This window comes from Malikia spinosa, from assembly GCF_002980625.1.
In the GTDB taxonomy this organism is placed as follows: Bacteria; Pseudomonadota; Gammaproteobacteria; order Burkholderiales; family Burkholderiaceae_C; genus Malikia; species Malikia spinosa.
The window spans coordinates 1-57,066 of the sequence record NZ_PVLR01000008.1; the positions used below are offsets into that span (position 1 = coordinate 1).

Below are 57,066 nucleotides of genomic sequence, written 5' to 3' on the forward strand. Positions count from 1 at the left end.
CTGATTGATGACACGCCCTAGCCGCTATCAGCCGTCGCTGGCTGGTGTCAACCCTGATTCCCTGGGGGAATCGGGAATAGGGCGCTGGTGTTAGCATGGAAACATGCTGATGAAAGTGCAACAAGACATGACCGACGCCAACCACGATGAGGGGACGCCCGTCTCCGTCAAGATCCGCGAACGCCTGCAGGCAGCCAAGCGGCGTTTCCACTCCAACGACAACATCGCCGACTTCATCCGTCCGGGCGAGCTCGAGGCCTTGTTCGAGGAAGTCACGGACAAGATGAAGGGCGTGCTCGACAGCATGGTGATCGACACCGAGAACGATCACAACACGGGCGACACGGCGCGCCGCGTGGCCAAGATGTACCTGAAGGAAGTCTTTGCCGGGCGTTATGTGCAGGCACCGACCATCACCGAATTCCCGAATGCCGAGCACCTCAACGAGCTGATGATCGTCGGCCCGATCACGGTGCGCAGCGCTTGCAGCCACCATCTGTGCCCGGTGATCGGCAAGATCTGGATCGGCGTGATGCCCAACGAGCACACCAACGTGATCGGCCTGTCCAAGTATGCGCGTCTGGCCGAGTGGATCATGGGCCGGCCCCAGATCCAGGAGGAAGCCGTAGTCCAGTTGGCCGACCTGATCCAGGAAAAGACCCAGCCCGATGGCCTGGCGATCGTGATGGAAGCCAGCCACTACTGCATGGGCTGGCGCGGCGTCAAGGACATGGACAGCAAGATGATCAACTCCGTCATGCGTGGCGTGTTCCTGAAGGACAGCGATCTGCGCCGCGAATTCCTGTCACTGATTCCCCGTAGGAGCTGAAGATGCTGGTACGTCTGTTGTATGTGAGCCGTGCGGTGCAGCCCGAGAGCGCCGAGGCCGTCCATGCCATCCTGGCCTCGGCCAGGCAGCACAATCTGAACAATGGCATCACCGGCATCCTGTGCTATGGCGGTGGTGTCTTCCTGCAGGCGATCGAGGGCGGTCGCTCGGCGGTCAACCACCTCTACAACCACATCATCGAGGACCCGCGCCACCAGAACGTCGAGCTGCTGCACTACGAGGAAATCAGCGAGCGGCGCTTTGGCGGCTGGACCATGGGCCAGGTCAACCTGAGCAAGCTCAATACCTCGATCGTGCTGAAGTATTCCGAGCGTCCCGAGTTCGACCCCTATTCGGTCTCGGGCAAGGTGTCGCTGGCGCTGCTCGAGGAGCTGATGGCGACCGCTTCCATCATCGGCCGCGCCTGATCTGCCCTTGAACACTGCAGGGCCCGAACTCTGGGGCTGCGATTTCAGCAGCGCGCCGAGCCAGCGCAAGCCGGTGCTGCTGGCTTGCGGCCGACTGCGCGCCGGTCGGGTGCTGCTCGAGCGGCTGGAGAGCTTCGAGACGTTGGCCGGCTTCGGTGACCGCCTGGCCGAGCCGGGGCACTGGGTTGGCGGCTTCGACCTGCCTTTCGGCCTGCCGCGCGAGCTGGTCGAGACATTGGGCTGGCCGACCGACTGGTTGGCTTGCATGCGCCACTATGCCGCCCTGAGCCGGCCCGAGATCCGCGAGCGCTTCGCGGCCTTCTGTGCCGCCCGTCCCGTCGGGGGCAAGTTTGCTCACCGCGCGACCGACCGGCCCGCCGGTTCGAGCCCGAGCATGAAATGGGTCAATCCGCCGGTGGCCTACATGCTGCATGCCGGTATTCCGCTGCTGCTCGAGGCTGGCGTGTCGCTGCCGGGGCTGTGCGCGGGCGATGCCGGTCGGGTCGCGCTCGAGGCCTATCCGGGCCTGTTGGCGCGCTCGGTGCTGGGCTCGCGCAGCTACAAGAGCGACGACAAGGCCAAGCAGACCCCGGAGCGCCTGATCGCGCGCAAGGACCTGCTGCACACGCTTGAAATGGGGTCGGCGCCGCTGCTGCAGGGCAGTGGACTGCGGCTCAAGCTCAGCCATGCCCAGCATGATGAACTGGTGGCGGACGCCAGCGGCGACCGGCTCGATGCAGTGCTGTGTCTGTTGCAGGCGGCCTGGGCGCTGACGCAGCACCAGGGCGGCCATGCGTGCTATGGCTTGCCGGATTTCGATCCGCTCGAAGGCTGGATCGTCACGGCCTGAAGCCTGGCCGGACTTGTCGTCAGGTGCGCCTCAGTGCGTGCCGCCGCAGACCGCGCAGTCCGGGTTGCGCCCGAGCCGGATCTGGTGGAAGGCCATCTCGCGCGCTTCCAGCATCATGAGCTGGCCAACCAGCTTCGAGCCCATGCCCGACAGGAGCTTGAGCGCTTCGGCTGCCTGCAGCGTGCCGATGATGCCGACCAGCGGCGCGAACACGCCCAGGGTCGCGCAGCGGGTTTCCTCCAGGCCGTCGGTCTCGGGGAAGACGCAGGCATAGCAGGGACTGGCCGCATCGCGTGGGTCGTAGACCGAGAGCTGGCCGTCGAAGCGGATGCCGGCGCCCGAGACCAGCGGCACCCGGTGCCGCACGCTGGCGCGGTTGATCAGGTGCCGGGTCGCGAAGTTGTCGGTGCAGTCGAGCACGACCTGCGCCGTCGGCAGCAGTTCGTCGAGCAGTGCCGCGTCGGCGCGCTGCACCCGGGTGTCGATGCGCAGCTCGGGGTTGATCGCCAGCATCGCGGCCTTGGCCGACAGCGCTTTCGCTTGCCCGACGCGCTCGAGGTTGTGCGCGATCTGGCGCTGCAGGTTGGTGGCATCTACCAAGTCATGGTCGACCAAGGTGATATGGCCGACACCGGCGCTGGCGAGGTAGAGCGCGACCGGCGAGCCGAGTCCGCCCGCGCCCACCACCACCGCATGGGAAGCCAGCAGCTGTTCCTGGCCCTCGATGCCGAGCTCCTCGAGCAGGATATGGCGCGAGTAGCGCAGCAGTTGCTCGTCGTTCATGCCGGGATGCGCGGGGACGCTGCTCATTCCTCGGGCTTGACCTCTTTGCGCTCGCTCAGCGTCTTGCTGACCTGCACCGGCTGGCCCTTGAGCTGCTTGATGGCCTGCTGCAGCTGGAAGTCCTTCTCCGAGCCGAATTCGGGCAGCAGACGGCCGCCCGGGTTCTTTTTGGTTTCTTCCTCCAGGCGCAGGCGCGCGGCTTCGCGTTCCTGTTCGCGCAGTTTCTCGGCCGCCTTGTCGGCGTCGCTCAGCGGCTTGGCCTCATCCTGGCCGTTGCCCAGGTGTTTCTCGAGGTCGGCCTCGCGCGTGCGCAGGGCGGCAAACAGGTTGCCGTCCTCGGTCTCGTCGACCCAGACATCGGGCACGATGCCCTTGGCCTGGATCGAGCGGCCGCTGGGCGTGTAGTAGCGCGCGGTCGTGATCTTGAGCCCGGTGTCGGGGCCGAGCGGACGCACCGTCTGCACCGAGCCCTTGCCGAAGGTCTGGCTGCCCAGGATGGTGGCGCGCTTGTAGTCCTGCAGTGCGCCGGCGACGATCTCGCTGGCCGAGGCCGAGCCTTCGTTGACCAGCACCACGATCGGCAGCTTCTTGAACGCGCCCTTGCTGACCTCGTTGAGGCGGCGGATCGGATCGCTGCCGCTGCGGCGCAGATAGTATTCAGGCGCGGCCTTGTAGATCGACTTGCTTTCCTCGAGCTGGCCGTTGGTCGTGACCACGGTGGCATTCTCGGGCAGGAAGGCAGCCGAGATCGCGACCGCTGCATCGAGCAGTCCGCCCGGATCGTTGCGCAGGTCCAGCACCAGGCCCTTGAGGCCGGGGTTTTCCTTGTAGATGTCCTCGAGCTTGCGCGTGAAGTCCTCGACCGTGCGCTCCTGGAACTGCGAGACGCGGATCCAGGCATAGCCCGGCTCGACCAGCTTGGCCTTGACGCTCTGGGTCTTGATTTCCTGGCGCGTGATCGTGACCGGGAAGCTGCGGTTCTCGTCCTTGCGGAAGATGGTCAGCTGCACCTTGGTGTTGGGCTCGCCACGCATGCGCTTGACCGCATCGTTGATGGTGAGGCCCTTGACCGGGGTGTCGTCGATCTTGGTGATTAGGTCATTGGTCTTGAGTCCGGCGCGATGGGCCGGCGAGTCCTCGATCGGCGAGACGACCTTGACCAGGCCGTCCTCCATCGTGATCTCGATGCCGACGCCGACGAAGCGGCCCGAAGTGCCTTCGCGGAATTCCTTGAAGGACTTCTTGTCGAAGTATTGCGAGTGCGGGTCCAGGCTGGCGACCATGCCCGAAATCGCATCGGTGATGAGCTTCTTTTCGTCGATCGGCTCGACATAGTCGCTCTTGACCATGCCGAACACGGCGGCGAACTGCTGCAGTTCCTCCAGCGGCAGCGGTGCGAGCGAACCGCGCGCGACCGCCTGCAGCTGCACCGTGGTCAAGGCGCCTGCCAGCGCACCCACGGCAACCCAGCCCGCGATCTTGAGTTTCTGACCCATCAAACCATCCTTCTGTCGGCTCCGAATGCGCCGTCTGTTGACTATAAACCCGGCACGAACCGGGCGGCGCTCAGCGCAGGCAAGACCCGCTTGGCGGTCAGGCCTTGCCTTGGCTGGCTACGGCAGCCGCTGCTGCGGCTGCTGCCTCGGCGTCGCCCAGGTAGTAGCGGCGCAGCGGCTTCATGTTGTCGTCGAACTCGTACACCAGCGGGATGCCGTTGGGGATGTTGAGGTTGACGATGTCGGCGTCCGAGATGCCGTCCAGATGCTTGATCAGGGCGCGGATCGAGTTGCCGTGGGCGGCGATCAGCACGCGCTGGCCCGACTTCACGCTCGGGGCAATGGTCTGTTCCCAGTAGGGCACGACGCGCGCGACGGTGTCCTTGAGGCATTCGGTCAGCGGAATCTGCTCGGGCGCCAGGTCGGCGTAGCGGCGGTCACCGCGCTGGCCGCGCGGGTCGTCGGCTTCGAGTGCCGGCGGCGGGGTGTCGTAGCTGCGGCGCCAGATCAGCACCTGCTCGTCGCCGTATTCCTTGGCCATGTCGATCTTGTTCAGGCCCTGCAGGCCGCCGTAATGGCGCTCGTTGAGGCGGTAGTTCTTGACCACCGGCAGCCAGGTGCGGTCCATCTCGTCGAGGGTGTACCACAGGGTGTGGATGGCGCGCTTGAGCACCGAGGTGTAGCAGAGGTCGAAGTCCCAGCCTTCGGCCTTGAGCAGCTTGCCGGCCGACATGGCCTGGGACACGCCGGTCGGGGTCAGATCGACGTCGGTCCAGCCGGTGAAGCGGTTTTCCAGGTTCCAGGTGGATTCGCCGTGGCGGATCAGGACGAGTTTGTACATGGGAATATCCAGAGCAGGGACAAAGCCGTCATTTTAGAATACAGGCCTTCAAGCGAAAGGCTGATTGTGACGTTTTTGATAGCTAACTGGTTTTTGATTCTGGCCGCCCTGGTTTCGGGTGGCTTGCTGCTGTGGCCGCTGGCCACGGGTGGCGGCTTCTCGGGTGGCCTCAAGCCGACCGATGCGGTGCTGCTGATGAACCGCGAGAAGGCGGTGGTGGTCGATGTCTGCGCCAGCGACGAGTTCGCCGCCGGTCACGTGGTCGGTGCACGCAACATCCCGCTGGCTGATCTCGAGGCCAAGCTGCCGGCTGCGGTCAAGAACAAGGCCCTGCCCGTGATCCTGGTCTGCGCTTCGGGCATGCGCTCGGGCCGTGCGGTCGCGATCGCGAAAAAGCTCGGCTACGACAAGGCCCAGTCGCTCGAGGGCGGCATGAAGGCCTGGCGCGCCGCCAGCCTGCCGGTCGAGAAGGCCTGAAGGAGTTCAACATGGCTGAAGTAAAGATCTACAGCAGTGACTACTGCCCCTACTGCCAGCGCGCCAAGGCCTTGCTGCGCGAGCGCGGCGTGACCGCCTGGGAAGAGATCTGCGTCGACGGCAAGCCTGCCGAGCGCGCCGCGATGGCGCAACTGGTCGGGCGCACCAGCGTGCCGCAAATCTTCATCGGCGGCCAGCATGTCGGCGGCTGCGACGACCTGCATGCGCTCGACGCGCGCGGCGGCCTGCAGCCCCTGCTCGACGCCTGAGCGGCCTGGCCCAGGCCGGCCCTGTTGGCCAGCTGGCGCGCCTTTTGGTGCCATGCCTTGCTGACATAATGGCAGGCGATCGGCCCGCTGCGGCAATGCGCCGGCAGCGGGCTTTTTTTGACCCAAGAACGAAAGCAGCAATGTCCGAGCAACAGGTTCCCGTGTTCCAGATCCAGCGCGTCTACATGAAGGAGGCTTCGCTGGAGCAGCCCAATTCGCCCGCCATCCTGCTGGTGCAGGAGCAGCCTTCGGTCGACATCCAGCTCGGCGTGGGTGCCGAGCAGGTGGCCGACGGCATCTACGAAGTCAGCGTGACCGCGACCGTGCAGACCAAGATCCAGGACAAGACCGTGTTCCTGGCCGAGGTCAAGCAGGCCGGCATCTTCGAGATCCGCAACCTGCCCGACGAGCAGATGGGCCCGATCATGGGCATCGCCTGCCCGCAGATCGTCTACCCCTATCTGCGCGGCAACATCGCTGACGTGATCACGCGCGCCGGTTTCCCGCCGGTGCATCTGTCCGAGATCAACTTCCAGTCGATGTACGAGCAGCAGCAGGCGCAAGCCGAGCAAGAGGCCGCTGCAGCCTGAGCGCTGCGGCAAGGGAGATGAATTGGCCTGCATGAAGATCACCGTGCTGGGCGCTGGCGCCTGGGGCACGGCGCTGGCCATTGCGGCCGCCGCCAATGGCGACGGCAACGAGGTGCGCCTGTGGGCGCGCAACCCGGCCCAGGCGGCCGACATGAAGCAGCGGCGCGAGAACCTGCGTTACTTGCCGGAGTCGCCGTTTCCGCCACGGCTGCAGGTGCTCGAAGCCGGGCTCGACGAGTTGCCGGCCCTGCTGGCGGCTGACGACCTGGTGGTGATTGCCACGCCGATGGCGGCCTTGCGCGACATGCTGACCTTGCTGCGCGCGAGTCCGGCGCCGGTGGTCTGGCTCTGCAAGGGCTTCGAGCGCGCGGCCGCTGCCGGCATCGGCCTGCTCGGGCACGAGATCTGCGCCGAGGTCGCGCCCGGCTTGCAGGCCGGCGTGCTCAGCGGCCCGAGCTTTGCCAAGGAAGTGGCCGCCGGTCGTCCGACCGCGCTGGTCGCGGCCAGCGACAGCCCCGAACTGCGCGAGCGGCTGGTGCAGGCCTTCCATGGCAATTCGCTGCGCGTCTATGCCAATGACGACCTGGTCGGGGTCGAGGTCGGCGGTGCGGTCAAGAACGTGATGGCGATCGCGACCGGCCTGTGCGATGGGCTCGACCTCGGGCTCAATGCGCGCGCCGCGCTGATCACGCGCGGCCTGGCCGAGATCGCCCGGCTCGGTCTGGCGCTGGGCGCCAAGGCCGAGACCTTCATGGGTCTCAGCGGTTTGGGCGACCTGGTGCTGACCGCCACCGGCGACCTGAGTCGCAACCGTCAGGTCGGCCTGCTGCTGGCCAAGGGATTGACGCTGCAACAGGCGGTCGATTCGCTCGGTCATGTGGCCGAGGGGGTCTACAGCGCCCACACCGTGGCCCAGCGCGCGCGCGCGCTCGGTATCGAGCTGCCGATCACCGAGGCGGTGGTCGCTCTGCTCGACGGTCGCCTGCAGCCGGCCGAGGCGGTCGCGGCCCTGATGGGGCGCGATCCGGTGGCCGAAATCCACTGAGGTGCCGCTGGCACGGCTTGTGCCGCGCCCCTCTGGCTGATACGAGAAAGGCCTGCCCCGGTGGCAGGCCTTTGTCTTTGTTGCGCCCGGCGTGGGCGCACGCTGGCCTCAGAACTCGAGGTTGTCGATCAGGCGCGTGCTGCCCAGGCGCGCGGCGCCGAGCGCGACCAGCTCGCCGGGCTGGAACTCGTGGCCCTGCGGGACCTGCAGGTCGACGCGACGGCGCACCGTCAGGTAGTCGGGCTGCCAGCCGCGCGCGGCCAGCGCCTGCATCGCGTGCTGCTCGAGCGCGGCCAGGTTGTGCTCGCCGCCGAGCACGGCCGCGATCAGTGTTTTGAGCGCCAGCGAGAGCTGGATCGCCTCGCTGCGTTCGGCTTCGGACAGGTAGCCGTTGCGCGAGCTTAAAGCCAGGCCGCTGCCGGCGCGCTCAGTGTCGACGCCATGCACCGTCACCGGCAGCGCGAACTGCTGCACCAGCTGGCGGATCACCATCAGCTGCTGATAGTCCTTCTTGCCGAACACCGCGTGGCGCGCGCCCTTGGCCTCGCTGAACACGCACTGGAACAGCTTCATGACCACGGTGCTGACGCCGGTGAAGAAGCCCGGGCGGAAATGGCCTTCGAGGATGTCGCCGAGCGCCGCTGGCGCGTGGACCTTGAAGGTCTGCGGCTGCGGATAGAGCTCCTTTTCCGACGGCGCGAACACGATGTCGCAGCCTGCTGCTTCGAGCTTGGCGCAGTCGGCTGCCAGCGTGCGCGGGTAGCTGTCGAAGTCCTCGTGCGGCAGGAACTGGAGCCGGTTGACGAAGATGCTGGCGACGGTCACGTCGCCCAGCTGGCGGGCGTGGCCGATCAGCGCCAGGTGGCCGTCGTGCAGGTTGCCCATGGTCGGCACGAAGGCGGGCGAATCGAAGCGGGCCAGCTGCTGGCGCAGCTCGGCGAGGGTGTGGATGACTTGCATGGAGTCTGCTGGCGGAGTCGGTCTATGAACGGCGAAACGGTGGCCTGGATACTGAGCGCTGTCTTTACCAGGCGTGCAGCCGGTCGTCGGGGAAGCTGCCGTCCTTGACGGCCGCGACATAGGCGGCCATCGCGTCGCGCACGCTGTCGTTGCCGGCCATGAAGTTGCGCACGAACTTGGGCGTCTTGCCCAGTCCCATGCCGAGCATGTCGTGCATCACCAGCACCTGGCCGGCCGTGCCCTTGCCCGAACCGATGCCGATGGTGTGGCAGCGCGGCAGCTCGGGCGTCAGTTCGGCCGCGAGCGCTGCCGGCACCATTTCGAGCACCAGCATGTCGGCGCCGGCATCCTGCAGCGCCATCGCATCGCGCCGCAGGCGCTGGGCATCGCTGTCGCTGCGGCCCTGGACGCGGTAGCCGCCCAGTGCATGCACCGTCTGCGGCGTCAGCCCGAGGTGGCCGCAGACCGGGATGCCGCGCTCGACCAGGAAGGCCACGGTCTCGGTGGTCCAGCCGCCGCCTTCGAGCTTGATCATGTGCGCGCCCGCGTGCATCAAGGCCGAGGCGCTGCGGATGGCCTGCTCCTTCGACTCCTGGTAGCTGCCGAAGGGCAGGTCGGCGACGATCCAGGCCGTACCCTGGACCCGGCGCAGGCCGCGTGCGACGCTTTCGGTGTGATAGCACATGGTATCGAGCGTGACCCCGACCGTGCTCGAGAGGCCCTGGCAGACCATGCCGAGCGAGTCGCCGATCAGCAGGGTCTCGACCCCGGCGCTGTCGGCCGCGGCGGCGAAGGTGGCGTCGTAGGCCGTCAGCATCGTGATCTTCTCGCCGCGCTCGCGCATTTCGTGCAGGCGCGGCAGGCTGACCGGCTTGCGCTGCGGCAGCGAAGCAGCCGTGGGCAGGGTGCCGTAGGGGGTGCTGGCTAGCGTCTCGCTCATTTTTGAACTTTCTTCCGATTCTGTCCCGTGAAGCCGAAAGTCTAGTCTATCCGGATGCATTTCTGCCGCATTGGCTTCTTGCCTGCTGCCACACGAGCGCGCTTGCGATGCGGGACAATAGAGGCCCAGCGCGGTCGTCGATCCCGGAGGGCGCACCGCATGCATGGCCGGCTTTTGCTGCCGGCAGCTACAGCCCAACAGAGAGCATAGAGAGATGGACAAGGTCATCGAGGTCGATTACGAACAGCCGGCTTGCACCACGCGCCATGCCTGGGCGCGCGTGCCCGAGGAGCCGAGCCAGCAGGAGCGCGCCGCGCTCAAGGACAAGATCCGCCGCCTGCTGCAGGAAAAGAATGCGGTCATGGTGTCGCACTACTACGTGCACCCGGACCTGCAGGATCTGGCCGAGGAGACCGGCGGCATCGTCAGCGACAGCCTCGAGATGGCGCGCTTCGGCCGCGACCACGCGGCGCAGACGCTGGTGGTCTCAGGCGTGCGCTTCATGGGCGAGACCGCCAAGATCCTCTCGCCCGAGAAGACCATCCTGATGCCCGACCTCGACGCGAACTGCTCGCTCGACCTCGGCTGCCCGATCGATGACTTCGCGGCTTTCTGCGACCAGCATCCGGATCGCACGGTCGTCGTCTATGCCAACACCAGCGCGGCGGTCAAGGCCAGGTCCGACTGGCTGGTGACCTCGAGCTGCGCGCTCGAGATCGTCAGCGCCCTGAAGGACAAGGGCCACAAGATCCTGTGGGCACCCGACAAGCACCTGGGCGGCTATATCCAGCGCGAGACCGGTGCCGACATGCTGATGTGGCAGGGCTCGTGTATCGTGCACGACGAATTCAAGGCCTCCGAGCTCGAAGCGCTGATCCAGCAGCACCCAGGCGCCAAGGTGCTGGTGCACCCCGAGAGCCCGGCCGACGTGGTCGCGCTGGCCGATGCGGTTGGCTCGACCTCGGCGATCCTGAACGCGGCCAAGTCGATGGACGCGAAGGAATTTATCGTCGCGACCGACAACGGCATGATGCACAAGCTGCGCACGCTGAACCCGGGCAAGACCTTCATCGAGGCGCCGACCGCCGGCAACAGCGCGACCTGCAAGAGCTGCGCGCACTGCCCCTGGATGGCGATGAACAGCCTGGCCGGCGTCGCGCGCGTGCTTGAGAGCGGCCTCAACGAGATCCATGTCGACCCCGAGCTGATCCCGCGCGCGCGCCAGCCGATCGACCGCATGCTGGCCTTCACCGCCGCGCACAAGGCTGGCCAGGACGCCGGCGCGCTGGTGCCGAACATCGGCGCGGCATGACGACGCCGGCGCTGACGGCGCTGATCGACTTTTCCCAGCCGCAGGGCGGGGCGGGCCAGCGCTTGCGCTGCGCCTTCGGTGCGCCGCTGCGCGTGCTGCAGGCCGATGCGCCGGCCCAAGTCAAGCCGCTGCTGGAGCAGGTGCAGGCCGAGGCGCAAGCCGGGCGCTGGTGCCTGGGCTATGTGGCCTATGAAGCCGCGCCGGCCTTCGATGCCGCGCTGCGGGTGCATGCCGCCACTGGCCCGCTGGCCTGGTTTGCCGTCTTCGACCGGGCCCTGGACTGGCCGCTCGATTGCGAGCTGCCGCCAGGCACTGCCGATACGGCGCAGCGGGCGCAGGAGCCGCAGCCACCGGCCAAGGCCCGCTGGGGCGCCGGCCCCGAGCGCGTGGCCTTCACGCGCGACATCGAGGCGATCCAGAGCGCGATCGCCGCTGGCGACTGCTACCAGATCAACCACACTGCCCAGCTCACGGGCGAGCTGTTGCAGGGCAGCGCACTGGCGCTCTATGCAGCGCTGCGCCGAGCCCAGCCGGGCGGCTATTCGGCCTGGCTCGATGCTTGCGAGCGCCAGCTGCTGTCGGTCTCGCCCGAACTGTTCTTCGACTGGGACGGCAAGCGGCTGCTGGTGCGCCCGATGAAGGGCACCGCCGTCCGCGGCGCCACGCCCGAGCAGGACCAGTCCCATGCCGACGCCCTGCTGGCTTCAGCCAAGGAGCGGGCCGAGAACGTCATGATCGTCGACCTGATCCGCAACGACCTGTCGCGCGTCGCGCTGCCGCATTCGGTCAAGGTGCCGCGCCTGTTTCACCTGGAAGCCTTGCCGACCGTCTGGCAGATGACCTCGGATGTGACGGCCGACAGCCGGCCCGGCACCACGCTGGCCGATGTCTTCACGGCGCTGTTTCCCTGCGGCTCGATCACGGGTGCGCCCAAGGTCCAGGCCATGCGGCTGATCCATGAATTGGAACCGGTGCCGCGCGGCGCCTACTGCGGCGCGATCGGTGTCGTGCAACCGGGCGGCCACGCGACCTTCAACGTCGCGATCCGTACCGTGACGGCGCAGGGCCAGGCCCTGAGCTGCGGCATCGGCAGCGGCATCACCTCGGGCGCTACCGCCGAGGGCGAATGGCAGGAATGGCGCCACAAGCGCGCCTTCCTCGATCGCGCCAGCGAGCCGTTCGAGCTGCTCGAGACGCTGGCGCTGGCCGACGGCGTGCTGCGCAATGAGTCCGAGCATCTGGCGCGACTGCAGCGTGCAGCAAACCATTTCGGCTACGCGCTGGACCAGATGGCCTTGCGCGCCAGCCTGGATCAGCTGGTCGCCAGCCATCCGCAGGGCCTGTGGCGGGTGCGGCTGCTGCTCGACGCGCAGGGCCGGGTCCAGGCGCAGGCCTTCGCGATGGAGGCCAGTCCGGCCGAAGTCACGCTGGCGCTGGCGGACCAGCCCTTCGAGGCCGCGCAGAGCGAATTCGTGCGCTACAAGACCACGCGTCGCGCGCATTACGAAGCGGCGGCGGCGGCGCAGCCGGGGCTGTTCGACGCCATCCTGTGGAACGGGCAGGGCGAGCTGACCGAGTGCACGCGCGGCAATATCGCGCTGCAGATCGACGGCGAATGGCTGACGCCAGCCCTGTCTTGCGGCCTGCTCGACGGCGTCGGGCGCGAGATCGAGCTGCGCGAGGGCAGGGTCCGCGAAGCCGTGCTGCGGGTCGAGGACCTGCAGCGCGCGACCGGCCTGGCCTTCCTCAACAGCCTGCGCGGCTGGATTCCGGCCCGGCTGGCCTGATCACATCTGCTGCACCGCGACCTTGTCGCGCAGCTCGACCTGCTGGTTCTGGTCGTTGACGAACACCAGTTTCGGCTTGTGGCCGGCGACCTGATCCTCGTGGACCTGGGCGAAGGCCGCGATGATCAGCAGGTCGCCGACGGCGGCGCGGCGTGCCGCCGAGCCGTTGACCGAGATCATGCCGGTGCCGCGCTGGCCCTTGATCGCGTAGGTCACGAAGCGCTCGCCGTTGTCGACGTTCCAGATATGGATCTGCTCGTTCTCGCAGATGCCGGAAGCATCGAGCAGGTCCTCGTCGATGGCGCAGGAGCCCTCATAGTGCAGCTCGGCATGCGTGGTCTTGACGCGGTGGATCTTGGATTTGAGCAGGGTACGGAACATGGTGATCTCGGGCAAATAGGCCGCTATTTTGACAGAAGCGCCAAAACGGGTCGCCAGGGCGACCCGTTTTCTTGCCAGCAGCTGACGCCGATCAGACCTGGCGGTAGACCTCGGCGCCCATCTTGACGAACTCGATCGCCTTGACTTCCATGCCCTTCTCGATCGCCTGCGACTCGGCCAGGCCCTGCTTGGCCGCGAAGTCGCGCACGTCCTGCGTGATCTTCATCGAGCAGAAATGCGGGCCGCACATCGAGCAGAAATGCGCCACCTTGGCCGATTCCTTGGGCAGGGTCTCGTCGTGGAACTCGCGTGCCTTGTCAGGGTCGAGGCCGAGGTTGAACTGGTCGTCCCAGCGGAACTCGAAGCGGGCCTTGGACAGCGCGTTGTCGCGGATCTGCGCGCCTGGGTGGCCCTTGGCCAGGTCGGCGGCATGGGCGGCCAGCTTGTAGGTGATGATGCCGGTCTTGACATCGTCCTTGTCGGGCAGGCCCAGGTGCTCCTTGGGGGTCACGTAGCACAGCATGGCGCAGCCGTACCAGCCGATGGTCGCCGCGCCGATGCCGCTGGTGATGTGGTCGTAGCCCGGCGCGATGTCGGTGGTCAGCGGGCCCAGGGTGTAGAACGGCGCCTCGTCGCACTGCTCGAGCTGCAGGTCCATGTTCTCCTTGATCAGGTGCAGCGGCACATGGCCCGGACCCTCGATCATGACCTGCACATCGTGCTTCCAGGCGATCTGGGTCAGCTCGCCCAGGGTCTTGAGTTCGCCGAGCTGGGCCGCGTCGTTGGCGTCGTAGATCGAGCCCGGACGCAGGCCGTCACCCAGGCTGAAGGCCACGTCGTAGGCCTTCATGATCTCGCAGATTTCCTCGAAATGGGTGTAGAGGAAGTTCTCCTGGTGATGCGCCAGGCACCACTTGGCCATGATGGAGCCGCCGCGGGAAACAATCCCGGTCATGCGGTCGGCGGTCAGCGGCACATAGCGCAGCAGCACGCCGGCGTGGATCGTGAAGTAGTCCACGCCCTGTTCGGCCTGCTCGATCAGCGTGTCCTTGAAGATCTCCCAGGTCAGGTCCTCGGCCTTGCCGTTGACCTTTTCCAGCGCCTGGTAGATCGGCACGGTGCCGATCGGCACCGGCGAGTTGCGGATGATCCACTCGCGCGTCTCGTGGATGTTCTTGCCGGTCGACAGGTCCATCACCGTGTCGCCGCCCCAGCGGATGGCCCAGGTCATCTTGTCGACTTCCTCGTTGATCGAGCTGCCGAGCGCCGAGTTGCCGATGTTGGCATTGATCTTGACCAGGAAGTTGCGGCCGATGATCATCGGCTCGCTTTCGGGGTGGTTGATGTTGTTCGGGATGATGGCGCGACCGCGCGCGATCTCGCTGCGCACGAACTCGGGCGTGATCTCGGCCGGGATCGCGGCACCGAAGTTCTGGCCCGGGTGCTGGCGCGTCAGCAGGCGCGCCATCTTCTCGCCCAGCGGGCCGGTGGCTTTCAGCGAGGCGACATAGTCCTGGCGCTTCAGGTTCTCGCGGATCGCGATGTATTCCATCTCTGGCGTGATGATGCCTTGGCGCGCGTAATGCATCTGCGTCACGTTGGCGCCGGTCTTGGCACGGCGCGGCTTACGCTGCAGCTCGGGGAAACGCAGCTCGTCGAGCTTGGGGTCGGCGGCGCGCTGGCGGCCGAACTCGCTGCTCAGGTCGGTCAGCAGTTCGGTGTCGCCGCGCTCCTCGATCCAGCCCTGGCGCACCGCGGCCAGGCCGGATCGGATGTCGATCTTGGCATCGGGGTCGGTGTAGGGGCCCGAGCAGTCGTAGACATAGACTGGCGGGTTGGGCTCGCCGCCAAAGCCGGTCGGGGTGTCGGACTGCGAGATCTCGCGCATCGGCACCTGCAGGTCGGGGCGCGAGCCCTGCACATAGACCTTGCGCGAGTTGGGCAGCGGCGCGATGGCGGCCGAATCCACCTGGGCGGAGGCGGCGAGAAATTTCTCAGCGGGGGCGTTCATGGGGCGAGTCTCCTGGGCTGTTTTTTGCTCCGAAGGTCGCCCCGGCCGGTGGCGCACCGACAGGCGCAAGGGCCAGTTCGGGCATCCACAAACACAGGGTAAGACAGCTCTTCTTCCGCCGGTATGAACCGGATCAAGTTCGCGGGTTTGGCATTGGCCATCTCAGCCCGCAACATGCGGACACCCCGGAGCAAGCGGCCATTGTAAGCATTGATCGGCCACCGCGGGTGGAGGGTACCGGGCTGGCTGTGGGCCGCTGGGGGAATGCTGCGCAAAATGCCAAAAACCCCGACAATGGCCGTTGAACGTTGCAACAGGAGTACCCGCGCGATGAAATGGTCCTACCTCTGCCTGCTGATCGCGGGCTTGCTGCCGGTGGTCTGCGCCGGCATTGCCAAAGCCGGTCTCAAGGACTACGACAACCACAATCCCCGCGCCTGGCTGGCCCGGGCCACGGGCTTTCGGGCGCGCGCCAATGCCGCCCAGGCCAACAGCTTCGAGGCTTTTCCGTTCTTTGCCTCGGGCGTGCTGCTGGCGCTGCATGCCGGCGTCGATTCGGCGCGAGTGGACGCACTGGCCATGGCCTTCGTGCTGGCCCGCCTGGGCTATATCGCGTGCTACGTGGCCGACAAGGCCACCTTGCGCTCACTGGTCTGGACGGTGGGCATGGGGTGCGTGGTCGCGCTGCATGTTAGTGCGGTGATGGGGGGGTGAGAGCGGGTTACGACCCGTCGAGCCTTCGTATGGATGGCTCATGTGACCGCTTTGCAGCGGGTGCCGTCGTTCGCGTCCCGGATCTGAGTCCACGGTGCGGGGCACGAAGCAGTCATCGACTCATCCGACCGGCCGCCAGCTTCAATGACCGGTCTCGCGGGCGCAGCAGTCATCCAGCCTCGTGGGCAGCGGGTTCAAACCGTCAATTGGCGGTCGAATGTCTGCTGCTCGAAGCTTCGAACTGGCGGTCTCGACCCCTTGCTGCCATGCGAGACTCAATGAGTAGCGACTGCTTGTGGCCAGATTGAAGCCTCCACGGAAGCACGCGTGATTCATACTGACTGGCTTCGAGGCACCTGCAATATTCAAGGGGGAAAAAATGAGCAAAGCAGGCATCCAATCAAACCGCGGAGATGGTTACCAAACTTTTGTTGCGCTTGAATGGGCTTTAACAGTTTTATCAGACCCGGAGTACCAATGGCTCGAAGTTGATTCCGTCACGTGGACGGTAGACGATGTAGTGATTGGAAAAGCAGACGGCAGAAAAATTTGCTGCCAATGCAAAAAGAATCAAACAGCGTTCAAGGCTTGGTCAATAGCCGACTTGAGCGATGAATTGCATAAAGCGAAGAGCCTGCTTGCCAGCGATGGCACGGCATTAGTTCGCTTCTATTCACGCAATAACTTTGGTGACTTGGCAGCGCTGCGCGAATTCAGCACCAGTTATGCCGATGAATCTGCCTACCAAGCCAATCTTGGCATAGCGCACCAAGAGACGGATACACAACTGGAAAAACTACTTGCCCAGCATTCCCCAAAGCTCTCGACTTACACATTTCTGAGTCGAACAAGCTTTGAGGTTAGCCCCGGCCTAGACCGTATGCAGACACTCCTGCACGAACGTCTACGCCGTTTGGCAAGCAATCCTTCAGCGGCTTATAACGCCCTGTGGACACGTCTAGATTGCCTTGGAATGCGATTCAACTGCAATGGTCACAACTCCGCTGCACAACATCGACTCACCAAAGCCGATCTCACAGACCTACTGAATCAAACAGGGTCAATGCTGACTCCATCCGTAGACGTGATGGAAGTTCGCGCTTCATTCCAAAGCACCTCTGCAATTGGTCGTATATGGCGCAGAGACATTAGTAACGAGCGTATTCCAAGCCCGCTGGTCAACGATATCCTCGCAGCGATTGCAGCCAAGCATCGTTCCATCTTGCTGACCGGTTTGCCAGGCTCGGGCAAAACCTGCGTGATGCTTGCCTTGCAAGATGAGTTGGAACGGCTCGCCCAAACCCGCTCAGACTTGCTGCCGCTGTTCATTCAATCACGCGATTTCGCAGACTTTGCCACTGCACAAGACCGCCAAGCTCAAGGGCTATCCAAGCAATGGGTTGGCAAGGTTGCACGCATGGCAGAGGATGCCCATGTTGTGGTGGTCATTGATTCCCTAGATGTTCTGTCCATTGCCCGAGAACATCAAGTATTGACGTATTTTCTGGCTCAAATTGATCAACTCCTTCTGATCCCCAATGTCACCGTCACCACAGCCTGCCGTGACTTTGACCGCCATTACAATCGGCGCATTGCTCAAAGAACGTGGGACAAAGAGTTCACTTGCCAGCCATTGAATTGGGAAACGGAAATTACCCCGCTGTTTGTCAAGCTTGGCATTGACGCTTCCGTCACGGATGCAGCCACATGCGAGTTAATCCGCAATCCGCGTGAACTGGCTTTGTATGTGGAACTGGCGCAGCAAGGCGGCAGCTTCAATGAGGTGACAAGCCAGGCATTAGCACAGCGTTATCTGGCCACGGTCGTTCAATCCAATAGCGCACTGGGAGATGCTGCGATGCAAGCCATCGAGGCCATGGCCTCAGAAATGCTCAGACTGCGCAGTTTGGCGGTGCCCAAGCTGCGATTTTCTGCATCTCAAGACACCCTGAGGACGCTGCTCAGTCACAACGTGCTGATTGAAATGCAGGACGGACAATTGACGTTTGGGCATCAAACCCTGCTGGATGTGCTGGTAATCAGCAGGACAGAGCGGCAAGGTGTGAGTTTGAATGCGTTTATTCAAAACCTGCCGCCAGTGCCTTTTGTGCGACCCAGCATTCGCAGCTTTATCGCGCAATTAGCCACCAGGGATCGACGCGAGTTCCGAAAGCAATTGCGCACCGTTTTGACGAGCACGCACGCTTTCCACATTCGCCGCCTAGTGGCGGAGTCTTTTGCGGAGCAAATTCCTCAGTATGACGACTGGCCATTGATACGCGACCTGCGAGCCACGCATCGTGAAGTGTTTCAGGTGATCTACACCCAAGCAATCCGGCCGGAATGGCACTACTTTTGGCTCAAGCATCTCGTTCCGATGCTTAAAGACTCGCGGGATGTGGACGGACTGACGGCGCATGTGCATCGGGTGTCGCAGTGGAAAAACGACGATGCTGCGGGGGTAGTCGCGTTCTGGGTTGAGGTGCTGACCATGGAAGGTGTAGACAAAGCCCAGTTTGTCCATCCAATGGCACATGGCATCACCCAAATTTACGTCAACCATTCGGTAGCGCTTGAGCCCTTGCTGCTGATCTTGCTCAAGTTACCGCGCCAGGAGCACAGCTTTCTTGGGCATGCGCTTGCACACTGCATGAAAATCTGCAATCTGGATGATGCGGTGTTGTGGCACTACGTTGCGGGAGAAATCAGCGATGAGGACGTGCTTGAATATCACTTTGGCAAGAAGTTGCATTGCCAGCCGCACGAATTTGGTAATAGCCACGACAAGTTTCTTGCAGATCGAATGCAAAAGTCCACCGCTCTACTGGATATGGCCATTGCGTCTGTTGAGCAATGGAGCCAAATCAAGCAATCGCGTTACGGATACACACCTGCAATCTACTGGAGTGGGTTCCTATACGACACGTCTTACAACGACACACACAGCCAAGTCGACTATCGGCATGTAGATGGCGAACGCATTCTGCTGGATGCGGTTGAATCTGCAGTCGTGCACCATGCAATCACTCAGTCCGATTGGTGGCAAAAAAACCGCAAACGTTTAGGCTCCAGCGCCGAAGGTGCGTTACGGTATTTCTCCATCCTCGCATGCACGGCAGCACCAGCAAGCAACCTTGATGTAATTGGGTGCCTGTTACGCGAAAAACCCTTGCTGCAATCAGATCTTTCCTATGAATTGGGTACTCTGATGCAGAGCTCATTTGCGCAGCTTGATGATGCGGCGCAAGATGCGATTCAGGCGCTCATTCTGAGCCTTCATCAGGAAGACGCTGACGATCCGAAATACCGGTCATGGATGCTGAAAAAGCAAGCACAGCTGATTCTCACTATCCCATGCCATCTGCGATCGCCTGCCAGCCAAGAGGTGTTGAATGAATGCGAGAAATCGTTTTACCCTGTTGATCGTCAACCTGACATTGGTATGCGTGGTGGCGCGGTTAGTGCACCTTTTTCTTTTGAAGTGTTTCTTGCTGCGAGCGATAACGCAGTGCTGCGAATATTGGCCCACTACAACGGGTATGACCGGAATTCCTTTGATGATTTTCTAGTGGGTGGAGAGCAAGAAGTTGGCAGGCAATTGCATGAGGCCGCTTCACGTCAGCCAACGCGCTTTTTGCGTCTGTTGCAAATACATTGGGCACAACTCTCTAATCGATTTCGCAATGACATCATGGACGGTGCGGCCACCTATCTGGCTCATCGCCACGGCAACTTGCAAAGCCAAAACGGTTGGGCACCCATCGAGGAGCCAGATGCCGCTGCATTGGCACAGCACATCCTCGATGAGTTGGAAAGACACCCCGCCCACTGGCACTACAACCGAACTGCATCGAACGCGCTGCAAGCCTGTGCACACGTGGTTCAAAACACGATGTCTGCTGAAAGACTGGTGTTCTGGGCCATCGATTTTTTAACGTTTCGGGAACAGAGTTCCATTTCTGGAGACTCCGTCGATTTTCTGACTATCGGCATCAATATGACGCGTGGTCACGTTGTGGAGTCCTTGATGATCATGGCCACTCGACTACACGAAAACAACTTGACTTGGCCTGAATTGCTGGTGCCAACGTTGCGCCAATTTGCCGCCGACGAGCACCCGGCTATCCGCGCCCTGATTCTGAGGCGCTTGCCGTATTTGCAGAGCATTCAACCTGATCTGGGTTGGGAACTGTTCGACCTTGCCATGCAAGAATGTGCTGCCGGGCTTTGGGCTAGGGCCGAGCCTTGTCTGTATTACGCATACCACCAAAAATTTGTCATCGTCGCCCCGTGGCTGAGCCGTCTCTACCGTGATGGTCAAGATACGGAATTGGAAACTTGGGGGCGGATTTCCGCCTTGGCTGCCCTGTCGAAAAAGATTGATTTCTCATCCTTCCTCTCTGAATTGATATCGCGAAACGCCAGTCAGGCTTGGCGTGGCGCAGCGAGCGTTTGGACACACCCTGGCAATATGCAGCAAAACCGCGATCAATGCCTATCAGGTATTCAGGCAGGCTTGAGCGCTTCAAACCCCGATGCTGCTGCTGTAGCGCGCAAATGTAGAAGCCTCTTCAGAGAAAAAACACCGCTTGTTTCAATGCCGGCTGAACTGATCCAGCGTTGCTTTACCGTGCTTGAAGCCGAGACTCAATCCACACAAAGAGAGTTTTATGGATTCGATGCTTGGTTAAACGCCACATCAACTCGTGATCCGATGTCCGCGCTGGAATCCACTGAGATTTATCTGAACTATGTTCGGCGGGTAAATCTCTACCTGTACGACCATGAAAACAATCTCACACAGCTTCTGACCCGCCTCTTTGCACAGGCTGAAGAGCAGGAAGAATCAGACGGGGGGGCCATGCTGCAACGCGTGGTTGCGGTGCAGGATACGTTACTGGCTTTGGGAGTGAATGGAGTGAATGATTGGCTGAAGGATGCAGAGCGACCATGATGAATCTATCCTGAAGTAGTCTTCCATGATGAGCATTCATGTAGTGTTGGATGTTGGCTGTTTGGCAATGGGTTGCGTGGACGCTAGGTCTCCTTCGGGTCGAGAGCGCCAGTTCTTCCATGGCGTGAGCGGTCATTCCTGATATTTCCGCTTGTCTTCCTCGCCGAGCGACTAGTCTATGCCGTAGATCGGTCACCTGAGAGTCAGCATGGTGAACGACCGTTTTCTGTGCCGCGCAGAGCCGCTGTCATCAAATTCGAGTGGCTGCAACCAGCCTAAACCGGTCCGCCGACCGTCAGCGCTGGTAGAACACCACCCCGACCCGGTCGATATGCTCGCGCAGCGCGGGGTTGTCGATCTGGGCGTAGAGCGACAAGTCGATCATGTAGGGCAGCAGCAGGTCGTCGAGTTCGTCCATCAGGCGCAGCAGGTCGCGGTAGGTCAGCGCATCGCCCTTGAGGGTCAGGTCGATGTCCGAGCCCCGTTTGTAGTTGCCCTTGGCGCGCGAGCCGTACAGCAGCGCCTGCTTGACCGCCGGGCAAGCCGCCAGCACCTGCTGTATCGCCTGCACGGCCGCTGCCGGCAAGCCGGTGCGTGCGGCCAGATCGTTCATTCGGCGTCCTGCAGGCTTGCCAGGGCGGAAAAACGTTCAGCCAGCGCGACAAAGGCGGGGTAGAAGCGCGTCAGCGTGTCCTGCTCGATGTTTTCCGCCACCTCCTGGTTGTAGGTGTGCGAAGTCAGGTTGCGCGCCTTGATCATGTCCATCCAGGCCTGGCCGTCCTCGATCAGGCCGTTCTGGAACGCGCTGCGCGTGGCGTCCCGGGAGCCGATCAGGTCACTGAGCCCTTGCGCTTCCAGATAGTCCTTCAGCACCTTCCAGCCCAGTTCGTGGGTGAACTCGAAGCTCTGGATCAGGCCTTGCTTTTCCAGCCGGCTCAAGGGACGCTGATGCGCCAGCTCGATCGCCTCGGTCAGTGTCTGCAGCGCCTTGCCGTAGTTGTGAAAGCGCTGCTTCCAGCGGATGTCGGGGGAGTTCATGCCGCTAGCGTGCCTTCAGGGCACCAGCACCGTCGGCACCGCCTCGGCCAGCAGCTCGGGGTAGTCGCGGCTGAAGTGCAGGCCGCGGCTTTCCTTGCGTGCCTGGGCCGAGCGCACGATCAGGTCGGCCACCTGCAGCAGGTTGCGCAGCTCCAGCAGGTCGCGCGTGACATGGTAGTGGGTGTAGAACTCGCGGATCTCGGACTGCAGCAGCGCGATCCGGTGTGCTGCGCGCTCGAGCCGTTTGTCGGTGCGCACGATGCCGACATAGTCCCACATGAAGCGGCGCAGTTCGTCCCAGTTGTGCGACAGCACGACCTGTTCGTCGGCGTCGATCACGCGGCTGTCGTCCCAGGGCTTGATCGCCGGGATCTCCGCGCAGGCTTGCGAGGCCATGTCGGCGACCGCCGCGCGTGCGAACACCATGCACTCGAGCAGCGAGTTGCTGGCCAGCCGGTTGGCGCCATGCAGGCCGGTGCAGCTGGCTTCGCCGACCACGTACAGGCCGGCCAGGTCGGTGCGCGCGTTGAGGTCGGTCACGACGCCGCCGCAGGTGTAGTGCGCGGCCGGCACGACCGGAATCGGCTCCTTCGTGATGTCGATGCCGAGCTCGGCGCAGCGCGCCAGGATGTTGGGGAAATGCTCGCGCAGGAATTCCGGGCTCTGGTGCGAGATGTCGAGGTAGACGCAGTCCAGGCCATGCTTCTTCATCTCGAAGTCGATCGCGCGCGCCACCACGTCGCGCGGCGCGAGTTCGGCGCGTTCGTCATGCGCCGGCATGAAGCGAGTGCCGTCGGGCAGCTTGAGCAGGCCGCCTTCGCCGCGCACCGCCTCGCTGATCAGGAAGCTCTTGGCGTCGGGGTGGTAGAGGCAGGTCGGGTGGAACTGGATGAATTCCATGTTGCCGACCCGGCAGCCGGCGCGCCAGGCCGCCGCGATGCCGTCGCCGGTCGCGGTGTCGGGGTTGGAGGTGTAGAGGTAGACCTTGCCGGCGCCGCCGGTGCACAGCACGGTGTGCGGCGCGACGAAGGCCTCGACCTCGTCGGTGTCCTCGTTGAAGGCGTAGGCGCCCAGGCAGCGGCGTTGCGAACCAGCGCTGTCCGCGCCGCCCACGGCATGCTTGTCGCTCAGGATCAGGTCGGCCAGTACATGGCTCTCGAACACCTGGACGTTGGGCGCCAGCCGCACGCGGTCGATCAGCGTGTGCTGGACCGCGGCGCCGGTGGCGTCGGCCGCATGCACGATGCGGCGGTGGCTGTGGCCGCCCTCGCGCGTCAGGTGCAGCTCGCCGTCGTGCTGGGTGAACTGGGTGCCCATCGCGCGCAGCCAGGCGATGGCCTCGGGCGCGTGCTCGACCGTGAAGCGGGTCGCGCCCGGGTCGCACAGGCCGGCACCGGCGACGAAGGTATCCTGCACATGGGCCTCGAAGCTGTCGTCGTCGGCCAGTACGGCGGCGATACCGCCCTGGGCCCAGCCGCTCGAGCCGTCGGCAATCGTGCGCTTGGTCAGGATGGCCACTTGCAGGTGGCTGGGCAGCAGCAGGGCGGTGCTCAGGCCGGCCAGTCCGCTGCCGACGATGACGACGTCGAAGCGGCGGGTGGTGGTGGCGGACGGGTGTGAGGTGGCGTTCATGGTGGCAAGCTTCAGGCCGGCGTATAGGCCAGCCGGACATAGATGGGGGCGAAGGCTTCGGCTTGGGTGATCTCGATCAGGGTTTCCTTGGCCAGTTCGAGCATCGCGATGAAGGTCACGACCAGCACCGGCACGCCCTGGTCGAGTTCGAACAGTTCGGCGAACTCGACGAAGCGCCGGCCCTGCAGCCGGCGCAGCACCAAACTCATGTGCTCGCGCACCGAGAGCGCCTCGCGGCTGATCCGGTGATGCTGCACCAGCTTGGCGCGGCGCAGGATGTCGCGCCAGGCCTGCTGCAGCTCGCTGGCGGCCACGTCGGGCAGCCGCAGCTGTTGCGCCTGCTCGACATGGACCTGGGCGGCCAGAAAATCGCGTCCGAGCTGTGGCGCCTGGGCCAGCTGGCGCGAGGCGATCTTGATCTGTTCGTATTCGAGCAGCCGGCGCACCAGCTCGGCGCGCGGGTCCTCGACTTCCTCGCCGGCGGCGGCCTGGCGTTGCGGCAGCAGCATGCGCGACTTGATCTCGATCAGCATCGCGGCCATCAGCAGGTACTCGCTGGCCAGCTCGAGGCTGCGCGCGCGCACCTGCTCGACATAGCCCAGGTACTGGCGCGTGAGCTCGGCCATCGGAATGTCGAGGATGTTGAAGTTCTGGCGCCGGATCAGGTACAGCAGCAGGTCGAGCGGGCCCTCGAAGGCGTCCAGGAAGATCTCGAGCGCGTCCGGCGGGATGTAGAGGTCGGTCGGCAGCGCGAACAGCGGCTCGCCATACAGGCGTGCGAAAGCCACCGGATCGACCGGCTCGAGAAGTTCAAGAGCTCCGGTCGGCCGGTCGGCCAAGGGATCGGTCAGCGGTTCGTCCAGGGTGGGCGTGTCGTTCATTCAGGCCCGCGCTGGAGTTCAGCGCAGTGTCGGTTCGGTCTGGTAGACGTAGGGTTGCTGCTGGACGCGGCCTTCATTGGCGTCGGCATTCCAGTCGCGGTCCACGCTCTGCTCCCACAGCAGGGCGCGGCCTTCGCGTTGTTGCGCGTCGAGTTCAGGCCGCTTGGCCTTGAGCGATTCGATGAACTGCGTGGCTTCGGAGGTGTAGTGGGGGCGTGCGAAGAGGCTCATGTCAGTATCGGACCACGGTGTGAAAAATGGGATTTTACCCAGCGGCCCGCTGCCTGGGCCAGCTCGGGTTTCAACAGCAGGTGCGCAGCCGCACGGACAGGCCCGAACGCAGCAGCAGGTCGCGCGGTTGTTCGTTCAGATGCAGGATATCGAGCCTGCCGCCACGGCGCTCGAGCGCCTCGACCAGCTGCTCGAGCGCATCGACGCCGGTGGTGTCGAGCGCGACCAGTCGGGTGGCGTCCAGGCTCACATCGAGCTGGTCCGGGCCGGATTCGACGGCGGCCAGGATCGGGTCGATCTTGGTCACGGCGCCGAAGAACAGCGAGCCGTAGAGCTGGTAGCTCAGCAGCCGCTCGGTGCGCGACACCAGCTCGGCGCTGAACAGGCTGCCCTGGCGCCGCACGAACAGCAGGCAGGCCAGCACCAGGCCGAGCTCGACCGCCAGCGTCAGGTCGAACACGACCGTGACCAGGAAGGTCGACAGCAGCATCAGGCGGTAATGCGGGCTGAACTGCTTGAGGCGCGCGAACTCGCGCCACTCGCCCATGTTCCAGGCCACGAACAGCAGCACGCCGGCCAGCACCGCCAGCGGCACATGGCTGGCCAGCGGTGCGGCCAGCAGCACCACCAGGGCCAGCGCCAGTGCATGGACGATGCCGGCCAGCGGCGAGCCGGCACCGGCACGGATGTTGGTGACGGTACGCGCGATGGTGCCGGTCACCGGCATGCCGCCGAAGAATGGCACGACGAAGTTGGCCACGCCTTGCGCCATCAGCTCCTGGTTCGGGTCATGCTTGGCGCCGGGGCGCAGCTGGTCGGCCACGCGCGCGCACAGCAGCGACTCGATCGCGCCCAGAGCGGCGATCGTCAGCGTCGGCGTCACCAGCTGCTTGACGCTGGTCCAGCTGAAGTCGGGCAGGGCCAGGGTCGGCAGGCTTTGCGGGATGCCGCCAAAGCGCGAGCCTATGGTCTCGACCGGCAGCTGCAGCACCCAGGCCGCCAGCGTCAGCGTGACCAGCGCGACGATCGGGGCTGGCAGGCGCGAAGTCGCGCGCAGCGCGCTGGCACCCTGCAGCCGTTCGAGCTGCAGCCGGAACGCCGATTCGCTGGCCCAGATCCGGGGCCAGACGAACAGTCCGACCACGCAAAGCGCCCCGAGCCCGAAGGCATAGGGGTTGAGGCTGTCGAGGTGGCGCCAGAGGGTGGCGATCTGGCTGAAGAAGTCGGCCGGCATCTTGTCGACTTGTAGGCCGAGCAGGTCGCGCAGTTGCGACAGCGCGATCAGCACCGCGATGCCGTTGGTGAAGCCAATCACCAGGCTGACCGGCACATAGCGCACCAGATTACCCAGCTTGAGCAGTCCCATCAGGAACAGCAGCACCCCGGCCGCAGCGGTCGAGATCAGCAGGCTGCCCAGGCCGTGGCGCTCGACGATGCCGTAGACGATCACGATGAAGGCGCCGGCCGGGCCGCCGATCTGCACCGAGCTGCCGCCCAGCAGCGACACCAGCAGGCCGCCGATGATCGCGGTCCACAGGCCAGCCTCGGGCTTGAGGCCGCTGGCAATCGCGAACGCCATCGCCAGCGGCAGCGCGACGATGCCGACCGTCAGGCCGGCGCCGGTGTCCCGCGCCAGTTGCGCGCGGTCGTAGCCGCGCAGGTCGTCAAGCAGTCGGGGGCGGAAGCGGGCAAGTGGCGGCAGGTTCATACCCCCTCACTTTAAACCCTGCCGCCCTCGTGGTCACTTGGGGTTTGTCAGTGGATGCGCATGCCCGGCTGCGCGCCCGGCCAGGGTTGCAGCACATGGATGCCGGGCTGGGCCTTCTCGTCGGCGTGGCTGGCGGCCAGCACCATGCCCTCGCTGACGCCGAACTTCATCTTGCGCGGCGCCAGGTTGGCGACCATCACGGTCAGCTTGCCGATCAGGTCCTCGGGCTGGTACATCGAGGCAATGCCGGAGAAGACATTGCGCATCCGGCCCTCGCCGACATCGAGCGTCAGGCGCAGCAGCTTGGTCGAGCCTTCGACCGGCTCGCAGTTCTCGATCCGCGCGATGCGCAGGTCGATCTTGCTGAAGTCGTCGATGCTGATGATCGGCGCGATTTCCTCGCCGCCCGGGATCAGCTTTTCCGGCTCGGGGGCGGCCGGCGGCTCGAACAGGGCTTCGAGCAGCTTGATGTCGACGCGCTGCATCAGGTGCTGGTAGCTGCCGATCACATGGCCGGCACCCAGCACCCGGGTCGCGTTGTCGAAGTCCAGCGGCGCGCATTGCAAGAAGGCCTCGACATTGGCGGCCAGCGCCGGCAGCACCGGCTTCAAGAGCGCGGTCAGCACGCGGAAGGCCTCGACGCAGGTGCTGCAGACATCCTGCAGCCGCGCTTCCATGCCTTCCTTCTTCGCCAGCTCCCAGGGCTTGTTGGCGTCGACATACTCGTTGACGCGGTCGGCCAGAGCCATCACCTCGCGGATCGCCTTGCCGTATTCGCGCTCGGCGTACAGCTCGACTATTGAGCCAACGGCGGTTTGCAGGTGATCGAGCAGGGTCTCGCCATCGGGCGACACGGCCGCGAGCTGGCCGCCGAAGCGCTTGGACAGGAAACCGGCCGCGCGCGAGGCGATGTTGATGTACTTGCCGACCAGGTCCGAGTTGACGCGGGCCGCGAAGTCGTCCGGGTTGAAGTCGACGTCCTCGTTGCGGCTGTTGAGCTTGGCCGCCAGGTAGTAGCGCAGCCACTCGGGGTTCATGCCGAGCTTGAGGTATTTCAGCGGATCGATGCCGGTGCCGCGGCTCTTGCTCATCTTCTCGCCGCCGTTGACGGTGATGAAGCCGTGCACATTGACCTGGCTCGGCGTCTTGCGGCCGCTGAAATGCAGCATCGCGGGCCAGAACAGGGTGTGGAAGTAGGTGATGTCCTTGCCGATGAAGTGCACCTGCTCGACCGCCGGGTCGGCGATGTAGCGCTCGTAATCGACGCCGATCTTGCCCAGATAGTTCTTCAGCGAGGCCAGGTAGCCGATCGGCGCGTCGAGCCAGACATAGAAGTACTTGCGCGGCGAACCCTCGGGCAGGTCGGGGATCTCGATGCCGAAGTAGGGCGCGTCGCGGCTGATGTCCCAGTCGCCCAGGCCGCCGTTGCCTTCCTCGTCCTTGGCGAACCATTCCTTGATCTTGTTGAGCACCTCGGGCTGCAGCCGGCCGGACTCGGAAGTCCAGTTCTCGAGGAACTCGATGCAGCGCGGGTCGCTGAGCTTGAAGAAGTAATGTTCGGAAGTGCGCAACACCGGCGTTGCGCCCGACAGCGCCGAGTAGGGGTTCTTCAGCTCGGTCGGCGCGTAGACCGCGCCGCAGCTCTCGCAGCTGTCGCCGTACTGGTCCTTGGCGCCGCATTTCGGGCATTCGCCCTTGATGAAGCGATCCGGCAGGAACATGCTCTTCTCGGGGTCGAAGAACTGCTCGATCGTCTTGCTGCTGATCAGGCCGTTGGCCTTCAGGTCGCGGTAGATCTGCTGCGCGAGTTCATGGTTCTCGGGGCTGTCGGTCGAGCTCCAGTTGTCGAACCTGACGTTGAAGCCGTCGAGGTACTGCGCGCGGCCGGCCGCGATGTTGGCGACGAACTCTTGCGGCGTGATGCCGGCCTTCTCGGCCGCGATCATGATCGGCGCGCCATGCGCGTCGTCGGCACCGACGAAATGCACCTCGTGGCCCTGCAGGCGACGCAGGCGCACCCAGATGTCGGCCTGGATGTACTCCATGATGTGGCCGATGTGGAAGTTGCCGTTGGCGTAGGGCAGGGCGGTGGTGACGAAGAAGCGGCGATTCTGACTGGGCATGCGGTTTGAACCTGTCGGCGTTGACTAAGCCAATGATTTTATCGGTGCGCGCGCCGCCATTGCCCTGGTCCCCGCTGGGGACATGGGTATCGGGGTCTGATGCCGCTTGCGGGCACAATGAGTCCCATGTTCAGCTGGAGAAAAAACTTGGCCATCGACCAACAGGCGCTGCTGGCAGCGCTGCAAACCGTCACCGACCCCAACACCGGCAAGGACTTCGTGTCCACCAAAGCCTTGCGTCACCTGCAAGTCAAGGGCGACAGCGTCGCCTTCGAGGTCGAGCTTGGCTACCCGGCACAAAGCCAGATCCCGGCGCTGCGCGAGGCGCTGGTCCAGGCCGCGCGCGGCGTCGCCGGCGTCGGCAATGTCTCGGTCGCGCTCCGCACCGTGGTGACCGCGCACGCGGTCCAGCGCGGCGTGGCGCTGCTGCCGGGTGTCAAGAACATCATCGCGGTCGCCTCCGGCAAGGGTGGCGTCGGCAAGAGCACCACTGCCGCCAACCTGGCCCTGGCGCTGGCCGCCGAGGGCGCGCGCGTCGGCATCCTCGACGCCGACATCTACGGCCCGAGCCAGCCCACCATGATGGGCATCACCGGCCGCCCCGAGAGCCTGGACGGCAAGCTGATGGAGCCGCTGCAGAACTACGGCGTGCAGGTCAACTCGATCGGCTTCCTGGTCGACAAGGACGAGGCCATGATCTGGCGCGGCCCGATGGCGACCCAGGCGCTCGACCAGCTGCTGCGCCAGACCAACTGGAGCGACCTCGACTATCTGATCGTCGACATGCCGCCCGGCACTGGCGACATCCAGCTCAGCTTGAGCCAGCGCGTGCCGATCACCGGCGCCGTGATCGTGACCACGCCGCAGGACATCGCGCTGCTTGATGCGCGCAAGGGCGTCAAGATGTTCGAGAAGGTCGGCGTGCCGATCCTGGGCGTGGTCGAGAACATGGCGGTCCATGTCTGCTCCAATTGCGGCCATGTCGAGCACCTGTTCGGCGCCGACGGCGGCCAGCGCATGGCGACCGAGCTCGGCCTCGACTACCTCGGCGCGCTGCCGCTCAAGCTGCAGATCCGCGAGCAGGCCGACAGCGGCTGCCCGACCGTGGTCGCCGACCCGGACGGCGAGGTCGCCGCGCTCTACAAGGCGGTCGCGCGCCAGGTCGCGGTCAAGGTGGCCGAGCGGGCCAAGGACTTCTCGTCCAAGTTCCCGACCATCACGATCTCCAAGAACAGCTGAACCATGCCGACCGGCGCGCCAAACCGGGTCGAAGTTGCCGTCGTGATGCGGCGCGAGCCCGTCAGCGGTCCGATGAGCCGCTGGCAAAGCTGGCGCTGGCTGCTGGCTGATGTGCTGACTGGCGAGGCGCTCGCGGCGCTGGACCTGCCGGCAGCGGCCGGGCCGCTGCCGCTTGAGCCCGCAGCCGGCGAGCGGGTGGAGCGGGACCAAACGGATCAGGCCAGTCACTGGCTCTACCCGGGCCTGGCGCTCGAGCTGCATCCCGACGACCTTGAGGGCTATTACCTCAACCTGAGCTCGCCCCAGCCCTGCTGCTGGGTCATGTGGCGTCCCGACGAAGCGGTCTTGCCTGACGGTGCGCCCGCCCCGCTGCCGCAGATCGCGACCCTGAGCTACCACGATGCCGGCCGCTGGCTCGACGCGCAGGAGCGGGTCGAGCAGGTGCCGGCACCGGCGGCCGTCATCGCCTGGCTGGCGGCCTATGTCGAATCCCGCTACCGGCCCGAGCCCAAGCGCCGCCAGCGGCCGGCCAGCTTCCAGTCGCTGGCCGACCGTTTCGGCAATCCGGTCAGCATCAGCACCGGGGAGCGCCGCCGCCGTGGCGGCGACGCCGCATGACGGCAGAGTCCGACGGCTTCCTGGGCCGCTGGGCCAGGCGCAAGTCGCAAGCGCGCTCCGGCGCGCCGCTGCCGCCCGAGCCGGAATCCTCATCACCTGTATCCCCTGCAACTCCCGCTGCGCCTGCGGGTCGGCCCCCGGTCCAGCCTTCGAGCTCGGGTTTCGCACCATCGACCCCAAGCGGCCTTGCTGCCGATCCCGACGCCTTGCCCGGATCTGCCGGGCCGGCTGGACAGGTCGAGCCGGCCGCGCCAGCGCCGTCCCCGCCCAAGCTGCAGGACGCGCAGCAGCTCACGCCGGCCTCCGACTTTCGGCCTTTCGTGGCGCGCGCGGTCGCGCCCGAGGTCCGCAATGCTGCCTTCAAGCAGCTGTTCACCGACCCGCATTTCAATGTGATGGACGGTCTCGACATCTACATCGACGACTACTCCAAGCCCGACCCGCTGCCGCTGGCGGTCGCGCGCGAGCTGCTCGCGGCGCATTTCCCGCGTTCGCCAGTGGCGACCGAGAGCACCGCCGCAGCAGCGCCGAACGCCGCAACAGCGCCAAGGCCAGCGCCAGGGCCGGTTGCCGAAGCGTTGGCCCCCAGCGCCACCCCAGCCAGTGCCGCCACCCGACCCGAGTCCGAGACACCCGCCAGCGCGGTCGCGCCCGGACCCGAAGTTCCCGCAACGGCTCAGCAGCCTTCCGATCCCGCACCATGACCACCCTGATCTGCAACTGCAACCGTACCCTCCCGCTCGACGCGCCGGCCCTGGGTCGCGCGCTGGGCGAAACCCTGGTCGAGCACAGCACCCTGTGCCGCCGGGAGGCGCCGGCCTTCCAGCGTGCAGTCAGGGATGGCAGCCCTGAACCCTTGCTGGTCGCCTGCACCCAGGAGCGCCGCCTGTTCACCGAACTGGCGGCGCAGACCGAGGGAGCGCCGTCGCCCGAGTTGCGTCCGATCCGCTTCGTCAACCTGCGCGAGACCGGCGGCTGGGGCCGTGAAGGCAGGCAGGCCACCCCGAAGATGGCGGCGCTGCTCGCGCTGGCCCAGCTGCCCGACCCCGATCCGGTGCCGACCGTGAGCTTTCGCAGCGAGGGCCGGTTGCTCGTGATCGGACCGCTCGAGCGCGCTGAGGCGCTGGCGGCCCGGCTCGATGACGCGCTCGAGCTGACCCTGTTCGCCACCGGCGGCGCCGGACGCCAGGAACGGCGCCACCCGGTGCTGGCCGGCCAGCTGCAACGCCTGAGCGGGCGGCTCGGCGCCTTCGAACTCGAGTGGAGCGCCAACAATCCGATTGCGCTCGACCTCTGCACCCGCTGCAACGCCTGCGTCGATGCCTGCCCCGAAGGCGCGATCGGCCTTGACTACCAGATCGACCTGCAGGCCTGCAGCGGCCACCGCGACTGCGTGCGCGTCTGCGAGGCCGCTGGCGCGATCGATTTCCAGCGCGCGCCGCAGTCCCAGAGCGAGCGCTTCGACTTGGTGCTGGACCTGCGCGAGACCCCTGCCTTCAGCCAGCACCAGAAGCCGCAGGGCTATTTCCACCTGCCACCCCGGGCCGATGCCGAGACCCAGCTCGCCGCGCTGCTGAACCTGCGCGACCAGGTCGGCGAGTTCGAGCAGCCGCGCTTCGTCCAGTACCAGTCGCGCCTGTGCGCGCACGGCCGCAACGGCAAGACCGGCTGCAGTGCCTGCATCGACATCTGTTCGGCCTCGGCGATCTCGAGCCGCAGCAGCGGCCCTGACAAGGCGCGGGCCCAGATTCATGTCGACCCGCACCTGTGCGCCGGCTGCGGCGCCTGCAGCACGGTCTGCCCGAGCGGGGCGCTGTCCTACAGCTACCCCAGCCTGGCGCACCAGGGCGACAAGCTGCGCCGCCTGTTGTCCACCTATGCGCGTGCTGGTGGTCGCGATGCCGTCCTGCTGCTGCACAGCGATGAGGCCGGCAGCCGTCTCATCGACGACTGGGGCCGCGCGGCCCGGCTCGACCGCAGCCTCAACGGCGTGCCGGCGCGCGTGCTGCCCTGGCCGCTGCGCCATGTCGCCAGCCTCGGGATCGAGTTCTGGCTGTCTGCGGTGGCGCAGGGTGCCAGCCAGGTCTGGCTGCTGACCACAGACGCCGAGGCGCCGGACTACTTGCGCGCGCTGCGCGAGCAGCTTGAAGTCGCTCAGTCGCTGCTGACCGGACTGGGCTATGCCGGCGAGCATTTCCGCCTGCTGCAGGCGCGCGATGCGCGCGACATCGCCGCGCTCGACGCCGAGGCCAGGGTTGCACCGGCGCAGGGCGTACGCGAGCCGGCCCGCTTCGCGCTGCAGGCCGACAAGCGCGCCACGCTCGAGATGGCGCTCGAGCATCTGCAGCGCCAGGCGCCGCGCTCGCCGCTGCTGCCGAGCGCGATCGCGCTGCCGCCCGCCGCACCGCTCGGCTCGGTACGCGTCGATGCCGATGCCTGCACGCTGTGCCTGAGCTGCGTCAGCGCCTGCCCGGCCGGCGCGCTGCAGGACAACCCCGGCCAGCCCCAGCTGCGCTTGATCGAGAAGAACTGCCTGCAATGCGGCCTGTGCGCGCGCACCTGCCCCGAGCAGGCGATCACGCTCGAGCCGCGCCTGCTGCTCGATCCGAGCCGGCGCGAGCTGCGCGTGGTCGCCGAGCAGCCGGTGTTCCGCTGCATCCGCTGCAGCACCCCCTTCGGCACCGAGCGCGGCATTGCCGCCATGATCGCGCGGCTCGGCGCGCACCCGATGTTCCAGGGCACCGCCGCCGACCGGCTCAAGATGTGCGGCGACTGTCGCGTCATCGACATCCATACCGGGGCCGAGTCCCGCATTACCGACCTGTGAGCGCCGCGATGAACGACTTGCCCCTGTCCTCCGCCCTCGACGAGGAAACCGCCCGCGCCGAGCTCTACGGCCTGCTGGCCGCGCTGTTTTATGCGCCGCCCGCGCCCGAGCTGCTGGCGCAACTGCGCGTGGCTCCGACCGAGGCGCCCAGCGCCGGCGCCTACCTCGAGGAGCCCTGGCGCGCCCTGGTCGGTGCCGCCCGCGCCGCCAGTGACGCCGCGATCCAGGACGAGTTCGATGCGCTGTTCGGCGGTGTCGGCAAGCCGGTGGTCAGCGTCTACGGCTCCGAGTACCTGAGCGGATTCCTGAACGAGAAACCGCTGGCCGCGCTGCGCGACGACCTGGCCCGGCTCGGCCTGGCGCGCGACGCCGGCATGCCCGAGACCGAGGACCATTTCGCCTGCCTGTGCGAGGTGATGCGCTACCTGATCGCGGGCGACGAGGTCGAGGTCTGCAACCTGACCCAGCAGCAGGCCTTCTTCGCGCGTCATCTGCAGCCCTGGAGCGAGCGCTTTTGCGATGCGATCGCCGCCCGGCCGCAGCAGCCCTTCTATGCGGCGCTGGCCGGTTTCACGCGCGCCTTCATGGCCATCGAGGCGCAGGGCTTCGACCTGCTCGACTGAGAGCCAACTCCCAGCCGGCCAGCCGGCTTTGTTGCACTGCAGGATTGCAGCCGCTCCGGGTAGGCGTTAAAGTGACATATGGGTGTCGTGCATATGTGTGGACACAGTCGTTGCAGCCGTGCAGGCTGTCGGAGAACAATATGAAAACCGATTCCTCCACTCCTGGCCTGAGTCGCCGGCGCTGGTTTGCCGGTGCTGGCACGGTGGGCGCCGTCGCGGCCGTGGCCGCCGTCCTGCCCGCGACCGGGCTGATCCCGAAGGACGCTGTCACGTCCGATCCGGCCAAGCCCGAGCCGAGCGGCTACCGGCTCTCGGCCCATGTCCAGCGCTACTACCAGACCACTCGTCTCTGAGCTGGCTCCCTTCCGCAGGCCTGAGCAGGCCCTTATTCACGGGCGAGGTGATTCCATGATGTTGACCCGAAAGACCACTCGCGGCGCCAGCGGCGCAGCTTTCAATGGCGGCGCCCTGGTGCAGCGCCTGCAGCACGGCCTGGCGCAGGCCTTGCCGACCATGGACCGGCGCGGTTTCCTGCGCCGCTCCGGCCTGGGTGTGGGGGTCGGCCTGGCGGCTGGCCAGCTCAGCCTGGTGCGCAAGGCAGAGGCCGCCGCCGATGCCAAGACCGACGGCGCGCGCAAGATCGAGGTGCGTCGCACCGTTTGCAGCCACTGCTCGGTCGGCTGCGCCGTCGATGCCGTGGTCGACAACGGCGTCTGGGTGCGCCAGGAGCCGGTGTTCGACTCGCCGATCAACCTCGGCGCCCATTGCGCCAAGGGCGCTTCGCTGCGCGAGCATGGCCACGGTGAATACCGGCTGCGCTACCCGATGAAGCTGGTCAACGGCAAGTACCAGCGCATCAGCTGGGACCAGGCGCTGACCGAGATCTCCGACCGGATGAAGGCCTTGCGCGCCGCCAGCGGCCCCGACAGCGTCTACTTCATCGGCTCGTCCAAGCACAGCAACGAACAGGCCTATCTGCTGCGCAAGTTCGTCAGCTTCTGGGGCACCAACAACTGCGACCATCAGGCGCGCATCTGCCACTCGACCACGGTCGCCGGCGTTGCCAACACCTGGGGCTACGGCGCGATGACCAACTCGTACAACGACATGCAGAACAGCAAGGTCGCGTTGTACATCGGCTCGAACGCCGCCGAGGCACACCCGGTCTCGATGCTGCACATGCTGCACGCCAAGGAGCATGGCTGCAAGATGATCGTGGTCGATCCGCGCTTCACCCGCACCGCGGCCAAGGCCGACGAGTATGTGCGCATCCGTTCCGGCTCCGACATCCCGTTCCTGTTCGGCATCCTGCACCATATCTTCAAGAATGGCTGGGAAGACCAGGCCTATATCAAGGACCGGGTCTGGGGCATGGACAAGGTGCGCGACGAGGTGTTGTCCAAGTGGACGCCCGACAAGGTCGAGGAGGCCTGCGGCGTCAAGGAGGAGCAGGTGCTGCGCGTCGCCACCATGCTGCACGAGCACCGTCCCGGCACCGTCGTCTGGTGCATGGGCCAGACCCAGCACACCATCGGCAACGCCATCGTGCGGGCGTCCTGCCTGCTGCAGCTCGCGCTGGGCAACATCGGCAAGAGCGGCGGCGGCACCAACATCTTCCGCGGCCATGACAACGTGCAGGGCGCGACCGACGTCGGCCCGAACCCCGACTCGCTGCCTGGCTATTACGGCCTGGCCGAAGGTTCCTGGAAGCATTTCGCGGCCGCCTGGGGCGTCGACTACGAGTGGATCAAGGCCCAGTACGCCGAGGGCCAGATGACCAAGCCTGGCATCACGGTCTCGCGCTGGATCGACGGCGTGCTCGAGAAGAACGAGCTGATCGACCAAGGCCCGAACCTGCGCGGTGTCTTCTACTGGGGCCATGCCCCGAACTCGCAGATGCGCGGCCTCGAGATGAAGCGCGCGATGGACAAGCTCGACCTGCTGGTGGTGGTCGATCCCTACCCTTCGGCCACTGCGGCGATGGCGGCCATGCCGGGTGACGCCGCCGACCTCAATCCGGACCGTGCGGTCTACCTGCTGCCGGCGGCGACCCAGTTCGAGACCAGTGGCTCCTGCACCGCGTCCAACCGCTCGCTGCAGTGGCGCGAGAAGGTGATCGATCCGCTGTGGGAGAGCCGCAGCGACCACATGATCATGTACCAGCTGGCGCAAAAGCTCGGCTTCGACCAGGAGCTGGTCAAGAACGTCAAGCTGCAGCAGGTCAAGGGCCAGGACGAGCCGGTGATCGAGGACATCCTGCGCGAGATCAACCGCTGCGTCTGGACCATCGGCTACACCGGCCAGAGCCCGGAACGGCTGAAGGCGCATATGCGCAACATGCACGCCTTCGACGTCAAGACCCTCAAGTGCAAGGGCAAGGTGGTCGATGCCGAGACCGGCTATGACCTGAGCGGCGACTATTTCGGCCTGCCCTGGCCCTGCTACGGCACGCCCGAGCTCAAGCACCCCGGTTCGCCCAACCTGTACGACACCTCGCAGCATGTGATGGAGGGCGGCGGCAACTTCCGCGCCAACTTCGGCGTCGAGAAGGACGGCGTCAGCCTGCTGGCCGAGGACGGCTCGCACTCGAAAGGCGCCGACATCACGACCGGCTACCCCGAGCTCGACCATGTGCTGCTCAAGAAGCTGGGCTGGTGGGACGAGCTGACCGATGCCGAAAAGGCCAAGGCCGAGGGCAAGAACTGGAAGACCGACTCCAGCGGCGGCATGATGCGCGTCTTCATGCAGAACCATGGCTGCCACCCGTTCGGCAACGCCAAGGCACGCGCTGTGGTCTGGAACTTCCCCGATGCGATCCCGCAGCACCGCGAGCCGATCTTCGGCATCCGCCCCGACCTGGTCGCCAAGTACCCGACCCATGACGACCAGAAGAACCGCTGGCGCCTGCCCATCCTCTACAAGTCGCTGCAGCAGAAGAACGTCGAAGAGAAGCTGCACGAGAAGTTCCCGCTCATCATGACCTCGGGCCGCTTGGTCGAGTACGAGGGCGGTGGCGAGGAAACCCGCTCGAATCCCTGGCTGGCCGAGTTGCAGCAGGAAATGTTCGTCGAGATCAACCCGGCCACGGCGGCCGCGCGCGGCATCCGCAACGGCGGCCGGGCCTGGGTCACCAGCCCGACCGGCGCCCGGCTCAATGTGCAGGCATTGGTGACCGAGCGCGTCGCGCCCGACACCGTGTTCCTGCCTTTCCACTTCTCGGGCCGCTGGCAGGGCAAGGACCTGCTCGAGCATTACCCCGAGGGCGCGCACCCGATCGTGCGCGGCGAGGCGGTCAACACCGCGACTGGCTATGGTTATGACATCGTGACCATGATGCAGGAAACCAAGACGCAGATCTGCAACGTCGAAAGGGCATGAAATGGCACGCATGAAATTCATTTGCGACGCCGAGCGCTGCATCGAGTGCAACGGTTGTGTCACCGCCTGCAAGAACGAGCACGAGGTGCCCTGGGGCGTCAATCGTCGCCGTGTCGTCACGCTCAATGACGGCGTGCCGGGCGAGAAATCGATCTCGGTCGCCTGCATGCATTGCAGCGATGCGCCCTGCATGGCGGTCTGTCCGGTGCAATGCTTCTACCGCACCGACGAGGGCGTGGTGCTGCACGACAAGGATGTCTGCATCGGCTGCGGCTACTGCAGCTATGCCTGTCCCTTCGGTGCGCCGCAGTTCCCGGGCCAGGGCACGTTTGGCGTGCGCGGCAAGATGGACAAGTGCACCTTCTGCGCCGGCGGCCCGGAGGAGAACGGCAGCCAGGCTGAGTTCGAGAAATACGGCCGCAACCGCCTGGCCGAAGGCAAGCTGCCGGCCTGCGCCGAGATGTGCTCGACCAAGGCGCTGCTCGCCGGCGACGGCGATGTGGTGGCCGACATCTTCCGCACCCGGGTCGTGCAGCGCGGCAAGGGCGCCGAAGTCTGGGGCTGGGGCACCGCCTACGGCAGCAAGCCGGCCAAGCCGCAGGGAGATGCATCATGAAGCCGCGCCTGCTGACCCTGGGCGCTCTGTTGTGCGCCGCCTTCGCGCTGTCGGCCTGCGGCGAGAAACCGCAGCAGCTCGGCGGCGGCATCAAGTCCGACCAGCCAGCCCACCAGGGCGTGGGCCAGAGTCCCTATGCGCAGCCGGGTTGGCAGGCGGGCGATGCCAACGGCTGGACCCAGCAGCTGCGCGCGCGCGCCCAGTACGGCCAGAACGAGTACAGCCGCGCCAGCCAGCCCTGAACCGGAGCGAGCCATGAACCGGATTTCTTCCCCTGCCACCTCGCCGCTGCGCGCAGGCCTGCTTGCCGCGCTGCTGCTGACGGGCGGGCTGGCGCTTGCCGCCGAGCCAGAGCCAGCGGCTGCAGCGGCGCCTGCGCCCGCTGCAGCCGTGCCGGCCCCGGCCCCGCTGGCTGGCCCGACCGCGATCCGCAGCGCCAACATCCTGACCTTGCAGGACGCCAGCGCCGAGCCCGGCTATGCCGAGCAGAGCAATGCCCAGCGCGCCCAGGTCCAGCCCGGCAACAACGCGCCGGTCTGGCGCCAGGTCGGGCAGGGCGTCAGCGGCACGGTCAACATGCCCTATGCCGAATATGGCACCCTGATTCAGCCCACAGTGCAGTATCCGGGGACACGCGCGGCCAGTGCCGGCGAGGCCTGGCGCCAGCTGCGCAACCAGGTGCTGCTGCCCTATGGTGCCGCCCTGCTGCTGATCGTCGCGCTCGCGCTCGGGCTGTTCTACTTCACCAAGGGACCGCTCGGCCAGGAGCATCCGCCGGGCCAGGGCCAGGCCATCGAGCGCTTCACGCCGTTCGAGCGCGCCGCTCACTGGAGCAACGCTGCTGCCTTCCTGACGCTGGCGCTGTCGGGGCTCGTGATGGCGTTCGGCAAGTTCTTCCTGCTGCCGGTGCTCGGCAGCACGCTGTTCGGCTGGCTGGCCTATGCGCTGAAGAACCTGCACAACTTCGTCGGGCCGCTGTATGCGGTCTCGCTGCTGGTCATGATCGCGACCTTCGTCAAGGACAACATCGCGAATCGGGCCGATTTCCAGTGGCTGCTGCGCGCGGGCGGCATGCTGGGTCAGGGACAGGTCCCCTCGCACCGCTTCAATGCCGGCGAGAAGGGCATCTTCTGGTGGGCGGTGACCATTCCCGGCCTGCTGCTGGTGGCCTCCGGCCTGGTGCTCGACAAGCTGGTGCCGGGGCTGGACTATTTCCGCGCCGACATGCAGCTCGCGCACATGGTCCACGCCGCGCTGGCGCTGCTGTCCTGTGCGCTAATCGCCGGTCATATCTACATGGGCACGGTCGGGACGCGCGGGGCCTACCGCGCCATGAGGACCGGTTATGTCGAGCCCGGCTGGGCCCGTGAGCACCATGAGCTCTGGTATCAGGACATCCAGTCCGGCAAGATCCCGGCCCGGCGCAGCCAGTCGGCGCCCGCCAAGCCTCGGGTGCCCATCTCCGTGAACCCCGTCTCCAGGAGCAACCCATGACCGCGAAAACCGCGCCACTTCTGGTCCTGCTGGCCTGGCTGCCGATCGCCGCGCTGGCCAAGCTGCCGACGCCCGAGCTCAGCCCGGAGGACCAGGCCAAGGCGGCCGAGACCAAGGCCAAGGCGGCACACCAGGCCAAGGTCGATGGCTACAAGACCTGCCTGGCCTCCGAGAACGCGGCCGCGCATTACTTCAAGACCCATCCCCAGGCGGCCAAGCCGGCGGCAGCGCCCGCCTGCGCCGACCCCGGTCCGTTCGTCGCTGCCGCACCGGCAGCTGCCGCGCCTGCGGCCGGCGCGGGCGCGACCCCAGCTGCAGCCGCCAGCGCAGCGGTTGTACCCGCCGCACCTCCCGCACCGGCGGCCAAGACCAGTGCCAAGAAGCCCTGAACTGACCCAGGCCGTTGCGCCGCAGACCTGCCAGGTCACGGTGCATGATGAATACGGCCAGCCGCGCGAGATCGCGATTCCCGCCGAGCGCGACCTGACGATCTATGTCGACAAGCGCGAACTCGTCACGTTGATGACGCTGGGCGCCCATCCCGAGTGGCTGGTGCTGGGCTATCTGCGCAACCAGCGCCTGCTGCGCTCGGTCGACGAGATCGAGTCGATCACGGTCGACTGGGAAGTCGGTGCCGCCGCGGTCAAGACCCGTCACGGCATCTCGGCGATCGAGGACCGCACCGCGCGCCGCGTGGTCACGACCGGCTGCGGCCAGGGCAGCGTCTTCGGCGGCCTGATGGACGAGGTCGACCGCATCGAGCTGCCGCCCGAAGCCCGATTGCGCCAGTCTGACCTGTATGCGATCGTGCGCCAGATCCGGCAGCAGGATTCGGTCTACAAGCGCTCGGGCTCGGTCCATGGTTGCGCGCTGTTTCGCGGACCTGAGCTGCTGCTGTTCGTCGAGGATGTCGGGCGCCACAATGCGGTCGACACCATCGCGGGCTGGATGTGGCTGCAGGACCCGGCGGCGATGCAGGGTGCCGACAAGGCCTTCTACACCACCGGTCGCCTGACCAGCGAGATGGTGATCAAGTCGGCACAGATGGGGATTCCGGTCGTGGTCTCGCGCAGCGGTACGACCCAGATGGGCCTGGCCGTGGCAGAGCAGGTCGGACTCTGTGCGATCGGCCGCGCCACCAACGAGCGCTTCCTGTGCTTTTCTCATCCGCAGCGGCTGCTGCGCGACGTCGAGCCCGGCATCGAGCCGGCGCGCGCGGCGCCGACTGCCCGCCTGGCGGCGCTGCCGGCCTGAGCTGCGCGCCTCTGCGGCGCGCCACCTCCAGCGCCGGTCCAGCACGGGACCAGCTCGGGTTCAGCAGCGGAGCGGGCGCCGCTTCTGGGTATAGATCTCTTCCCAGATCTCGGTCTCGACAAAGTGGTTCTTGTCGATCTGGTCGGCCACTTCGTAGAGCGAGAACTGCATGTTCTGCAGCTCGGCCAGCAGATCGTCCAGTGCCCGTTCCTCCTTGAGTCGCTCGGCCACCTGATGCCCGAGCAGCTCCATCACGTCGATGGTCATCGGCATCACGTACAGCACATGGTCCTTGATGCCGGTCATCAGTTCGCGGTCGTACAGTTCCTCGTCCCAGTGAGCCAGGGTGGTGCCGGGGCCGTAGTCGGTCTCGACCCGGTAGTCCGCCAGCGCCGGCAGCCTGGCTACCGAATCGGACTTGAAACGGCCGGTCTGCGGATCGAACAGGCTCAGCCAGTGGTCCCAGCCCATGCCCAGCGTGTGGCCGATCTCGTGGATCAGGGTGCCGACGATCTCGACATCGCTGAAGCTGTCGAGGAAGTTGGTGTTGAACTCCACCGAGCCATAGACCACGTTCTTTTCGGTATACGGCTTCCAGGCGCGCGCGATGGTGTTGCCAAAGCTCGTGAAGACGCCGATCCGGATCACGATCGATTGCTGCGGGATCAGGTAGCGGTTCCAGAAGTTGCAGGCCAGCCGGGCCAGCGCGTCGAGCTTGCCGTTACTGTCCGAGGTGATCTTGTAGGTGATCAGCGTGGTCTTGACGACCGGCGCCGCCGGTTCGAGGTAGCTGCTGTAGCACCAACCCTCGAGTACGCCGCAGCGGATGTAGAACCATTTCTGCTCGACCTTGAGCTTTTCGACCTTTTCGCCGCGCGGCAGCACGCCGACGATGGTTGCCTTGAGTGCGGGGCTCTGGCGCACGTTGAGCGATGTGGCGGTGACCCGATATTGGTTCATGCGGATACTCCTCGGTTGAGAAAAGCTGGGCTGATGGTCGGCGGCTCGCAGTCGGTCAATTTTTGGCGCTTAGTGCAGGATTCACTGCCGGTTCTCGATCAGTTCTCGCAGGGGCTGGGGCAACCGCCTGCGCAACTTGGCGCCGACAGTGCGTTCATGTCGCTGCCAGAGCAGCCCGAGCCAGATCACGCCCAGCCCGATCGCGCTCAGGGCAAAGGGAAACAGCAGGCTGGCGCCGAACACATGCCGGGCCTGGTAGCCGAGATAGCCGGCCGCACCCAGTCCGCCAAAGACGGCGAAGACGCGCCGGCCCAGCAGGGCGGCCAGCGCAATCAGCCCGAGGTTGATGCAGAAGTAGCCGAACTTGCCGAGTTCGTTGTCCGACTCCAGCAGCGACAGGCCACACCAGAAAGTCAGGACGCCGAACAGGTAGAGCCAGAACGCGTAGTCCTGGTCGTGGCGTGTCCTGACATCTACCCAGAATGCCAGCAGCAGCATGGCGGTACCGAAGACGAGCGAGACGAACTTGCGCAGCTCCCAGTTCAACTCCGGGTCGCTGCTGTCGAACAGCAAGGGCGTGAGGTCCATGCCCAGGTACCAGAGCGTGACTGCGACCGGCATCACCATGAAGGGAAGGCGGTAGCGCCACAGCATCAGCGCGCCCGTGGCCAGCGTGGCGAGCTCCATCATCAGCCAGCGCCAGTCGATCAGCTGGTGGTAGTCGCGATAGACCATGCCTTCGGCCCAGCCACCAAGCGCGACCTGCAGGCCGTAGACCGCCAGCGGCGTGAGCGAAACGACGAAGGCGGCCGCGATACCGGCCGGAATCGGCTGCTGACAGGCCAGCCAGTAGCGGGTGAGCCAGAGCCCGCCGCCGGCGTAGGCCAGCGCGATGAAGAACAGGCCCCAGCCGCCGAAGCGCTCCCAGCCCAGGTTCATGAACAGCGTCATGGCGCCGATTGCGATCAGGCCGCCCAGGTAATACAGCACATGGGTCAGGCGCAAGGCAGGCCGCTCCTGCGCGTGCGCAGACAGGAAAGCCCACAGGCCGTCGGCCTGAGCAGCGCTGATCAGCCCGCGCGAAACGGCTTCGTCGAGCTGGCTGTGCTTCAGTTCCATGGTTCAGAACTGCGTGCGGCCAGGCTGGGCGTTTGGCTTTGGCATCGTCACCTGCCCGGGCTGAGTCAGCCGCTGCACCATCTGCATGATGGCCTTCATCTGCGGCGCGGACTTGTAGGCGTAGTGGCTGCCGCTGTAGCCCCACCAGTCCCAGCAGCCCTTGGGGTTGTAGGGCTGGAAGGCCGACTGGTTGACCTGGGGGTAGAGCACCAGCATCCGGTTGCTGTCGGCCCAGCGGTTGTAGCCGGTCTCGGTGTAGAAGCGGTTGCCCACCGATTCGGCCGATTGCACGCAGCCATGCAGCGCGACATGCACCTTGCAGCCCGGTCCGGCCTCGGTGCAGCTGCGTGGCACATAGAGGTAGCCGGTGTCGGCCATGCTGGTGCTGCTCGCGGCATAGGCGCGCTGGTCGAAGGCGATGATCTGGCCCGAAGGCGTGCCAGCCGGTGCATTGAGCGGGCCGTAGATATGCTGCAGCAAGGCGCCGGCCTGGTCGTAGGGGCGTTCCTGCCCCTTGTCGCCGACCTCGCAGTGGCTGATGTAGGGGCTTTCGTTGGCCGCGCAGTCGTTGCCCTGGCCGGGGGCAATCACCGCATGACCGGCGGGAAGGTGGTTGACGTACTTGAGGTTCTGCGGCTTGACCCCGACTTGCTGCAGGAACGACACCGTGGCGTCCACCGCCGGCTGGCGCTGGATGGTGTCCTGGGTACCGCTGAACACATAGACCCGGTCGTCCGCGAGATGGCTCAGCGGATCGATCTTGCGCGCGCGGGCAAAGTCCTTGGCAAAGCCCGCCATGATGGCCGGGTTGGGTGGGAAGAACGGCACTTGGCCCATGCAGATGCTCGCGTAGGCCATGTTGTTGGCCGCGCAGTAGTAGGGTCCGCCCGCGATCACGCCGGCGCCGATGATGTCCTTCGAGTAGGCCACCTGCAGCTGAACCGCCATGTAGGCGCCGGACGAGAGTCCCGAGACCGAGGTCTGGGTCCGGTCGGCCTGGTAGGCCTTCAACGCGGGAGCAGGGGCCTGTGCCAGCGCGCCGGTGCACAGCAGCGCGAGGCAGACTGCAGCGGCAATCTGGCCCAGTCCGCCCTTTGTCCTCCTATCGCTGGTCGTTCGGTTCTTGTGCAATCGCTTCATCGATGGTTCTCCCGGGTCTGCTGACCCGCTGGCCAGCTGCTGCAGCTCGACCGTAGTTTTTGATGGAAATGAAATGCTGTTGGGCCATCCTAATGGGGTGAGCTGAAAATGACAATCGTTGTTTGGCTCGAACTGCGAGGCGTTGTTTTCCGCTGCTGCGCAGAGCGAGCCGCCCGATAATCTGGATTTCCCCATGCTCCTGAAGGAGCCCGTCATGTCTGATCTGTTCGCCCAACAGCCCGTTGCCCCCCTGGCTGAAGCCCTTCGCCCCAAGACGCTCGACGAGGTGGTCGGCCAGTCCCATCTGCTGGGCGAGGGCAAGCCGCTGCGGCTGGCCTTCCAGTCCGGCAAGCCGCACTCGATGATCTTCTGGGGACCGCCGGGGGTCGGCAAGACCACCTTGGCACGCCTGACGGCCACCGCCTTCAAGTGCGAGTTCATCGCCCTGTCCGCGGTGTTCTCGGGCGTCAAGGACATCCGGGCTGCCATGGAGCAGGCCCAGCAGAACCTGGCCATGGGCAAGCGCACCATCTTGTTCGTCGACGAGATCCACCGCTTCAACAAGTCGCAGCAGGATGCGCTACTGCCCTATGCGGAAAGCGGCCTGGTCACGTTCATCGGTGCCACCACCGAGAACCCTTCGTTTGAAGTGAACTCGGCCCTCCTGTCGCGGGCCCAGGTCTATGTGCTGAAGTCGCTGACCGACGAGGAACTCAAGCAGCTGCTGCAACATGCCCGCGAGCAGGTCCTGGGTGAGCTGGAGTTCGACGACCAGGCCTGCGACACCCTGATCGGCTATGCCGACGGCGACGCCAGAAGGTTCCTGAACCTGCTGGAGCAGACCCAGACCGCGGCCAGGACTTCTGGCATCACCTTGATCACGGCTGACTTCCTGCAGAACGCGCTGACCTTGAATTCGAGGCGCTTCGACAAGGGTGGGGACAACTTCTATGACCAGATCTCGGCCTTGCACAAGTCGGTGCGCGGCTCGCATCCCGATGCCGCGCTCTACTGGCTTACCCGGATGCTGGACGGCGGGGCGGATGCCCGCTATTTGGCGCGGCGCATCGTGCGCATGGCCTGGGAAGACATCGGCCTGGCTGATCCGCGGGCGATGCAGATTGCCAACGATGCAGCACTGACCTATGAGCGGCTAGGAAGCCCTGAAGGGGAGTTAGCTCTTGGTCAAGCGGTCATCTATCTGGCGGTAGCTGCCAAGAGCAATGCTGGATATAACGCTTACAACCAAGCCAAGGCGTTCGTGAAGCAGGACAAGAGCCGTGAGGTTCCGGTTCATCTGCGAAATGCTCCAACAAAACTCATGAAGGAGCTAGGTTATGGGCATGAATACCGATATGCCCATGACGAGCCCAATGCCTATGCGGCAGGCGAAACCTACCTTCCCGACGGCATGGCCGAGCCGGGCTGGTACCAGCCGGTGCCCAGGGGGCTGGAGCTCAAGATCGGCGAGAAGCTGGCGCTGCTGAAGACGTGGGACGCAGAAGCCGGCAAGCAGTGATTCGGTAGGTCTAGTAGGTGTCCAGCGACTCAGCCGCTGATGCTGAGTGCTGGCATATTATTGTTGATACGATAATGATTGCCTCCGCGCAGGGCTTGTTCTATTGGTTGAGACCAAGGAAAAAACTGCACTTGATTCGATGGCGCTGAAAGTTGGATGCTTCACTCCCCAAACCACCGCACCAACGATACGACGCCCGTCGATACCCTCCAAGCAACCCGCCTCCCAGCCATGGCCTCCAAACACAACGCCACCCATCGCCTGCTCGCCATAGGTCTGTTCGATGGGCTCAATGCTTTTTCCGAGCTCGAGACCCGCCTCTCCGCGCTACCCACCAACAAGGAACGGGGCGATGCGTTTGAAATCTTTGCCGAAGCCTACTTCGCCACCCAGAAGATCGCGCTGGCGCGCGACGTGTGGCCGTTCGAGGCGATACCTCTGGTGCAGCGCCGCAGCCTTTCGCTCGACACCGGGCGTGACATGGGCGTTGACGGGCTCTACGAAACCACTGATGGCGAACTGCGTGCCTACCAGGTCAAGTTTCGCAGCCGGCGCCCGGCCCTGACCTGGGATGAGCTTTCTACCTTCATGGGCTTGACCGACCAGGTCAGCCAGCGGGTGCTGTTTACCAACTGCGACACCCTGCCCAGCTTGATGCAGGACCGCAGCGGCTTCGTCGCCATTCGTGGCAGCGACCTCGACCGACTGACTGCCGAGGACTTCAACGCCATGCACGAATGGCTGCACAGCGGCCGCGTCGAACTCCCACGCAAGCAACCCCGTCCACATCAGGACGAGGCGTTGGCCAACATAGCGACCGGGCTTGTCACCAATGACCGTGCTACCGTCGTGATGGCTTGCGGCACCGGAAAATCACTGGTTGCCCTGTGGGCCGCCGAGCGTCACGCCGGCAAAACGCTGCTGGTGTTGGTGCCCTCGCTGGCTCTGGTGCGCCAGTTGTTGCATGAATGGCTGCGCGAAACTACGCGGGAGCGATTCAGCTTCATGTGCGTCTGCTCCGACCCGACGGTAGCCAAGGGCGCCGACGATCTCGTGGTGCATCAGGCGGATCTGGATTTTCCGGTCACCACCGACAGCGCCGTCGTGCGCCAGTATCTCGAAAAGCCGTTCGACGGCACCCGCTTCGTGTTTTCCACCTACCAGTCGGCGCAGGTGGTGGCAGAGGGCATGCCGGTCGATGCCGATGGTCAGCGCCGGCCTTTCGATCTGGGGATTTTCGACGAAGCCCACAAGACGGCCAGCCGTGACGGTACCCGCTTCAGCTTCGCCCTCGAAGACGCCAACCTGCCGATTACCAAGCGTCTGTTCTTCACCGCCACGCCGCGCCATTACGACGTGCGCAAGAAGGACAAGGAAGGCGACAGCACGCTTGTCTATTCGATGGACCGGCCCGAAGTCTATGGCCCGGTGGTCCATACCCTGAGTTTCGCTGAGGCCGCCCGGCGCGGCATCATCTGCGATTACAAGGTGGTGGTTTCGGTCGTTACCTCGGATATGGTCGATGACTATCTGTTGCGGCATGGCGAAACCATCGTTGCCGGCGACACGGTCAAGGCGCGGCAGGTCGCGCTGCAGGTCGCCTTGCAAAAAGCGGTCGAGAAATACGGCGTCAGCCGCATCTTCACCTTCCACGGCTCGGTCAAGGCGGCGAAGTCATTCACCTCGACCGACAGCGAAGGCATTGGCCAGCATCTGTCCGACTTCGCGACCCTGCATGTCAGCGGTGAAATGCCCACGGCTCGGCGCGAGGAGCAGATGAAGGCCTTCCGCGAGGCCGGCAAGGCCGTGATGTCGAACGCCCGCTGCCTGACCGAAGGCGTCGATGTGCCGGCCGTGGACATGGTGGCCTTCATTACCCCACGCAAGAGCAAGGTGGATATCGTGCAAGCGACAGGTCGCGCCATGCGGCGCGCTCCTGGCAAGGAGATCGGCTATGTGATGGTGCCGCTGTTTGTCGAGCAGGCCGCCAACGAATCGATCGAGGACGCCCTCAAGCGCACCGGCTTCGATGATCTGTGGGATTTGCTGGGCGCAATGAAGGAACAGGATGACGTTCTGGTCGACATCATCCGGCAGATGCAGGAGGACAAGGGGCGCACAGGCGTATATGACGACTGCCGGTTCAGCGAAAGGGTGGAGGTGCTGGGGCCTAGTGTTTCGTTGGAGACGATACGCAAATCGATTACAGCGGAGTGCTTGGAGTCGCTCGGGGTTTCTTGGAATGAATCTATTGGGAGGTTGCTGGCATTTGTGGAGCGCGAGGGTCATTGTCTGGTGCCAAAGCGGTACCTTTCAAGTGATGGATATAAACTGGGAATTTGGGTAATTAGGCAGAGAGTCATCAAGGAGGGCATGCCTTCCGGTCGGAGGAAAATTCTTGAAGCAATTCCAGGGTGGGTTTGGGATGTTTTGGATAACCAGTGGGAAGAGGCGTTTCGGTGCCTTGATGAATTTGTCGAGAGAAATGGTAGTTGTCAGGTTCCTGTGGGTTACGTTGCTGAGGGAGATATTCGTTTACATTTATGGATAAAGACTCAGAGAACACTAAAAAATAAATTGACAACAGAGAGGAGAGCGCGACTTGAGTCCTTGTTGGGATGGACTTGGGATGCATTGAGCGCGCAGTGGGAAAAAGCCTTTGAGTATCTTGAGGAATTTGCTAGTCGTGAAGGTCATTGTCGAGTTCCGCAGAAGTATAAGACGATAGATGGGTATCGATTGGGGCAGTGGGTAACAAATATTCGTGCATCTAAATTTAAATTAGATGATGCTCGAAAGGAGCGACTTGAGGCGCTTCCTGGTTGGACTTGGGGGGCTTTTTCTGCTCAATGGGAGATTGGATTTTTACACCTTGTTGAGTTTTTGAATTCGGGGGGGACTTGTCACGTGTCGTCTGAATATAGATCGGATGATGGATATCGTTTGGGGGCGTGGATCGCTTCCCAGCGGGGGTACAGGAGTTCCCTGTCTGTTGATCGAATAAAACGTCTTGAATCCATCCCGGGGTGGAGTTGGGATGTTCTTTCTGATCGGTGGGAGGTTGGATTTTCTCATTTGAAGAATTTTGTAGATCGGGAATGTAATTGCCTGGTTAAAGGTGGCTATCAGACGGATGATGGTTTTCATTTGGGTAATTGGGTTCAGGCGCAGCGATCTAGAAAGGAAAAAATGACGGCTAAAAGAAAAGAAAAACTTGAAGCCATTCATGGTTGGTCGTGGAGTGTTCGTGCCGATTTTTGGGAGGCTGGCTTTAGTTATCTCAAGGAGTTTTCTGAGTGCGAAGGACATACGCGGGTTCCTAGTAAATATAAAACGTCTGATGGATACAGGTTGGGGTTATGGGTTGCACGTCAACGTGCAGCTAAAGATACATTATCCGTTGAGTCAAGAAGTCAACTTGAAGCGCTGCCTGGCTGGGGTTGGGATTTGGTTAAAGAGAGTTAATATGAGGTTAGAAAAGTGAAGGGAGAAATGCGTCTTGATCCATATTGTCTGCCAGAGAGTTTTCGAAGTTACGTTTATGAATTTGTTGTCTTGGCTTGGGAGGTGAAGAAGGTTGAAATAAATCCCGAGAAATTTAGCAAGAAAGATTTGGCAGAAATCTGTGGACTCTATGTTCTTAAAATTGATAAATTGATTGAGATGGATAGGCGAGATCAGGAAGTGTGGCCGACGAATGAATTTCTCTATTTTTATGGGGGTGATAAAGTTAAGGGTTATGAATGCTTGTTTCGAAGGCTTCGAGATGCATTTGCGCATGGGCATTATGGTTCGTGTAATCGAGGATGGGTGGAGATTCGACATTTTTATAAAAACCGTGGTCAGGAAAAAGCTGTGCCACGTGTATTTGGGAGAGTTCGCATAAATACTCTAAAAATCTAGTGAAATTTCTTACTTGCGATAAAAAAATTAATAATTTGATGGATATGTAATCTGAATTTTTGAAAGTTGACGTTGGGCTGAGTAAGGTACGTGCTGTATGGAACATGATGGCAACGATGCGAGCATGCTTTTTTTGTCGGTGTGATTTTTTGAGTGTGACTTTTTTGATTTCACGTGGGTTCTGGCCGCTCTTAGAAGGTTCGATGCGGGGGGCGCGACCACGAGGCTCGCAAAAACCTAAAATAGACGGTTTGTGCGCAGGCCGCGCACGCCCCCAACCTGAAGTCCCATGACGCAAGAACACCACGCCCATCCGGCCGAAGACCATAACCAGCTGATCGCCGAGCGCCGCGAGAAGCTCAAAGGCCTGCGTGCCGCCCAGGAAGCCGGCCAGGGCCCGGCCTTCCCGAACGACTTCAAGCCGCAGCACCGCGCCGAGCAGCTGCTGGCCGAATACGGTCACATGAGCAACGAGCTGCTCGAGCCGATGAAGGTGCGCGTCTCGGTCGCCGGCCGCATGATGCTCAAGCGCGTGATGGGCAAGGCCAGCTTCGCGACCGTGCAGGACTCGTCCTTCGGTCCGACCGGCGGCCGCATCCAGGCCTACATCAACAACGAGGGCGTCGGCGAAGCCGTCCACACCGCCTTCAAGCACTGGGACCTGGGCGACATCATCGCGATCGAGGGCGAGCTGTTCAAGACCCGCACCGGCGAGCTGACGGTCAAGGCCGACAAGATCCGCATGCTGACCAAGAGCCTGCGCCCGATGCCCGACAAGTTCCACGGCATGCAGGACCAGGAGACCAAGTACCGCCAGCGCTATGTCGACCTGATGATGGACGAGCAGGCACGCAAGCGCTTCATGGCACGCAGCCTGGCCGTCACCAGCATGCGCGAGTTCATGGTGCAGCACGAGTTCCTCGAAGTCGAGACGCCGATGCTGCACCCGATACCGGGCGGCGCCAACGCGCGTCCCTTCGTGACCCACCACAACGCGCTCGAGCAGGACATGTTCCTGCGCATCGCGCCCGAGCTGTATCTCAAGCGCCTGCTGGTCGGCGGTTTCGAGCGCGTGTTCGAGATCAACCGCAACTTCCGCAACGAAGGCATCAGCGTGCGGCACAACCCCGAGTTCACCATGATGGAGTTCTACGCGGGTTACTGGAACTACCTCGACCTGATGGTCTTCACCGAGGACCTGATCCGCCATGCCGCGCACCGTGTCTGCGGCGGCGCCAAGCTGAGCTACCAGGGCAAGGATGTGGACCTGGAAGCGCCGTTCGAGCGCCTGACGATCCGCGAGGCCATCCTCAAGCACACCGAGGCCGGTGACAACGTCGACGACCGCGACTGGCTGATCGCGCAACTGCGCAAGCTCGGCATGGACCCGGTCAAGGACCGGCTCGACAGCCGCAGCCTGGCCGGCCTGCAGGTGATGTACTTCGAGGAGACGGTCGAGGACAAGCTCTGGAACCCGACCTTCATCTGCAACCATCCGACCGAGATCTCGCCGCTGGCACGCGCCAGCGACAGCGATCCGAGCGTGACCGAGCGCTTCGAGCTCTACATCACCGGGCGCGAGGTCGGCAACGGCTTCTCCGAGCTCAACGATGCCGAGGACCAGGCCGCACGCTTCCACGCCCAGGTCTCGAACAAGGATGCCGGCGATGACGAGGCCATGTTCTATGACCATGACTTCGTGCGCGCGCTCGAGCACGGCATGCCGCCGGCCGGCGGTTGCGGCATCGGCATCGACCGCCTGATCATGCTGCTGACCGACAGCCCGAGCATCCGCGACGTGGTGCTGTTCCCGGCGCTGCGCCGCGAGGGCTGATCGCTGGCGTCGGCCATCCTGCGCGGGTGGCCGGCTCCGGCGACTGCAAAATGCCTGGTCATCCGGTTTCCTTAGAATGACCCTTTTGTCATCTTGGAAATAGGCGATGGACAAGGCAAGGTACAGAATCTGGGTTCAGTTGCTGCTGACGATCGCAGCAGCCTTGGTCTTGGTCTGGTCGGGCGTGATTGTCTGGCAAGGCTATGCCTACCGCGAGGCCGCCATCAAGCAGGCCGAGGACTATTCGCTCAGCATGCACAGCGCCACCATGGCCGGTCTGACCGGCATGATGGTGACTGGCACGGTCGCACAGCGTGACGTGTTCCTCGACCAGATCAAGCAGCTCGGCACCATTCGCGATGTGCGGGTGCTCCGCGGCGACAGCGTGATCCAGACCTTTGGTCCCGGCAACGACAAGGATGACCGGCAGCCCGATGCCGTCGAGCAATGGGTGCTGAAGAACGGCCAGGAGCGGGTCCAGGTCGAGACCGATGCCCAGGGCGAGTACCTGCGGGCGGTCCGTCCCGCCTTGGCCAAGTCCAACTACCTGGGCAAGAACTGCATGCAATGCCACCTGGTGCCGGAGAATACGGTGCTTGGCGTCGTCGGCATGAAGGTGTCGCTGGAAAAGGTCAATGCCGAACTGGCCGACCAGCGCTTCAAGTCGATCCTGATGGCCATCATCACGAGCATTCCGGTGCTGATGCTGATCTATCCCTTCATTCGCCGGGTCGTGACGCAGCCGCTGGCCAAGGGGGTCGAGGTGGCACAGGGCATCGCGGCCGGCGATCTGACGCAAGAGATCAAGGTCGATTCGGGCAACGAGATCGGCGAGCTGCAGCAGTCGCTCAAGGACATGAACGACAGCCTGGTCCGGGTCGTGGGCCAGGTGCGCGCCGGCACCGACACGATCTACCAGGCTGCCAGCGATATCGCCAGCGGCAATGCCGATCTGTCGGCGCGTACCGAGGCGCAGGCGGCTGCGCTCGATCAGACGGCGGTATCGATGCGCGAGCTGACCGCGATTGCCAACCAGAATGCCGACAGCGCGAGTCAGGCCAACCAGCTGGTGCAGGCGGCTTCCGCGGTGGCGCTCAGGGGCGGCTCGGTGGTGTCGGAGGCCGTGGACAAGATGGAGGCGATCAATTCCGCTTCGAGCCGGATCGTCGACATCATCGGCGTGATCGATTCGATCGCCTTCCAGACCAATATCCTGGCGCTCAATGCCGCGGTGGAAGCGGCCCGCGCTGGCGAGCAGGGGCGCGGCTTTGCCGTCGTCGCCTCCGAGGTGCGCAGCCTGGCGCAGCGCTCGGCCAGCGCCGCCAAGGAGATCAAGCAGCTGATCGACGCCTCGGTCGAGCAGGTGGGGGCGGGGCGTGCGCTGGTGTATCAGGCCGGTAGCACGATGAACGACATCGTGGCGAGCATCCGTCAGGTCACTGACATCATGGGCAGTATCGTCACGGCCAGCGCGGGACAGACCGCCGGCATCGAGCGTGTCAATGGCGCCATGTCCGACATCAACGCCGTGACGCACCAGAACGCCGCGATGGTTGAGCAAGCCTCGGCGGCCGCGAAGTCGCTGCAGGACCAGGCGGCTCACCTGGAGGAGCTGGTCGGCTTGTTCAAGCTGACCGATCCGGCGTAGGCTTCGAGCGTCTGGCGCATCTTCTTCATCGCCGCGACATTGAGCGCGCGCGTGCGCTCGGCATCGATTGGTTGGTGATCTGCACCCCAGCGCATGCCCAATCATGCCTTCCCAGCAGACCGGGCGTCCTATAGGATGAACTTGGATGGGGAGGTCGAGATGATCTGGATTGTGGTGATGGCCGGTGGCCAAGCCGCGTCTTCTCCCTCAGAACAAGATCAAGCAATTGCAGGGAGGAAGAAAATGAAGATGCGTCAGCGGGTCGATCTGTCCAGCCAGCGGGATGACGGCAGGGTCAGCAGAAGGGTGGCCTTGCTTGGCGTGCTCGCGCTGGCGGGTTGCGGCGGTGGCGGATCTGCCGCGCCGCTGACCTTGAACGAGGCCGCCCGCCGGGTCGCCGACCTGAGTTCCCGCATGGACCTCACGGCCGCCGAGGTCGCCAGCCTGCAGACCGAGGTGCAGGCGAGCGGTGCGCAAGCCAGGGCGATCGAGAGAATCTTCGTCGACGGGGCCGGCTTCATCACGGCCTCCAACACGGCGCTGTCCGCCTTCCTCGCCGAGGTCGCGACCTTGAAGACGGTGGCCGAGCAGTTGCAGCGTGATCCGACCAATGCCGCGCTGGCCGATGCGCTGGCGCTGGCGGCCGAGAAGGTGGATGCGCAAGCGCTCCAGGTCGAGTCGGCCTCCGACGGCATCTTGCGCCTGCTGGCGGATGCCAGGATCTCGATTGCCTCGGCCAGTGCGGCTCGCCTGGCTCCGGCCTATGACGCGTCCACCTGCCGCGGCCTGCTGGAGCAGCTGGGCCAGATGGCCCAGGCGATTGCCAACAACCAGAACAATCTCAACGCGCTCTCGACCCAGCTGGCGGGCGACCGGCAGCGGCTCCAGAATGCCCAGGCGCTGCTGCCGCAAATGCGTAACAACCTGGAGGCCGCCAGGATCAGGGCGCTCGATGCCCTGCAGGTGCTCAGGGCCGCGCTGATCGCCGTTGCTGCGGCATGCGCGAGCGGATCGATCAGGGCCTGTGCGCTCGCGGTGATAGCCCTGGACCAGGCCGCCAGCCGGGCCGAGCAGGCTTCATCCAACTATGCCAGGGCGCGCGATGCGCTGCGGGATGTCGAGAACCGTATCGCTGCCTTGACCACGGGTATCGCCAACGCCGAAAACGCGATTGCCAACCTGCAGGCCGCGATCGCGATACTCGAGCGGGATGCGCAGGCGCTGAATCCGCAGATCCAGGACGCCTGTACTTCGGGCGGGGTCTGGGTCGGCTTCTGACCACAGCGGGGAGCGGACCCGGAGCGGTCCGCCGTCAGCGGGAAGCTGGGGCGGCAGCCGTCAGGCGTAGGCTTCGAGCGTCTTGCGCATCTTCTTCATGGCGGCGACCTCGATCTGGCGGATGCGCTCGGCGCTGACGCCGTATTCGGCCGCCAGTTCGTGTAGCGTCATGCCGCCCGAGCCGTCGTCGTTGACCTTGAGCCAGCGCTCGGCGACGATGCGGCGCGAGCGCGGGTCGAGCGCGTCGAGCGCCTCGCTGATACCTTCGCTGGCCAGCAGGTCGCGCTGGGTGGCCTCGAGCACAGCGGTCGGCTCGTGGCGGGCGTCGGCCAGCCAGGCGATCGGGCCGTAGGCTTCCTCGCCGTCATCGCCCGGGCTCGGGTCGAGCAGCACGTCGCCGCCCGACATCCGGGTTTCCATCTCGATGACTTCCTCGCGCTTGACCTTGAGTTCCTGCGCGACGACGCCGATCTCGTGTTCGCTCAGGCGTTCGCGGTGGGTGTCGGCCTCGGCGGCGCCGGCCTTGAAGCCCTGCTTCATCGAGCGCAGGTTGAAGAACAGCTTGCGCTGGGCCTTGGTCGTGGCGACCTTGACCATGCGCCAGTTCTTCAGGATGTATTCGTGGATCTCGGCCTTGATCCAGTGCAGCGCGTAGCTGACCAGGCGCACGCCCTGTTCGGGGTCGTAGCGCTTGACCGCCTTCATGAGGCCGACGTTGCCTTCCTGGATCAGGTCGCCATGCGGCAGACCGTAGCCCAAGTACTGGCGCGAGACCGATACCACCAGGCGCAAGTGCGACATCACGAGCTTGCCGGCGGCTTCGAGGTCGCTGTTCTGTTGCAGGCGGCGTGCGTAGTCGCGTTCTTCCTCGGCCGAGAGCAGGGGGAGCCGGTTGACCGCGCTGATGTAGGCGTCGAGGTTGCCCAGGGCGGGGAGCGTCAGCGAGCTGTTGCCCCAACCGCTTGCAGGTTGGGTCAGGGCTTGGGTGGTGGCGATGGCGGTCATGTCTTGGCTTCCTCCTTCCCTTGTGGGGATGCTCGAATGTTAGCACTCTGTTGGATCGAGTGCTAAGAGGAAAGTTCCAATCCCGCAAGGCAGATTGGGGTTATAGCGCAGTTTTGCAAGCAGGTCACCTGCCTCAAGGCAGCAGCAGCCCGGGCAATCCGGTCGCCAGCAGCGGCAGCCAGGCGATGGCCAGGGTGCCGAGGAAGATGGCCAGCAGCGCCGGCAGCACGGCCAGCGCGACGAAGCGCACCGGCTTGCCGAACATCGCCGACGAGAAGTAGATGTTCATGCCCGCCGGCGGGCAGAGGAAGCCCATTTCCATCGCAGCCAGGAAGATGATGCCGAAGTGCACCGCGTCGATGCCGTAGCTCAAGGCCACCGGCAGCAGCAGCGGCACCAGCACCACGATGGCGGCAAAGATCTCCATCAGCGCGCCGGCCAGCAGCAGGAACAGGGTCAGCGCCAGCAGGAAGACGAACTTGTTCGGGATCAGCGCCTGCACCGCCTCGATCGCGGCGTCAGGGATGCCGGCATCGATCAGGTAGTTGGTCAGGCCCAGTGCCATGCCCAGGATCAGCAGCACGCCGCCGATGATCTGGGCCGATTCGCTCAGCGCCTGGCCCAGCAGGCGCCAGGACAGTTCGCGGTGTGCCAGCGCCTGGGTCAGCACGGCGTAGAGCGCGGTCAGCGCGGCGCTTTCGGTCGGCGTGGCCAGGCCGCTGACCAGTGAGCCGATCGCGACGAAGGGCGCCAGGATTTCCCATTTGGCGTTCCAGGCCGCGGCCAGGATCTGGCGCCGGTCGCGTGGTGCCGCAGGGCTGGGCTCGGAGCTGGGTTTCGCCGCCTGGCCGCGCTTGAGGTAGCCGCCGAAGATCAGCAGGAAGCCCACCATCACGGCAGCGGGCAGCAGGCCGGCCAGGAACATGGTGTTGATCGGCACCCGGGCGATGATCGCGTACATGATCAGCGGCACCGAGGGCGCGAGCAGCACGCCCAGGGCGCTGGCGCTGGTGACCAGGCCGATGCCGCGCCGCTCGGGGTAGCCGGCTTGCTTGAGAAGGGGCAGCAGCAGGCCGCCGAGCGCCAGGATCGTGACGCCGCTGCCGCCAGTGAAGGCCGTGAAGCAGGAGCACAGCACGGCCGCCGCCAGCACGGTGCCGGTCACGCCCTGGCCGAACAGGGCGACGAACAGGTCGCCCAGGCGCTTGGCGGCGCCGGTGCGGGCAAACACCAGGCCGGCCAGCGTGAACAGCGGCAGCGCGGGCAGCGACGGGTTGACCGTGATCTGGTAGTGCGACAGCGCGACGGAGGCCAGCGGCATGCCGTCTTGCCAGAACAGCAGCAGTGCCAGGCCGCCCAGGGCCGAGAAGATTGGGGCTCCGGCCAGCAAGGCCGCCAGCAGCAGCAACAGGCCCGGCCAGATCGTCAGCGCGCTGCCGTCGAACTGCCAGGCCAGCAGCAGGCCGGCCAGCGGACAGAGCAGGCCAGCGGCCAGCTGGCCCCAGGGCATGGGCAGGCAGCGCGCGCCCAGCTTCGCGCCCAGCAGCGCAAAGCCCAGCGGCATGCTGGCTTGCACCCACCACAGCGGCAGGCCGTAGGCCAGCACGTGCGAGACTTCCATTTCGCTGGCGACCAGGCGCCAGCTCGCCATCGCGAGCATGCCGCAGACCAGCGCCGCCACGCCGTTGGCAAAGGCGTGCAGCACGGCGTTCGGACGTGCGCCGTCAACGCGGGCGCCACCGGCCAGCGTTGTCAGGTGCCCGTGCCGTTCGGCGGCCAGCGCGCCGAACATCGCCAGCACCAGGCCCAGGTGCTGCACCAGCACCGGCGCGTTCTCGATGCCGCGTCCCATCAGCGGGCGCAGCAGGATCTCGAGCGCCGGGATCAGTGCCATCAGCACCAGCGCCAGCGACGACAGCAGTTCGTCGGCGCGCTCGATCCGTTTCAGGCGAGTGGTCAGCACAGCGCTCACTTTCACTTGCCCTTGCCGGCGCGGTAGGTTTTCAGGTGCGCCATGACTTCATCGAAGGTCTCGGCCGGCACCATGGTGCCGCGAATGCGCGGGTAGAGCTGTTCGGCCAGCGCGGTCCATTCCTTCATCTGCTCGGCATTCGGGCGGTGCACGACCAGGCCGCGCTTCTTCATCGCATCGACCGCTTCCTCGACTTCCTGCCTGGCCTTGGCGCGCAGCTGGATGCCGGCCTTCTCGCTGGCCGAGCGCAGGGCGTCCTGGGTGGCGGGGCTCATCTCGTCCCAGGCCTTCCTGGTCACCACCAGCGCGCCGACGATTGGCGCCCAGTTGATCTCGAGCATGTGCGGTGCGCTGGTGTA

The 57,066-nt window shown here is 64.7% G+C and carries 50 protein-coding genes and 1 riboswitch (1 of these 51 only partly in view); of the genes, 29 read left to right on the top strand and 21 right to left on the bottom strand.

All coding sequences use genetic code 11. The features are described from left to right. The first annotated feature begins 103 nt into the window (after positions 1-103). From folE to C6P61_RS03210, 3 genes are read left to right on the top strand one after another with little or no spacing between them, the layout of a single operon-like run. Entirely contained in the window at positions 104-829 is a 726-nt protein-coding gene (gene folE, locus C6P61_RS03200) for a GTP cyclohydrolase I (protein WP_105728494.1), read from the top strand. 2 nt (positions 830-831) lie between these two features. Then, positions 832-1,257 (top strand): BLUF domain-containing protein, encoded by a 426-nt coding sequence (locus C6P61_RS03205; RefSeq protein WP_105728495.1) that lies wholly within the window; start codon positions 832-834, stop codon positions 1,255-1,257. A gap of 7 nt (positions 1,258-1,264) precedes the next feature. Then, a complete protein-coding gene (locus tag C6P61_RS03210; RefSeq protein ID WP_105728496.1) occupies positions 1,265-2,107 on the top strand; it encodes a DUF429 domain-containing protein in 843 nt (280 codons plus the stop codon). 30 nt (positions 2,108-2,137) lie between these two features. Here the strand turns inward: C6P61_RS03210 and C6P61_RS03215 are convergent, their stop codons facing one another. The 3 genes from C6P61_RS03215 to gpmA all read right to left on the bottom strand — a co-directional run bounded on the left by C6P61_RS03215 (position 2,138) and on the right by gpmA (position 5,227). Beyond that, a complete protein-coding gene (locus C6P61_RS03215; RefSeq protein WP_105728497.1) occupies positions 2,138-2,890 on the bottom strand; it encodes a HesA/MoeB/ThiF family protein in 753 nt (250 codons plus the stop codon). A gap of 23 nt (positions 2,891-2,913) precedes the next feature. Then, the gene (locus C6P61_RS03220) at positions 2,914-4,386 is read right to left on the bottom strand and encodes a S41 family peptidase (RefSeq protein ID WP_105728498.1); all 1,473 of its coding nucleotides are present in this window, start codon (positions 4,384-4,386) and stop codon (positions 2,914-2,916) included. 97 nt (positions 4,387-4,483) lie between these two features. Next, entirely contained in the window at positions 4,484-5,227 is a 744-nt protein-coding gene (gpmA, locus tag C6P61_RS03225; RefSeq protein ID WP_105728499.1) for a 2,3-diphosphoglycerate-dependent phosphoglycerate mutase, read from the bottom strand. 66 nt (positions 5,228-5,293) lie between these two features. Here gpmA and C6P61_RS03230 point away from each other — a divergent pair, with 66 nt between their 5' ends. The 4 genes from C6P61_RS03230 to C6P61_RS03245 all read left to right on the top strand — a co-directional run bounded on the left by C6P61_RS03230 (position 5,294) and on the right by C6P61_RS03245 (position 7,608). Beyond that, on the top strand, positions 5,294-5,704 hold the full coding sequence (locus tag C6P61_RS03230) for a rhodanese-like domain-containing protein (protein ID WP_105728500.1): 411 nt from the start codon (positions 5,294-5,296) through the stop codon (positions 5,702-5,704). A gap of 11 nt (positions 5,705-5,715) precedes the next feature. Continuing rightward, entirely contained in the window at positions 5,716-5,973 is a 258-nt protein-coding gene (gene grxC, locus C6P61_RS03235; protein ID WP_105728501.1) for a glutaredoxin 3, read from the top strand. A 140-nt stretch (positions 5,974-6,113) separates the two neighbouring features. Beyond that, positions 6,114-6,563 (top strand): protein-export chaperone SecB, encoded by a 450-nt coding sequence (gene secB / locus C6P61_RS03240; protein WP_105728502.1) that lies wholly within the window; start codon positions 6,114-6,116, stop codon positions 6,561-6,563. A gap of 31 nt (positions 6,564-6,594) precedes the next feature. Next, on the top strand, positions 6,595-7,608 hold the full coding sequence (locus C6P61_RS03245; RefSeq protein ID WP_105728503.1) for an NAD(P)H-dependent glycerol-3-phosphate dehydrogenase: 1,014 nt from the start codon (positions 6,595-6,597) through the stop codon (positions 7,606-7,608). A 108-nt stretch (positions 7,609-7,716) separates the two neighbouring features. Here the strand turns inward: C6P61_RS03245 and panC are convergent, their stop codons facing one another. After that, complete coding sequence (gene panC / locus C6P61_RS03250; protein ID WP_105728504.1) at positions 7,717-8,568, bottom strand: pantoate--beta-alanine ligase; 852 nt, start codon at positions 8,566-8,568, stop codon at positions 7,717-7,719. A gap of 64 nt (positions 8,569-8,632) precedes the next feature. Continuing rightward, on the bottom strand, positions 8,633-9,508 hold the full coding sequence (gene panB, locus C6P61_RS03255) for a 3-methyl-2-oxobutanoate hydroxymethyltransferase (protein ID WP_105728505.1): 876 nt from the start codon (positions 9,506-9,508) through the stop codon (positions 8,633-8,635). Positions 9,509-9,722: 214 nt separating this feature from the next. On the opposite strand from panB, the gene nadA reads away from it, so the two are divergent. Together nadA and pabB are read left to right on the top strand one after the other, a co-directional pair. Further along, complete coding sequence (gene nadA / locus C6P61_RS03260) at positions 9,723-10,820, top strand: quinolinate synthase NadA (protein ID WP_105728506.1); 1,098 nt, start codon at positions 9,723-9,725, stop codon at positions 10,818-10,820. Then, entirely contained in the window at positions 10,817-12,607 is a 1,791-nt protein-coding gene (gene pabB / locus C6P61_RS03265) for an aminodeoxychorismate synthase component I (RefSeq protein WP_105728507.1), read from the top strand. The genes nadA and pabB overlap by 4 nt, the downstream gene beginning before the upstream one ends. Here pabB and panD read toward each other — a convergent pair whose 3' ends face one another. Beyond that, positions 12,608-12,988, bottom strand: coding sequence for an aspartate 1-decarboxylase (panD, locus tag C6P61_RS03270; RefSeq protein WP_105728559.1), 381 nt, complete (start codon positions 12,986-12,988; stop codon positions 12,608-12,610). Between the two features lie 91 nt (positions 12,989-13,079). Then, positions 13,080-14,999, bottom strand: coding sequence for a phosphomethylpyrimidine synthase ThiC (thiC, locus tag C6P61_RS03275; protein ID WP_105728508.1), 1,920 nt, complete (start codon positions 14,997-14,999; stop codon positions 13,080-13,082). Between the two features lie 93 nt (positions 15,000-15,092). Beyond that, positions 15,093-15,197, bottom strand: a riboswitch (TPP riboswitch). A gap of 132 nt (positions 15,198-15,329) precedes the next feature. Here thiC and C6P61_RS03280 point away from each other — a divergent pair. Both C6P61_RS03280 and C6P61_RS03285 read left to right on the top strand, forming a co-directional pair. Next, the gene (locus tag C6P61_RS03280; protein ID WP_105728509.1) at positions 15,330-15,713 is read left to right on the top strand and encodes an MAPEG family protein; all 384 of its coding nucleotides are present in this window, start codon (positions 15,330-15,332) and stop codon (positions 15,711-15,713) included. Positions 15,714-16,092: 379 nt separating this feature from the next. Beyond that, positions 16,093-20,667 carry an AAA family ATPase gene (locus tag C6P61_RS03285; protein WP_105728510.1) on the top strand — a complete coding sequence of 1,525 codons (4,575 nt, stop codon included), beginning with the start codon at positions 16,093-16,095 and terminating at the stop codon, positions 20,665-20,667. A gap of 295 nt (positions 20,668-20,962) precedes the next feature. Here the strand turns inward: C6P61_RS03285 and C6P61_RS03290 are convergent, their stop codons facing one another. The 7 genes from C6P61_RS03290 to metG all read right to left on the bottom strand — a co-directional run bounded on the left by C6P61_RS03290 (position 20,963) and on the right by metG (position 28,280). Then, a complete protein-coding gene (locus tag C6P61_RS03290) occupies positions 20,963-21,280 on the bottom strand; it encodes a nucleotidyltransferase domain-containing protein (protein ID WP_105728511.1) in 318 nt (105 codons plus the stop codon). Further along, entirely contained in the window at positions 21,277-21,705 is a 429-nt protein-coding gene (locus C6P61_RS03295) for a nucleotidyltransferase substrate binding protein (protein ID WP_105728512.1), read from the bottom strand. Before C6P61_RS03295 ends, C6P61_RS03290 begins: the two co-directional genes overlap by 4 nt. 15 nt (positions 21,706-21,720) lie before the next feature. Beyond that, positions 21,721-23,337 carry an L-aspartate oxidase gene (nadB, locus tag C6P61_RS03300; protein ID WP_105728513.1) on the bottom strand — a complete coding sequence of 539 codons (1,617 nt, stop codon included), beginning with the start codon at positions 23,335-23,337 and terminating at the stop codon, positions 21,721-21,723. 11 nt (positions 23,338-23,348) lie between these two features. Then, positions 23,349-24,218 (bottom strand): segregation and condensation protein A, encoded by an 870-nt coding sequence (locus C6P61_RS03305; RefSeq protein WP_105728514.1) that lies wholly within the window; start codon positions 24,216-24,218, stop codon positions 23,349-23,351. A gap of 18 nt (positions 24,219-24,236) precedes the next feature. Continuing rightward, a complete protein-coding gene (locus C6P61_RS03310) occupies positions 24,237-24,449 on the bottom strand; it encodes a DUF3460 family protein (RefSeq protein WP_105728515.1) in 213 nt (70 codons plus the stop codon). 70 nt (positions 24,450-24,519) lie between these two features. Next, positions 24,520-26,157 (bottom strand): SulP family inorganic anion transporter, encoded by a 1,638-nt coding sequence (locus C6P61_RS03315; RefSeq protein ID WP_105728516.1) that lies wholly within the window; start codon positions 26,155-26,157, stop codon positions 24,520-24,522. A 47-nt stretch (positions 26,158-26,204) separates the two neighbouring features. Continuing rightward, a complete protein-coding gene (gene metG, locus C6P61_RS03320; protein ID WP_105728517.1) occupies positions 26,205-28,280 on the bottom strand; it encodes a methionine--tRNA ligase in 2,076 nt (691 codons plus the stop codon). A 126-nt stretch (positions 28,281-28,406) separates the two neighbouring features. Here metG and apbC point away from each other — a divergent pair, with 126 nt between their 5' ends. From apbC to C6P61_RS03375, 12 genes are all read left to right on the top strand, one after another. Further along, positions 28,407-29,519 (top strand): iron-sulfur cluster carrier protein ApbC, encoded by a 1,113-nt coding sequence (gene apbC / locus C6P61_RS03325; protein WP_416338643.1) that lies wholly within the window; start codon positions 28,407-28,409, stop codon positions 29,517-29,519. A gap of 3 nt (positions 29,520-29,522) precedes the next feature. Then, positions 29,523-30,137, top strand: coding sequence for a DUF3305 domain-containing protein (locus C6P61_RS03330; protein WP_105728518.1), 615 nt, complete (start codon positions 29,523-29,525; stop codon positions 30,135-30,137). Next, entirely contained in the window at positions 30,134-30,841 is a 708-nt protein-coding gene (locus C6P61_RS03335) for a DUF3306 domain-containing protein (RefSeq protein ID WP_105728519.1), read from the top strand. Before C6P61_RS03330 ends, C6P61_RS03335 begins: the two co-directional genes overlap by 4 nt. Next, complete coding sequence (locus C6P61_RS03340; RefSeq protein ID WP_105728520.1) at positions 30,838-32,964, top strand: 4Fe-4S dicluster domain-containing protein; 2,127 nt, start codon at positions 30,838-30,840, stop codon at positions 32,962-32,964. Before C6P61_RS03335 ends, C6P61_RS03340 begins: the two co-directional genes overlap by 4 nt. 8 nt (positions 32,965-32,972) lie before the next feature. After that, the gene (locus C6P61_RS03345) at positions 32,973-33,587 is read left to right on the top strand and encodes a TorD/DmsD family molecular chaperone (protein ID WP_105728561.1); all 615 of its coding nucleotides are present in this window, start codon (positions 32,973-32,975) and stop codon (positions 33,585-33,587) included. A 140-nt stretch (positions 33,588-33,727) separates the two neighbouring features. Further along, positions 33,728-33,940, top strand: coding sequence for a formate dehydrogenase (locus tag C6P61_RS03350; protein ID WP_105728521.1), 213 nt, complete (start codon positions 33,728-33,730; stop codon positions 33,938-33,940). 55 nt (positions 33,941-33,995) lie between these two features. Further along, a complete protein-coding gene (locus C6P61_RS03355; protein WP_105728522.1) occupies positions 33,996-36,965 on the top strand; it encodes a formate dehydrogenase subunit alpha in 2,970 nt (989 codons plus the stop codon). 1 nt (position 36,966) lies between these two features. Continuing rightward, positions 36,967-37,581 carry a formate dehydrogenase FDH3 subunit beta gene (fdh3B, locus tag C6P61_RS03360; RefSeq protein ID WP_105728523.1) on the top strand — a complete coding sequence of 205 codons (615 nt, stop codon included), beginning with the start codon at positions 36,967-36,969 and terminating at the stop codon, positions 37,579-37,581. After that, on the top strand, positions 37,578-37,823 hold the full coding sequence (locus tag C6P61_RS03365) for an EexN family lipoprotein (RefSeq protein WP_105728524.1): 246 nt from the start codon (positions 37,578-37,580) through the stop codon (positions 37,821-37,823). The genes fdh3B and C6P61_RS03365 overlap by 4 nt, the downstream gene beginning before the upstream one ends. Positions 37,824-37,836: 13 nt before the next feature. Continuing rightward, on the top strand, positions 37,837-39,075 hold the full coding sequence (locus C6P61_RS03370) for a formate dehydrogenase subunit gamma (protein ID WP_105728525.1): 1,239 nt from the start codon (positions 37,837-37,839) through the stop codon (positions 39,073-39,075). After that, positions 39,072-39,464, top strand: coding sequence for a hypothetical protein (locus tag C6P61_RS18125; RefSeq protein WP_244908752.1), 393 nt, complete (start codon positions 39,072-39,074; stop codon positions 39,462-39,464). Before C6P61_RS03370 ends, C6P61_RS18125 begins: the two co-directional genes overlap by 4 nt. Then, positions 39,448-40,329: a formate dehydrogenase accessory sulfurtransferase FdhD gene (locus C6P61_RS03375; RefSeq protein WP_244908753.1), complete on the top strand. Its 882-nt coding sequence runs from the start codon at positions 39,448-39,450 to the stop codon at positions 40,327-40,329. The genes C6P61_RS18125 and C6P61_RS03375 overlap by 17 nt, the downstream gene beginning before the upstream one ends. Positions 40,330-40,389: 60 nt before the next feature. Here C6P61_RS03375 and C6P61_RS03380 read toward each other — a convergent pair whose 3' ends face one another. The 3 genes from C6P61_RS03380 to C6P61_RS03390 all read right to left on the bottom strand — a co-directional run bounded on the left by C6P61_RS03380 (position 40,390) and on the right by C6P61_RS03390 (position 43,548). Then, complete coding sequence (locus C6P61_RS03380) at positions 40,390-41,289, bottom strand: SH3 domain-containing protein (protein WP_105728527.1); 900 nt, start codon at positions 41,287-41,289, stop codon at positions 40,390-40,392. Between the two features lie 81 nt (positions 41,290-41,370). Further along, complete coding sequence (locus tag C6P61_RS03385; protein ID WP_105728528.1) at positions 41,371-42,408, bottom strand: DUF2157 domain-containing protein; 1,038 nt, start codon at positions 42,406-42,408, stop codon at positions 41,371-41,373. Between the two features lie 3 nt (positions 42,409-42,411). Then, a complete protein-coding gene (locus tag C6P61_RS03390; RefSeq protein WP_105728529.1) occupies positions 42,412-43,548 on the bottom strand; it encodes an extracellular catalytic domain type 2 short-chain-length polyhydroxyalkanoate depolymerase in 1,137 nt (378 codons plus the stop codon). A gap of 214 nt (positions 43,549-43,762) precedes the next feature. Here C6P61_RS03390 and C6P61_RS03395 point away from each other — a divergent pair, with 214 nt between their 5' ends. The 5 genes from C6P61_RS03395 (at position 43,763) to C6P61_RS03415 (ending at position 52,452) form a co-directional block, all read left to right on the top strand. Further along, positions 43,763-45,067: a replication-associated recombination protein A gene (locus tag C6P61_RS03395; RefSeq protein ID WP_105728562.1), complete on the top strand. Its 1,305-nt coding sequence runs from the start codon at positions 43,763-43,765 to the stop codon at positions 45,065-45,067. A gap of 231 nt (positions 45,068-45,298) precedes the next feature. Further along, positions 45,299-48,532: a DEAD/DEAH box helicase gene (locus tag C6P61_RS03400; RefSeq protein WP_170067314.1), complete on the top strand. Its 3,234-nt coding sequence runs from the start codon at positions 45,299-45,301 to the stop codon at positions 48,530-48,532. 15 nt (positions 48,533-48,547) lie between these two features. After that, entirely contained in the window at positions 48,548-48,970 is a 423-nt protein-coding gene (locus C6P61_RS17580) for a hypothetical protein (RefSeq protein WP_146114958.1), read from the top strand. A gap of 289 nt (positions 48,971-49,259) precedes the next feature. Beyond that, complete coding sequence (gene lysS / locus C6P61_RS03410) at positions 49,260-50,804, top strand: lysine--tRNA ligase (RefSeq protein ID WP_105728532.1); 1,545 nt, start codon at positions 49,260-49,262, stop codon at positions 50,802-50,804. A 106-nt stretch (positions 50,805-50,910) separates the two neighbouring features. After that, a complete protein-coding gene (locus C6P61_RS03415; protein WP_105728533.1) occupies positions 50,911-52,452 on the top strand; it encodes a methyl-accepting chemotaxis protein in 1,542 nt (513 codons plus the stop codon). On the opposite strand, the gene C6P61_RS17880 is transcribed toward C6P61_RS03415, so the two are convergent. Further along, the gene (locus C6P61_RS17880; protein WP_170067315.1) at positions 52,404-52,547 is read right to left on the bottom strand and encodes a hypothetical protein; all 144 of its coding nucleotides are present in this window, start codon (positions 52,545-52,547) and stop codon (positions 52,404-52,406) included. The genes C6P61_RS03415 and C6P61_RS17880 overlap by 49 nt on opposite strands. A gap of 148 nt (positions 52,548-52,695) precedes the next feature. Here C6P61_RS17880 and C6P61_RS03420 point away from each other — a divergent pair, with 148 nt between their 5' ends. Further along, positions 52,696-53,730 (top strand): hypothetical protein, encoded by a 1,035-nt coding sequence (locus C6P61_RS03420; protein WP_105728534.1) that lies wholly within the window; start codon positions 52,696-52,698, stop codon positions 53,728-53,730. Between the two features lie 60 nt (positions 53,731-53,790). Here C6P61_RS03420 and rpoH read toward each other — a convergent pair whose 3' ends face one another. The 3 genes from rpoH to C6P61_RS03435 all read right to left on the bottom strand — a co-directional run. Then, the gene (gene rpoH / locus C6P61_RS03425; protein ID WP_105728535.1) at positions 53,791-54,735 is read right to left on the bottom strand and encodes an RNA polymerase sigma factor RpoH; all 945 of its coding nucleotides are present in this window, start codon (positions 54,733-54,735) and stop codon (positions 53,791-53,793) included. A 133-nt stretch (positions 54,736-54,868) separates the two neighbouring features. Further along, positions 54,869-56,707, bottom strand: a complete 1,839-nt coding sequence (locus tag C6P61_RS03430) for a TRAP transporter large permease subunit (protein ID WP_244908754.1) — start codon at positions 56,705-56,707, stop codon at positions 54,869-54,871. 2 nt (positions 56,708-56,709) lie between these two features. After that, positions 56,710-57,066, bottom strand: partial view of a TRAP transporter substrate-binding protein gene (locus C6P61_RS03435; RefSeq protein ID WP_105728536.1) — the 3' portion only. 675 nt of this gene lie beyond the right edge of the window; only the last 357 of its 1,032 coding nucleotides appear in the window; its start codon lies off the right edge, out of view — the gene reads right to left on this strand; its stop codon occupies positions 56,710-56,712.

Bases quoted from the DNA above. Each gene is read 5' to 3' on its own strand.
- panC (WP_105728504.1), bottom strand. From the start codon at position 8,568: ATGCAAGTCATCCACACCCTCGCCGAGCTGCGCCAGCAGCTGGCCCGC.
- gpmA (WP_105728499.1), bottom strand. From the start codon at position 5,227: ATGTACAAACTCGTCCTGATCCGCCACGGCGAATCCACCTGGAACCTG.
- C6P61_RS03365 (WP_105728524.1), top strand. From the start codon at position 37,578: ATGAAGCCGCGCCTGCTGACCCTGGGCGCTCTGTTGTGCGCCGCCTTC.
- C6P61_RS18125 (WP_244908752.1), top strand. From the start codon at position 39,072: ATGACCGCGAAAACCGCGCCACTTCTGGTCCTGCTGGCCTGGCTGCCG.
- lysS (WP_105728532.1), top strand. From the start codon at position 49,260: ATGACGCAAGAACACCACGCCCATCCGGCCGAAGACCATAACCAGCTG.
- fdh3B (WP_105728523.1), top strand. From the start codon at position 36,967: ATGGCACGCATGAAATTCATTTGCGACGCCGAGCGCTGCATCGAGTGC.
- C6P61_RS03315 (WP_105728516.1), bottom strand. From the start codon at position 26,157: ATGAACCTGCCGCCACTTGCCCGCTTCCGCCCCCGACTGCTTGACGAC.
- grxC (WP_105728501.1), top strand. From the start codon at position 5,716: ATGGCTGAAGTAAAGATCTACAGCAGTGACTACTGCCCCTACTGCCAG.
- C6P61_RS03415 (WP_105728533.1), top strand. From the start codon at position 50,911: ATGGACAAGGCAAGGTACAGAATCTGGGTTCAGTTGCTGCTGACGATC.
- C6P61_RS03285 (WP_105728510.1), top strand. From the start codon at position 16,093: ATGAGCAAAGCAGGCATCCAATCAAACCGCGGAGATGGTTACCAAACT.
- C6P61_RS03340 (WP_105728520.1), top strand. From the start codon at position 30,838: ATGACCACCCTGATCTGCAACTGCAACCGTACCCTCCCGCTCGACGCG.
- C6P61_RS17880 (WP_170067315.1), bottom strand. From the start codon at position 52,547: ATGCGCTGGGGTGCAGATCACCAACCAATCGATGCCGAGCGCACGCGC.
- C6P61_RS03215 (WP_105728497.1), bottom strand. From the start codon at position 2,890: ATGAACGACGAGCAACTGCTGCGCTACTCGCGCCATATCCTGCTCGAG.
- C6P61_RS03280 (WP_105728509.1), top strand. From the start codon at position 15,330: ATGAAATGGTCCTACCTCTGCCTGCTGATCGCGGGCTTGCTGCCGGTG.
- C6P61_RS03345 (WP_105728561.1), top strand. From the start codon at position 32,973: ATGAACGACTTGCCCCTGTCCTCCGCCCTCGACGAGGAAACCGCCCGC.
- secB (WP_105728502.1), top strand. From the start codon at position 6,114: ATGTCCGAGCAACAGGTTCCCGTGTTCCAGATCCAGCGCGTCTACATG.
- C6P61_RS03400 (WP_170067314.1), top strand. From the start codon at position 45,299: ATGGCCTCCAAACACAACGCCACCCATCGCCTGCTCGCCATAGGTCTG.
- C6P61_RS03390 (WP_105728529.1), bottom strand. From the start codon at position 43,548: ATGAAGCGATTGCACAAGAACCGAACGACCAGCGATAGGAGGACAAAG.
- C6P61_RS03335 (WP_105728519.1), top strand. From the start codon at position 30,134: ATGACGGCAGAGTCCGACGGCTTCCTGGGCCGCTGGGCCAGGCGCAAG.
- C6P61_RS03370 (WP_105728525.1), top strand. From the start codon at position 37,837: ATGAACCGGATTTCTTCCCCTGCCACCTCGCCGCTGCGCGCAGGCCTG.
- C6P61_RS03220 (WP_105728498.1), bottom strand. From the start codon at position 4,386: ATGGGTCAGAAACTCAAGATCGCGGGCTGGGTTGCCGTGGGTGCGCTG.
- C6P61_RS03355 (WP_105728522.1), top strand. From the start codon at position 33,996: ATGATGTTGACCCGAAAGACCACTCGCGGCGCCAGCGGCGCAGCTTTC.
- C6P61_RS03205 (WP_105728495.1), top strand. From the start codon at position 832: ATGCTGGTACGTCTGTTGTATGTGAGCCGTGCGGTGCAGCCCGAGAGC.
- C6P61_RS03295 (WP_105728512.1), bottom strand. From the start codon at position 21,705: ATGAACTCCCCCGACATCCGCTGGAAGCAGCGCTTTCACAACTACGGC.
- apbC (WP_416338643.1), top strand. From the start codon at position 28,407: ATGTTCAGCTGGAGAAAAAACTTGGCCATCGACCAACAGGCGCTGCTG.
- C6P61_RS03385 (WP_105728528.1), bottom strand. From the start codon at position 42,408: ATGGAACTGAAGCACAGCCAGCTCGACGAAGCCGTTTCGCGCGGGCTG.
- pabB (WP_105728507.1), top strand. From the start codon at position 10,817: ATGACGACGCCGGCGCTGACGGCGCTGATCGACTTTTCCCAGCCGCAG.
- folE (WP_105728494.1), top strand. From the start codon at position 104: ATGCTGATGAAAGTGCAACAAGACATGACCGACGCCAACCACGATGAG.
- C6P61_RS03290 (WP_105728511.1), bottom strand. From the start codon at position 21,280: ATGAACGATCTGGCCGCACGCACCGGCTTGCCGGCAGCGGCCGTGCAG.
- C6P61_RS03305 (WP_105728514.1), bottom strand. From the start codon at position 24,218: ATGAACGACACGCCCACCCTGGACGAACCGCTGACCGATCCCTTGGCC.
- C6P61_RS03310 (WP_105728515.1), bottom strand. From the start codon at position 24,449: ATGAGCCTCTTCGCACGCCCCCACTACACCTCCGAAGCCACGCAGTTC.
- panB (WP_105728505.1), bottom strand. From the start codon at position 9,508: ATGAGCGAGACGCTAGCCAGCACCCCCTACGGCACCCTGCCCACGGCT.
- C6P61_RS03245 (WP_105728503.1), top strand. From the start codon at position 6,595: ATGAAGATCACCGTGCTGGGCGCTGGCGCCTGGGGCACGGCGCTGGCC.
- nadA (WP_105728506.1), top strand. From the start codon at position 9,723: ATGGACAAGGTCATCGAGGTCGATTACGAACAGCCGGCTTGCACCACG.
- rpoH (WP_105728535.1), bottom strand. From the start codon at position 54,735: ATGACCGCCATCGCCACCACCCAAGCCCTGACCCAACCTGCAAGCGGT.
- C6P61_RS03350 (WP_105728521.1), top strand. From the start codon at position 33,728: ATGAAAACCGATTCCTCCACTCCTGGCCTGAGTCGCCGGCGCTGGTTT.
- thiC (WP_105728508.1), bottom strand. From the start codon at position 14,999: ATGAACGCCCCCGCTGAGAAATTTCTCGCCGCCTCCGCCCAGGTGGAT.
- nadB (WP_105728513.1), bottom strand. From the start codon at position 23,337: ATGAACGCCACCTCACACCCGTCCGCCACCACCACCCGCCGCTTCGAC.
- C6P61_RS03395 (WP_105728562.1), top strand. From the start codon at position 43,763: ATGTCTGATCTGTTCGCCCAACAGCCCGTTGCCCCCCTGGCTGAAGCC.
- C6P61_RS03420 (WP_105728534.1), top strand. From the start codon at position 52,696: ATGAAGATGCGTCAGCGGGTCGATCTGTCCAGCCAGCGGGATGACGGC.
- panD (WP_105728559.1), bottom strand. From the start codon at position 12,988: ATGTTCCGTACCCTGCTCAAATCCAAGATCCACCGCGTCAAGACCACG.
- C6P61_RS03330 (WP_105728518.1), top strand. From the start codon at position 29,523: ATGCCGACCGGCGCGCCAAACCGGGTCGAAGTTGCCGTCGTGATGCGG.
- C6P61_RS03380 (WP_105728527.1), bottom strand. From the start codon at position 41,289: ATGAACCAATATCGGGTCACCGCCACATCGCTCAACGTGCGCCAGAGC.
- metG (WP_105728517.1), bottom strand. From the start codon at position 28,280: ATGCCCAGTCAGAATCGCCGCTTCTTCGTCACCACCGCCCTGCCCTAC.